The following is a 57,671-nucleotide window of genomic DNA, read 5'->3' as shown; positions in this document are numbered from 1 at the left end:
CTGCCGGTGAATCAATCGCGACTAAGTTAACTAATGCTTGGCGAACGGCTTCTTCTGCATAGGCTAAATAACGTGGTTTATTATGTTCTAACTCAAAGAAATAACTATAATCTGTCCGCGCACCACCACCGGAACTAGCGCGCTCTCGCTTACCGTTTTCTTCAACTAACACCGAACAATTAAGCCGTACTAATGGTCGTATATCGGTAGCATAAGTGCCATCACTAGCTGCCACCAATATTTTTTCATAAATACCTGACAAGTTAACAATCACTTGTTTAACCCGTTTATCAACACTGCGTGCATGAGCCTCTACTTCGTGCAATAAGGTTATTTTTTGCTCTTGAGGCAAACTAGCCAGTGGATCTATCGCCTGATATTGAGCGGGGTTTTGCTGCATTTTTTTGCCATCAAAAACTTGCACTCGCGCAGACTTTTCAGCATTAGCGATGCCTTTCGCCGCATCAGCTGCTTTTTTTAATGCGCTGGGCGAAATATCATCCGAGTAGGCAAAGCCAGTTTTTTCGCCTGATATAGCACGTACACCGACACCGCGTTCGATGTTATAAGAGCCTTCTTTGACTATACCGTCTTCCAACATCCATGATTCATGGCTACTGGATTGAAAATATAAATCCGCTAAATCGACTTTACGTTGGAAAATGTTATCCAAGGTATCCATCAGCATACTTTGATCAATTTCACTATTGGCTAAAAGCTCTATCTCAACATTATTCATACGACATCAACTTATTTTTAAAACGATTATGAGTGGCAACAGGCATAGCTTTACGCACCTTGTCTAATTCTTGTTCTTGGTAATCAGCACAAATAATACCTTTTGAGGTATCAAGCTGAGCCAATATTTCGCCCCATGGACTAATGATCATACTGTGGCCCCAAGTTTCCCGGCCATTTAAATGCACACCTTCTTGCCCTGCAGCAACAATATAAACTTGATTTTCAATCGCACGCGCCTGCAGTAATGTTTGCCAGTGTGCAGCACCCGTTACCCGTGTAAAAGCACTGGGTACGGTAATAATTTTTGCCCCTTGCTGGCATAACTGGCGAAATAGTGCCGGAAAGCGCAGATCATAACAAATTGACAAACCAACATTAACGCCAGCAATATTCACTACGCTAACATGATCACCAGCTTTGACATAACGAGACTCACAGTAATTTTTTTCGTTGTCTTGCACCGCAACATCAAACAAGTGAATTTTATCATACCCCCCAAGTTCTTGGCCTTCAGGGGAGAAAACAAAACAACTGTTAGTAAATTTTTCTGGCTGGTTTGATAGTACCGGAATACTGCCCGCCACAAGAAAAACATTATATTTTATTGCCAGTTTTCCAAGCCGAGCTTTTAGGCCATTGCTTTGCTGGTTTTCTTTTGCCAACGCCAGTTGCGCTTTATCTTTACCACCGAAAAATAAACAGCATTCAGGCAACAAAACCAGTTGTTGTTGCGCTGGTTCTAAGGTAGCTAATTGCTGTTCAATATCAGTAATATTGTCTTCAACACAGGTATTAGAAGACATTTGTATCGCACAAATTTGCATTATTTTATTGCCCATCATTATTAATCAATGTTCTCCATCTATATCATCCATCCAAATCCCACTAAAAAGGTTGTTTTTTAGGCGGCTCTGAAGCCTTGATTTTAGCAGCATCTTCTGAAATATTTTCAATTATTTTAGGCGGTGAAGAGCGGCCAACGCTGATATTTTGATTTTTACGACTGACTTGTTTAAATTGTGGGTCGTCTAAGTTTCCTGTTACTTCAAAATTAATTTCAGCAATTACCGTAGAGGTGATCACTTCATCCAGTGCCATGCCCGCTAAAAAGGTTACGGGATTTAGTGTCGCAATCCAAGCTAATACCGGCAAACTAGAGGTTAAATTTGGTTTATATGACATCCGATAGTCAAGGTTACCATTATTTAAATTGGTATTACCCACTATGGTTAAATCACCGGCAGTGCCATTCATCTCGACATTATCAGTATATGCCACGCCATTTTTTACCATAAAGCTACCTTTTAGCTCACTATAAAACATACCATCACTAAAAATATCTCTAAAATCAAAACTAAGTTTACGCACCAGTGACTGCAAACTTAACAAGGATAAAATACGCACACCTTTATCATCAACATCAGCCAAATAACCATCATCAAAGGTTGTTGATAGCTCGCCATTAAGCGTCGCCGTTAAAAAGTCATGTGGGCCACCCTGCCAATCAAGCTCGTATTTCATCTCGACACCACTATCTTTTATAATCGAAACGTACCCTAACTGCGCTATTTCGCCCGCCACATTATCAGTCGCTAATGTGCCAGTAACACGAGTATTTGACCCCACATTGTCTTGTTGCCACTGAGCGTTAAATGCCAACGCATTATTACCGCGTTTAGCGGTGAAGTTTTTTAATAATAGCGTATTTTCTTCTGCTCGCTCTACCGTAAAACTTACCTTACCAAAATCATAATTATCATACTGGCAACTTGCACAGGTCACCTTGAGTGGTGGCACATTAGCAAAAATTTCTGTATTTTTCACAGTGTCAATTGGTGGCGATACTGGTTGTTCAATTGAGTTTATGGGCTCAGATTCAGTCGCCTTGTTACTTTGTTGAGTTTGCTTTACTTCACCAACCCCTGACTCAACTTCTTGAATTGGCGTTAGTTTTACTGATGCTGTGTTACCCGGTTTTATATCCTCAGTAACCTGTGCTTTATCGATTAGATTTTCATCAGTGACAGTTTTATCAACCGAAGTGCTATCAACCAAAGCGTCAATACTCTCTGCTGGCACTAACTCATTTTTAGCACGGGTTAAATGAACAAAATCTGCATTAATGTCTATACCTTGCTGATGCCAGTCTGGATAAAACTTAGCTGAGCCTTTTAGTTCTTTAGCATTAATATTGAGCAGCCATCCATCCAACTCAGGTATAAAGTCAAAATTGACTTGCTGAAAATTTTTATCATAAACCATTAAATTGCCAACCTGACCCTGTATTTTATCAGGAGCTGATAATAAGCTCTGCTCATAGGTCTTTTTATCTGATGGCACTGCTGATGGATTTAACTTGTCTGGTGTGGGCTCAACCGCCGCCAAAATATCTAACACTAAAGGCTGCCATTGCTGATAATTTGCTTGGTCTACATCAGCGCTAATATGAAAGCCTGAAATTGGTGGCCCTAAGGTCTGCTTGCCTAGCACTAAATGCGCGGATGAAAAGCGCGTTTTTTGATGTTCCAGTAAAGCGTAAAAACCTAGTTCATCGCCAATATCAGCGTCTATGGTGCTATTAAACCTATTGCCAAAGGCGTGAACTTTCACCACAACTTGTTCGCCTATGCTCTTACTAAAGGGTGCGGGTAAGGCTAAATTCACCTCATCTAAGGTCGAGTGTATTTGGTAATCATAGTTAAATTTATCATCACTAATATTCAGTGCTAGCAGACCTTGCCAATCTATTTTACCGTCAGCATATTTCACTAATTCATCAGGCAATTGTCTTTGCCATTGGCTAGTTTGCCACTGACCTAGTGTTTCAATACTAACGTTATAGTGCTCAGGCTTTTGTTCAGCGGTAACATTAATAGTTAACGGCATACCGCGCCAATCAAGCTCAATACCCGAAACAGTGATGAAATCATTATGATAGTCTAAACGGCCATTAACTTGGCTAAAATCCATTCGCGGTACTTGTAACGCGAGATGATTATTTTTAAACTCAACATGACCTTTAGCGATAACAGCTGCAGGATTATTTAACGGTAATGTTAAAGAGAAATCACCATTAATCGGTGCTGAAACCACCACCTGCTCTAATGTTACACCAATCGTTTTTTGCATTGGACTCGCCGCCATAAGTTGCTGCACTAATTGTGGCTTGGTTTGAGTAAAGTCGGCGTCAACCGTTAATACTTGACTACCTGCTAACTCAGCAATAGCGGCTTGAACACCGGTAACATCGATACCCGACAAGGTACCTTCTCTACCGGTAATAAGCATACTATTATTGGTGAAGTTTAAGTTCGCGGCGAAGTTTTCAATCGCCGGCCACTGTGGGTCAAATTTAAATGTACTTTGAGACAACTCAGCGTCAACAACAAAAACACCTTCACGGTGGTTAAATGGAAAGTTATTTAATGGCCCATTAAATAACACTAAAGCCTGCTTAATCTCACCATCAACGATCGCGCCATTTAAGTAGTTCACCAAAGCCTCACCCATTAATAAATGGGGATAAAAATATTCAGCAAACGCTGTATTACCTTGACTCGCACTCGCCAAGAGTGACATTGTTGTCGCTTGGTCTTTAACACTATTTATTTTTACGTCTGCTCTTAAACTCAGCTGTGGCGAGTTAAATTCTATATTTTCAACCGAAAATTGCCAGTCATCCGCTGAAAATTTTGCATTGATCACACTCGTTAAGCGAGTGTAAGGAATAGGGTATTTAAAATGTTTATCGAAATCGAGTGCGCCATCAACAGCACTTAATGATATTTGCAGCTGATTATTAGCATAGACTAATTCACCACTGACATTGTCAATGCCAGGAATACCTTGACTAAAATGGCTGTCAACATCGCTAAATTCTGCTGTTATAGCGAAATTATCCGCAGTACTGCGAAAATGAATCTCTTCAACTCGGCCAACCGGGTCAAGGTCTAGTAATAGTTTTTCAAGCCTAACGTCGTCAACTAATAGCGGTGATACGCCGGCAAAACTGGCCAGCTCGATAGCATTAATATAACCATTGATATGGGTACCATTAGCCTTGACCATCAAGGATATTTTATTAGTTTCCCTACCATTACGTTTAACAGTTAATGGTGAGCTTGCTAGATTAAACACTAATTCGTCTAAGATTTTTATTTGAAAATCACCACCTATAATCTCAAATTTTTGCGCTTTACCCTGATGTTGCCAAGTGATTTCATTATCACCAAGAGCGACCTGGATAAACTCGGGCTTACCCGTATTAAGCTTTAACCAAGCACTAAAATTAATCGCTGAGTGAGTGTTGGCATCCTTAATCGCTAGAACTTTCCCTAACCAAGGGGTAATATCAATGTCATTGGCTTCTAAATAGGCTTGACCACTGAGTTGATCAAACCTTGGCCCTTGAAAATCTAACAACACTTTTAAATTATTAGAGCTTAAACCGTCCACGATAATAGTACCGTTAGCTCTATGCTGATTGTTTTCGTTTGTCCAAAACATTTCATTAATGGTGAAGGCTCGCACTCCAGCAAGGGTATGATAAAGCACATGGCTGTCACGAATCGAAAAAAGAGAAATTTGTTCAAGTAATATTGAGGAAAGTGACGTTATTAAGTCTTTATTATCCGCTTCATTGCTAGAGATTTCTTCGGCGGAGTTAGCCAGTGCCGCTTGTTCAAATATTAATTCTGCGCCCGAGATAACAAAGTCTTGCGTAACCAGTTTCCCTGAGCGCATACTGCGCCAAAAGTCTAATTCAACCGCTAAGCTATCAAGGTATATTTTACTGTTGTCATTAGACAAAAGCTCAACTTGTTGGGTGATCAATGTTGGGCCTAACTGCCCCCAGCCCATGCTTAACGAGCCAATAGAGATGTTACTGTTATAGCTGTTGTTGAGGTAATCTTCGACCGTTTGGCGATAATTATGTGCATAGGGTAAAAATAAGCGCAATAGACTAATCGACACAGCAAAAGCTACTAACAAAATTGCTAATAGTTTATACAGACGTTTGAGCCATCTATTTAAGAACGTGGAAACACTCATTAATATTTTACCAATACACTTTATTCACTGATAGGAAGGAAGCAAACAATACCTATGCTGCTTGCACAGGTCACGTCGAGTTTTTCTCCATCAAATTGACCGCTTAAATGCGACCTACATACTCACTGTGCTTTAAACTTGATCTGCTGATTCAAAGCATAAACACAAAACAGGCTCACATCATAACCACATCAAATTGCTCTTGACTATACAGGGTTTCAGTCTGTACTTTAATCTGCTTGCCGATGAAGACTTCAAGCTCGGCCAAATTATGATACTCGTCATTTTCTAATGATTCACTCACCGATGATGAGGTGTAAACAATAAACTTATCCGCGTCATAAGCGCGATTGACCCGGACAATTTCTCGTAGAATTTCAAAACACACAGTTTCAACTGTCTTCACATAACCACGACCATGACATACTTCACACTCACCACATAAAATATGCTCTAGGCTTTCACGCGTTCGTTTTCGGGTCATTTCCACCAGGCCTAATGCAGAGAAATCTGACAAACTGTATTTAACATTATCTTTCGCCATCGCCATATCTAAACTATGTAAAACACGGCGCTGATGGTCTTTTATATTCATATCAATAAAATCAACGATGATAATACCACCGAGGTTTCTTAATCTAAGCTGTCGAGCAATCGCTTGTGTTGCCTCAATGTTAGTATTAAAAATCGTTTCTTCTAAATTACGATGTCCAACAAAAGCACCGGTATTAATATCAATAGTGGTCATGGCTTCAGTTTGATCTATGATCAAAGATCCCCCTGATTTCAATTCAATTTTTCGATGTAATGAGCGCTGTATTTCGTTTTCAACGTTAAACAAATCAAAAATAGGTCGTTCGCCCGGGTAACATTCCAACACGGGGGCTAACTTGGGGACAAATTCAGTGGTAAATTCAAGTAATTGTTCATAAGTAAGTTTTGAATCAATACGAATACGCTCAAGTGAGGCACCAACAAAATCGCGCAGCACACGAAATGCTAGCGATAGATCTTGATAGATAGGATCTTTGGTTTGTTTACGCTCTTTTCGCTCAACAACTTTTGCCCAAACGCGACGCAAAAACTCAGCATCGTGTTGTAGTTCTTCAATATTGGCACCTTCAGCTGCGGTGCGAACAATAAAGCCATGCTCTTTTGAACAATAGGGCGTAACGATCGATTTCAGACGGTTTCGCTCTGCGGGGTCATCAATACGCTGTGATATTCCCGCGTGGCTAGCGTTAGGCATTAACACTAAATAACGTGCCGCGATGGTAATATCTGTGGTGAGTCGTGCACCTTTGGTGCCCATAGGATCTTTAACAACTTGCACCACAATATGCTGACCCTCGTGCACCAAATTTCTAATATCAGGTACTTGTTCACTATTGCTATCTTCATTTAAAATGAGTTTCGAATTGATATCTGAGGCATGTAAAAAAGCCGCTTTGCCAAGATTAATATCAACAAAGGCCGCTTGCATACCGGGTAAAACACGAATAATTTTACCCAGATAAATATTGCCGACTAAGCCACGCCGAGTTTCACGTTCAACATGGACTTCTTGTAGTGAACCATTTTCGATTAACGCTACTCGCGTTTCACTTGGCGTAACATTGATAAGTAATTCACCGCTCATATCGATTCCTATTTATGCTTGTGTCATTGACGATGCTACGCCAAATGCTGATAACAGCTGTGCTGTTTCATATAAAGGTAAGCCAACAACCGCAGAATAACTACCACGAATTTGTTTGACAAATTGTCCTGCAATGCCTTGAATACCATAGGCACCGGCTTTATCTTGTGGTTCGCCTGTTTGCCAATAGCGCTTTATTTCTTGTTCGGTGAGGTTTTTAAAGTCCACTTCAGTACTGACCACAACCACCTCAAGACGTTCACCTTTTACTGCAGCAATCGCCGTAACTACCTGATGAGTATGTCCAGACAGCATCTTAAGTATAGTGAGACAATCGGCAAGAGATTCAGGTTTACCTAATATATGCTGACCAAAGACCACACTAGTATCAGAGCCAAGTACCACGACATCATCAGCATATTGCTTGGCAATGACACCGGCTTTTGCTAATGCCAAACGTGCGACATACTGCTCAGGTTTTTCTGCTGCAAGTACAGTTTCATCAAGATCTGCAGGTACACAGACAAAGTCGTAGCCCAGTTGTTGAAGTAGTTCTTTTCGGCGCGGTGATTGTGACGCCAAAATCAAAGTAGTAGACATATTATGTTATTCTAAAGTTTCGTCTTATTTTACGTAAGAGTAAAAAAGCCCAGGGCCAGAGGATAATGGTGGTAAACACCGGATATAAATAACTGGGTAAAAACACAGCGTCAGTTAAAAATCGTTGTAACCAAAAAACAATTAAGTGATATAACGCTGATAACACACCAATAATCAATGCTTGCTGCCAAACAGAAAAATTACGTATTTTCTGAAAATTGCCAGCAACAATATAAACACTAATCGCCATAGCGCCGGCATGTACACCTAAAGTAGAGCCCAGTAAAACATCAAGAATAAAGCCCATAACCCAAGCTGAAATAACATTAACGCGCGAGGGCAATGCCAAACACCAGTAAAGTAAAACAACCAATACCCAATCAGGACGAAAAGCATCAACGCTCAGTGGTAACGGCATAATACTGGCGAGCAGTGAAACTAATAGCGTTAAAAACATAATTAAACGACTAACAATACTCATTTAATCTTGGCCTTTTCTGCGGGCAATGTTTTACTTTCATTAGACTCTTGAAGATTATTCTGCTCTGGCCACAATAATAAAACATAACGTAAACGATCTATTTTGGCTACTGGCTGGCTTTGAATTTGAGAAAAAGCGCGTGATTCATCTTGAATAACGCCAGTAACTTTTGCTACCGGATATCCTTCAGGGAATTTACTGCCTAAGCCTGAAGTCACTAATAAATCACCCGTACGAATATCACTACTGTGAGGGACATAATTATGGGTTAAGCGATCAATAACACCGCCGCCAGTGGCAATAAGTCTAAGTCCATTACGGCTTATTCTTACTGGCACACCGTGGGTAATATCAGTGATCAATAACACACGGCTACTTGTGGTACCCACATGCAATATTTGGCCAACAATCCCTTCATCATCAATGACCACCTGTCCTTCATAAACGCCGTCGTTAGCACCACGGTTTATCACCACTTGATGAGTATAAGGGTCGCTGTCGACGCTAAGAATTTCTGCCACCATTTTTTTAGCATCACCACGCAAGGGGGAAGCGAGCAAGGCTCTAAGTCGATTATTTTCACGCTGAACAATATCTAATTGTAAAGCTTGCTCATGAAAGACTAACTCGTTGATTTTGTATTGTTGATTATCGGCGAGGAGTTGACGACGAGTGGTCATATTATCTGCCGCCCAGTTCATCATTTGTTTTGGCGCGGTAGCCAAATACTGTAATGGGCTGACCAGTGATTGCAAAAAGCCTCGAGCAGGCTCAAAACTATTCATTTTATGATCAAAAAATATTAATGCTGCAGAACAAAGCAGCACCAAAACAAGTCGGTGCACAGGAGATGGTCCATGCTTAAATATAGGGTTCATAAATTAAACTTGTATAAATGCTATTTTATTTATCGCCATTGGCTTTAACTATCCAGAAAATGCACGAAGTTGACGCTAATCAATGAGTACATTCGATAAGGTAATTAGGCAAAATGGCGATAAATAATTAGTATGCTACTCGTAGGAAAATAAATCGCCACCGTGCATATCTATCATTTCAATGGCCTTACCACCACCACGAGCTACACAAGTCAGTGGGTCATCAGCAACCACAACCGGAATACCGGTTTCTTCCATCAGTAAGCGATCGATACCTCTTAACAGGGCGCCGCCACCGGTTAAAATCATACCACGCTCTGAAATATCAGAGGCTAGTTCAGGTGGCGATTGCTCTAATGCCACCATAATCGCACTGACAATACCGGTTAAGGGTTCTTGTAGCGCTTCTAAAATTTCATTGCTGTTTAAAGTGAAACTACGTGGCACACCTTCTGCTAAATTGCGCCCACGCACTTCAATTTCAAGTACCTCGTCGCCAGGGTAGGCAGAGCCAATTTCATGCTTAATGCGCTCAGCAGTTGCTTCACCAATTAAACTACCGAAGTTACGACGTACATAGTTAATAATAGCATCGTCAAATTTATCACCGCCGATGCGCGCAGAAGAAGAATAAACCACACCGTTTAGAGAAATAATGCCAACTTCAGTGGTACCACCACCAATATCAACCACCATGGAACCCGTTGCTTCTGACACTGGCATACCTGCGCCAATTGCTGCCGCCATAGGCTCATCAATCAAATACACTTCACGCGCACCAGCACCTATGGCTGATTCACGAATAGCACGTCGTTCAACTTGCGTTGAGCCGCAAGGCACACAAACTAAAACACGTGGGCTGGGTCGTAAAAAATTATTGCTGTGTACTTGTTTAATGAAGTACTGCAACATTTTTTCAGTCACAAAAAAGTTAGCAATAACGCCATCTTTCATCGGACGAATGGCTTCAATATTTCCAGGGGTGCGACCTAACATTTGTTTGGCTGCCGTACCGACTGCAGCAACACTTTTAGAGCCACCAGAGCGGTCTTGTCGAATGGCCACAACTGAGGGCTCATTCAAAACAATACCTTGGTCTTTTACATAAATAAGGGTATTTGCGGTTCCTAAGTCAATTGATAAATCGTTAGAAAACATGCCGCGTAATTTCTTAAACATATTGTCGAAATGTCCTTTAAACATAACCTAGGCAACAAATTGCCAGAATATTATTGTGCTTAATTTGCCCGCTACAGATTAGCTGACAAATGATATTTTTTACTGTTAACACGCTATCATAGCGCAGACTATCGCGCTTGTGTTATTTCAATGACAAAATATGATGAAATATTGAGATTATTTAACTAAAAAAGATAATTTAATCAACATTATCTCCGTTGAATTAAATAAATCTCTGATGTTAGCCAACAGTGATATTAATTGCTGACTGCGTGCTATGAGATAATTCGGTCATTAGCGTGATAAATCCCAAAATTTAATCTGGCACTTAGGTAGTCATCGTAAAAATTTACGCTAACACAGCATAGGTAGGTGGTGTAAAATATTAGTAGGATGTTTAAGCCCGACTTGATCCTCTTAGATGTAAATGGCGTTAGCTAAATTGGTATTGTGACTATTATTAAAACTAAAATACTGAACAGTTTTTAACCAACTCAAGCTTATATTTAGCCTTTAAAATGGCGGAAAGTGTTATCTTAGTAAGTAGGGTGAAATGCGAGTTAAGTTTCAATTTTACGGATCGCTTTTAACTCATGCTCTCATGCTTGCTCTTGATAGTCTGCTTTCCTTCAATCCTATCTCTAGCTATTAAATAGCCCGCTACCAAGCATTTGATATAAAATCAAAGCGAGCTAAGGCTACGGGCTTCGACCGCTATTTTTCTTGAGGTGGATTCGCTGCCAATAGCACAGGTGCCCTCGGCAGTGATTGAGTAATAACAAATATCAGCGTGTTTAAAGCTAGTGTAGCTAACGCTAACTTCACACTGCGCTAAGCCCAGCGTATGATTAAAACTAGGGGGGGTGGGATTGTCGGGGGGTGGATTATCAATATCAGCACAAGCGATAGCCGGGCTGTTTAACGGAAATACTTTAGCCAACTGCCACTGTAAGCCACTCTGTGCTGCCGTATAAGCCCGTGTTCCTAATACTTCATAGGCAACACTTTCTTGGCTCGAGTCTAACATTTTCACTAAAGCGGCACCGAGTGCTGACAAAGCAATAACCACAAAAATAGCGATAACTAAGGCGCTACCCGCTTGTTGCTTTGAGTATCGAGGCTTCCCTGATTGGCTAAGCAATTTGCGAGGCAATTTTGTGAGTCTAAACGATTGTTTATGGAACATTAGGCACCTGTATCTCATTATTAAAGACAATTTCTTCTAGGTTACGAGCAAACTTCAACCTGATAAGTGCTAAGCCATTTCGTTGTAACGTCGCTGGGCTGGTTTGAAAGGGAAACTCGGTGTCTATACCAGGCAATGAATAATTATCAACATATTCTGCCATCAAGACTTTCTCAGTAGTATCGGTGATAAGTGGCTTACCATCGCTATCGTAACTGCCAAAACCATAAGTTTGGTAACGATAAATAGCTTGATCTTCAACACAATAACTTACTGGTGAGCCAATAAAATACAAACGTTCGGTTGGCGATTCTTCTTTAAATATAACACTGTTAGCAAAGCTAATTGTTGATGGAACGTCCCTAAAGCCCGAATTAGCTACTGTTGAAAATTCTTCAATAACCCCGGCTTTTTTATCATATATATCGTCGCTATTTAACGCATAAACAGACACATATTGTGTGGTAGATGATAAATCGCCTTGCAACATAAGTACATCAACACTATTACTTGGGGCTTCTGGTGCCACAGGAATATCAAGATAATTAACGCTTTTATTGATGGGCACAAACTCTAAGCATGGATTATTATCGCCACCGATAGTACGAATGCTATTAGGTAATGCGTTTCTGACTTCACGATTAAGCCGCTCCACCACGAATCTTGCGCTAGAGATTAAGGCATCTCTGTCAGCAGCATGGGTATAACTTTGCACGCCAAAGCGAAGAAACGAGCTAATACCGGTCGCCAACACACCCAATATCACAATCACGGTGACTAGCTCAATTAAAGTAAAACCCTGCTGGTTTTTAGCTTGATGCTTAGGTTGATGTTTAAGTTTAAGATTATTTTTAGAGCCCGACATTAAAAATTCGCCCGATAGACAGCAAAAACAAAATCGAAATCTTGTGGCGTGGTGATGGTTACCCTAATAAGCTTAGCGGTATATTCGTTATCATCCTCGTCATGGTCGCCATCGTAATCACTATCGTTGATCACCTGAACGATAATTTGATAACCAACATAGATATCATTTAGAGGGTCACCCAACGAATTTTCCCTTATTGATAAGTCATTATAGTCATCAACATCGTCAAAATTTTTTCTTGTTTCTGTATTATCAGGGCCTAAATTTACAGACTCGGTACAGGTTTCATCGTCAGCGAGTTTAATTTCGCCATCATTATTACTATCTTCACCACAGCGATAGATACCACCCGCCATATCAGAGTTTTCATCAAAGGCTTTAGCAATAATTTCATTGATCATCGACTGGCCAAGTTCTGCGGCTTTAATTTGATGCACTTGCTTAGCACTTTGATTAGCTAACGGGTAAATTAAGCTGGTAAATATTGAAAAGGCAATTGATAACACCACAATACCGACAATGATTTCAATGAGGGTGAAACCTTGCTGTGATACTTTACTGGGCAGCATTACTGTTGGGGATAACTTTTGCTTAAAGCGCATGAATATAACCTTCTGACTCTATTTGCACACTGATAGCCTGCTCACCGGTAATGGTGATGGTAATTTGACAAGGAGCAGCAGCACAGGACGGCCGGCCCATACTGTCGAATGAAAAGCTATCGTTAGTTATATTATTTTCATCCCAGGAAGAAAAGGTGACATTGTCTTGGTCAGCTATCTTCACTTTTGTGGCGCTATCTTGCCATGTACTGTCAAAACTTGGTGTGTCATCACAGTCATCAGGCGTGCCTAACTTTGTATCAGTTATCAATACACGGTGGCAATAACTGTTATCGGCTTGAGATATGGCTTGAGTTTGTTGCATGGCCTTGAGTTGAATTAAGCGTAATTTCGCTATCACATCGGTACGATAGCCGTATTCAGAAAAGCCCTTAGCGGTAAAAAATTTAGGGGCTACTGTCAGGGAGAGGATGCCCAAAATAATGATCACGATAATCAGTTCAATCAAAGTGAAGCCTTGATTTAAGCGTGTATTTTTCAGATTATTAACATTATTCACATTTATCCCACTACCAATGACTATAGCCAACCCACTAAATACAGGCGTTTACTATAAAAGACGGTACACTGCCTGCACTAACAGGCTCAACATAATAAACTATACAAGGGTCGTTTGAGCTCGTTGGCGGCAAAACATCACTACTATAGATAGCGATAACATCTCCCAATTCATCATAGTTAAAATCGGCGCCATCAAGACTAAGCAATTGTTGCCAATCGCCAGTATTGGCTCGCGGATAACCAAAAGTAATAGCTAGCTCACCACCCTCTTCGATATTAACGTGACTATTCAACTCCTTTTGATTGCCTTTAACTAACGACTTACTATGGACCTTAGCCGAAGCAGCTTGCATTGTCGCCTTAACACCTTGTAATGTCGCCGTTTGTGCATCCGCGTTTAAATTAATAAATTTAGGCGCGGCGATGGCGGCCAAAATGCCGAGAATTATAATAACGACAATCAGCTCGATTAAGGTGAATCCTTTGGAATTCATATTAATTACCTTTACTGATTTTATTAAATAACTCAAGCTATTAATAACTGAAAGTACTAACACAGTTAAAGCTTTAGCATTAAATACATGGCTAGTATTTAGCTTAATCTACTTGGTCTTAAAAATACATCAGCATTTTCATTTCACACCACGTTCAAAATTAACATTAACTAGTGTATTTAGTTTTAATACTTTAGGCCTTGTCATTAAATTCAGGTAAAAAAAAAGAGAGCTTAGCTCTCCTTTAAATAAATCTATCAGTTTAACAGTCATCAAAATTGGACGTTATTACTGGTGGCGTTTCTGAATCTCCCGCATTTGCATAGGCTAAAGAGCACTTTGTTTCGTCTGTTGCGCCAGTATGAACAAAGCCCTTAGCTGTTTCTTCAGCAGAACCAGTATCACCTGGAACACTTGCATTAGCATCTACAGCAGCCTTGGTAACATATTCTTTAAACACAATTTGTGATCCACTATCTAATTCAATAAGACCTTGTATACCTAAAGCATTTTCTGCGTTTGAGCCGTCGCCTAAAGTACCTAAACTCTCAACGGCAGGAAAACCATGAACTAATGCGTAATGTTTACTACCAATTATAATCGTGCCCGCTTCACCCGTTTGAGCCCCAACCAAAGCTTTAGCGTGTGCTAAATTTATCGCACTGTTGACACTGCCTTGTACACCTTTCATGACAGAGCTTCGTGCATCAGTTGTTAAATCAATAAACTTAGGCGCCGCGGTTGCCGCTAGAATACCTAAAATAACAATAACGACCACTAATTCAATTAGGGTAAAACCTTTTTGCTTGCTAAAACTATTATTTGTTAACTGCTTCATAACATAAACCTTTATTGTTGATAATTAATTGTTATTAATTATTTATTGTGAATTGTTGATTGTTATTAATTATTTATTGTTATTGTTGATATAAACAACCACTGAGCTATCAGCGGGTTGGTAAGTAAAACTGTTGCCCGTACTGGTTAAAGCACTGGCTATTGGTTCAGCAAAGTCATTGTTGACATCTTTACTTAAGGTTTCTTTCAAATAAAAATGGCATAAGGTTGTTGCTGCCGACCCCGACTTAACCGCTAGATAATTTAAGCTACTGTCAGTGTTTAATATGCTAATGCTGTCAGTTAAGCGCGGTGGTTGTTGAAAAATACTTTGCCATATATCCACGCAGTTAGTCGCGGTAAAGTCACTGCCTAATGTGGCGCCATTATTTTGACTCACCGTATTTGAAGACACCACATAACCGGGACGAATATCGGTCGCTTGTATCGTCAAAATTAAATCTGTGCCATCATAATCTACTATATTTTGGCCAGTGGTGTTTTGTGGACGACCTTCAGCCTCCCATTGAGCACGCACCAATGAAACGGCTGTAGCGAAACCGCCAGCCATGCCTTCAATATTGGCTTGTTTAGCTTGATCCGTTAAGTCGAGGAACTTAGGAATTGCGGTAACCGCCAAAAAGCCTAAGATCACCACCACAATCACTAATTCTATAAGGGTAAAGCCTGACTGCTTATTCATAACCACCTCTTGAAGTTTTCCTGAAGTTTTCTTGATGTTTTCTTGATGTTTTTTAATGCTTTATTAAGGTTTTGGCAATCATAATATCAACTTGATTATCTTAACGATATTGATGTCATTTTAACAACTAAATGTCAACAATGTAACTAAATAATTCGTATTATGCGCTAAATACTTATTAAGGGCTACAAACCTTGCTGTTCAATAGCTATTCATAAGCATTTAATATGCCAACTTAATGTGTCAATTTAATTTTACTGACTTTGCCGTTATGGCGCTGATAAGTGAAATACTTACCACTGGGTAAACTATATTGGCAATATGGCAGCAATTGCTTTTGCTGCTCAACCAAAACAGCACTGATAGGATCCTTCATATACAACAAAGGGGCTTCCATCACATAGTGCCAAATAATTTGACACGGCAAATTTGCCTCATGGCTATCAACCCAACCCCATTTATTCACTGGCACTTGTATTATAAGACCGCCATCCGGTTGAATTTGGTGACTGGTAAGGCCAACAAAACGCGGTTTTAAATCCATAAACCATTGACCACGAATACCATTGACTCGCGCGGAAAAAACTTGCGCTATTGATGAAAATCCGGCCTGGCTTATTTGTTCTTGCTGTTTAAAAAAGTAAAAAATAAAACTCGCCATCAATGACCCGACAAACACCACCACCACTAAAATTTCGGTTAATGATTTTTCATTTTTCTCAGCCACTTGTAATGATGTCATGATCTTTGCCTCCTAATAACAAATAAACTTACTTGCCTTGAAAGGCTGACATCATATTCCACATTGGGCTAAATATACCTAAGGCTAGTACTAACACCATGGCGGCAACTATGGCGATTAGAATAGGTTCAATACGTGCGGTTAAGGTACTTAGCTCGTAATCTACCTCACGCTCGTAGTAGTCACCCACTTCAGCTAATAACTCATCAACTCGGCCTGTTTCTTCACCAACAGCGATCATTTGCAGTACCAACGGGGTAAATAAGTCACTGGTCGCCGATGAACGTAACAAACTTTCGCCGCTTTCAATGCTGCTGCGCATCGCCAAAATCTTATCGCGCATGTAAGTATTGTCAACCGCGTCAGCCACTAGGGTTAAGCCAGTGGTCATGGGTACACCCGCACGCAATATAATAGAAAAACTGTGGGCAAAGCGTGACAAAATTGAGCGTTCAATAACGCTGCCAACAATCGGCAATGTTAATTTGCGTTTATCCCAGACATACATGCCATCCGGTGTGGCTAAATAACGTTTCAGTGAAAAAAAACCTGCAATACTGGCTATTAGCATATGTGGCCAATAATTGAGAAAAAAGTTTGAGCTACCAATGAGCATTTTTGTTGCCCAAGGCAAATCTGCGCCTAGTTTGGCGAACAGATTGGCAAACGTGGGGATAACAAAAATATTTAAAATAACTAACGCAGCCACTAAGGCAATTAACACAAAGCTGGGATAGCGTAAGGCGGTTTTAATACGTTTTCGGGTTTCTTGCTCGCGCTCAAAATAGCCAGCAAGCTTTAAAAAGGCTTCGTCGAGATTACCGGTATTTTCGCCCACATGGATTAATGAGACAAATAAAGGATTAAATATTTTGGGGTGTTTGTGCAAGCTTGTCGACAGGGGAAAGCCGCCTTCTAATTGTGCTGAAATATCAATTAACGCTGACTTTAATTTTACTGAGCTACTCGTTTCAGCCATGCCTTTAATGGCTCTTAAAATAGGCACACCTGATCTGACCAAGGCATACATTTGTCGACAAAAAACAATCACGTCATCAAGGGTAACTTGATTAAGCCCTAATAAATCCTCGATATCAATATCTTTATTGGCAACCGCTGCATTAGCCTGTTTTGCTGTTTCTATTGATAGGGGAATAATAGCTTTGCGAGACAATTGCTCTGCCGCTAGAGCAGAGTTTGTCGCTTCAATAACACCTTTGACTTGGCTACCGTTAGCATCTCGGCCAATATAATTAAATGCGGGCATAATATTATGACTTATCCTGTGACATCAAAGGTTTCTACTAAACGCAGTACTTCTTCAACACTGGTGACACCGAGTTTAGCGTAGTCGAATGCGGCTAAGGCTAAAGGCCTAAACCCTGGATGTTGTTTAGCGGCTTGGGTGAAAGCTTCGGTGTCATCACGCTTTAAAGCCGCCATCATGGGCTCATTCATTTCTAATAGCTCAAAAACACCAATACGGCCTTTATATCCGGTGTATTGGCAAGTTTGACAACCTCGACCATGGCTAAACTTAAGGGCATTAATATCCTCGTCAACCAGATGAGACAGCCACATAATTTCTTGTTGCTCGGGTTGATAAGCTTGACGGCAACTTTCACACACTTTACGGACTAAGCGCTGAGCGATAATAGCGCGCAGCGAACTGCCGACTAAAAATCCTGCCGCGCCCATATCTAAAAGACGTAAAGCACTGGTAATGGCATCATTGGTATGTAGTGTTGATAACACTAAGTGACCGGTTAATGCGCCTCGTAATCCAATTTCTACGGTTTCTTGATCGCGCATCTCACCCACCATAAGAATATCAGGATCTTGTCGTAAGGCGGTACGTAATACACTGGAAAAGGTCAGATTAATTTTACTATTGATTTGTACCTGATTAACCCGCGGTAAGCGATATTCTACCGGGTCTTCTGCTGTGATAATTTTTTTACTGGCTTTATTAAGTTCACTTAATGCTGCATACAAGGTGGTCGTTTTACCACTACCGGTTGGGCCAGTTACCAGCACCATGCCGTGTGGCCGTGAAATTTGATGACGAATGCGTTTAACAAAGTCTTCTGGCATACCAGTCTCATTGAGCGACAGTAAACCTGCTGACTGATCCAGTAAACGCATAACTACAGACTCACCATATTGCACTGGCATGGTTGACATACGCACGTCGATATTATGGCCCTTAATTTTTAAATTAAAACGACCATCTTGTGGTAAACGCTTTTCTGAGATGTCTAAGCCGGCCATGAGTTTTAAGCGTAAGACCATGGCAGAGGCAATTTTATTTTCTTTTAAGATACTTTCTTGCAGCACGCCATCAATACGCTGGCGAATGCGCAGAGCGTTTTCATCTGGTTCAATATGAATATCAGAGGCACGCATTTGCACTGCATCTTCAAACACTGACTGTAATAACTTGCCAACCGTTGCATCACCGCCTTCTTCAAGAAAATTGTTTGATAGATCAAAGTTATTACTTTGATCATATTCTTCCTCTAATTGACTCGCAAACGACTCTATGTCTGCGGTGCGTCGATACAGACCGTCAAAGGCATTGAAGAGTTGCGACTCCATCACCACAGCCAGTTTTAATCGTTTTGGGGCTAACATTTGCTCTAGTTGGTCAAGGGCACTTAAATCAGCAGGATCGCTCATACCGATTAGCACAGCGTCATCCTGATCTTCAATAACAATAGCGCGTAGACGCCGTGCGTGCACCTCAGGTAACAATATCGCCACTTCAGCTGGAATTCTACGTTGGCTTATATCTAAAAAAGGTACATCGAGTTGTTGGGCAAAAAACGCTAGTAGTTGTTGTTCGTTAATATGGCCTAGCTCAATTAAAGCACCACCCAATTTTCGGCCACTGATTTTTTGGCTGCTTAACGCCTCCAACAGTTGCTCATTACTGATGATTTTTTCGTCAACCAGTAAGTCGCCCAAACGCATTTTTAATTTAGGTGCTGCCATATTATTCTCCTAGCTCTATCAGGCGTTCTCGAGCAAATTGCATCGCACTGCTAGATAAATTATTGCGAGCTATTGCTTGTTTATAAGCGTCTCTTGCGGGCACAAAATTGCCCAGACTGTCCAATGAAACCGCAACGCCTAACCACCATCGACCTACATCAGGCGCTAATGTTATTAATTTTCGATAAGCGCTAACGGCACTGGTATGCTCATTTAGCTCTGCCGAGGTGTTAGCTAATAGTGTTTGTATTTCGGCACTATCACTGGTTTTTATTGGCCGTAGTATATTGTATGCTTGCCTTGCCTGACCTTGTTGGTAGTAAATTCGAGCACTCATTAAGCGCATTTCTGGGGCTGGTGGTGCTAGTGCAATACCTTGCGACAACAGGTTGATCGCATCTCGATAAGACTTTTTACCGTACCATAAGGCCGCTAACTGTTTACGTGCGGTTTCATGCTCGGGCATAACGAGCAGCACTTCTTCAAATAACGCTTCAGCTTTAGCCAGATTATTGCGTTCCATAGCTTGCTCAGCTTCAGAAATTTTATTGGCTGCCAAGGCTTGTGGTGATAATTGTCTGCGGGAAATAGTTAAACTTGGCTTAGCTTGCAGTGTTGTATTAACCGGCTCAGGTTCAATGCTATTATCGGTGGCTTGAAGGGGTGAGGGTTTTATAGATACGGCATTTTTTTCTGTCATTTTTGCGGCTATATTATTGCTTTTACTTTTATTTTCATTTTTTTGCTGGAGATCACTCTCTAAAGTGCTGTCATCTTTAGGGCTTGAGTTTGAACTTGGCAAGCTTGATGTAACCATAGCCATTGGCACTTTAGCTTCTAATCGCTTTGTAGCAGATATTTTATTTTTCTCGGCTGCCGCTAAACTTTGTTCTCTGGCCAACCTCATAGTTTCTTGCTGGACTTGCATTCTTAATTGCTGGTTTTCACTGTAAAGTTGCCAGCTAAATATGCCCGCTACATTCAACATAATGATCGCAGTAACTATAACTAGAATCAGCTTACTATTTGAGTTTTTTGTTGGCCCAGAAACCGCTAAATTAGCCGCACTTTGCTGCTCACTTTGACGCTTATCTAAATCTTTTAACATTTGGTTAATGACACTCATAACAAGGTCCCCAAAATATCCCACGAAAAGTATAAGCCAGCTAAAACGGTCACAATTACTAAGCTAATGAGATAAAATTTCCCCGGTGTGTTGTCTTGCATACCTTCAGTATCTTCTATGGCTCGGCTTAAATGTTTATTGCTAAGTTGATAACCACCTTCGCCATAAGCAAGCATCAGCATTTTATGGCAAATAATATTGACCAGCCTTGGAATACCCCCACTGACCTTAGCCACTTTTTTTGCCAAAGCCCGACTAAATAAAGGAGCACCGTTATGGCCCGCCACTTGTAATCGATGTTGAATATAATGTTCAACCTCAAACGCATTCAGCGGACGCAATTGATAAGAAAATGTAATACGTTGTTTTAATTGCCGAAAGGCCTTTTCAGCCAACCTTTCATCTAATTCTGGCTGAGCAAATAAAACCACTTGTAATAATTTGCGGGTTTCGGTTTCAATATTGGTAAATAAGCGCAATGCCTCAAGACTCTCACCTGGTAGCGCTTGCGCTTCATCAAGAATCAGTACCACTGAATTACCTTGACTGTTTAGCTCTAATAGTCGTTGCTGAATACGTTGAGTTAACAGCTGCACCGACATACTTTGTGCTTGTTGAACACCTAACTCAACCGCTACCGCACGGCGTAACTCATCAGGCTCTAAATAGGGATTGGGAATATAAGCAGTAACAAAATTATCTGGTATTTCATTTAACAATTTGCGGCATATTAAGGTTTTACCTGTACCCACTTCACCCACCACTTTAATAAAACCTTCACCGGTTTTTAGCGCGGTAAACAGCACAGCTAGTGCCTCGTTGTGAGATTCTAAGCCTAAATAAAAATTGGTGTTTGGGGTCAGGGTAAAGGGTAATTCCCTTAAGCCAAAATGATTAAAATACATAGGGTTATAACTTAATTGCTAGCTGCGTCTGCATCTTCAGGGAACCACTGTTTTAATAAAGCCCGTGCGTCTTGTAATTGATTTTTCCAAGTGTCTTGGCCAATAACAATCGGTTTAAGTAAAATAACTAATTCTTTCTTTTGCACCGATTCACTTTTGCTCTTAAATAATTCGCCAAGAATTGGAATATCACCAAAGAAAGGTGTTTTAGACTCTAAGTCAACTTTACGGGTTTCAATCAGACCACCAATGACCACAATTTCACCTGATTTAGCGCGAATAATGGTATCAGATTCACGCACACTGCTTTGTGCCAGTGGCAAGATAATATCTTGATCACTTAAACGGATCGTTTTTGTTTGCTCATCCGTGATGGTGACCGATGGATGAACATGAAGAATAACTTCACCATCCGCATCAATTTGCGGTGTTACATCAAGAGCAATACCTGAAAAGAAAGGCGTTAAATCAATTTCAGGTGTCGTTGTGGTTGAAGTCCCTGTGGTGGTTGTGCTGGAAACATCAGTAACAAAATACTCGTCTTCACCGACTTTGATGATGGCTTTTTGATTATTAGTGGCGGTTATTCTTGGGCTAGAAAGTACTTGCACATTACCTTGTGTTGATAATAATTCAATCACGCCACTAAAGTCTTTATTGAGGAAGCTTAAGTTTGTTACGCCACCAATGGTCGAGGCAATAGCATTACCTGCAATATTGCCCGTTGTTGAAAAATCAAGGTTAGTGCTTTCGATGTTCCCTAGCACTTGATCCCACTTTACGCCTTGTTGATAATCGTCATTTAAGGTGACTTCCATTATTTTCGCTTCAATAATTACCTGACGGCGTAAATGCTCTTCAGTACTTTCAATAAAGCGTTTAACAGCGGTTATTTCAGCAGGCATGGCTTTAATGGTGACCAGGCCGGCTTGGGGAGATACAATCACAGAGCGACCATTTTCACTGCCCACCAACGCGGTTAGTGTTTTGTTTAATTCAGACCAAAAATCAGATTCATTTTCAGTCTGAATATTGACACCACTACTCGTACTACTGCTTTGATTACCGCTTTGATTACCGCTATTGCCACCGCTGTTGCCACTATTACTACTGCCACCACTTGAATTACCCCCACTGGAACCATTGCCAGAAACACCACCAGAGTTGACGCTTGTACTAGAGATACCGCTGCGTTTAACATACAAGTAGTCTAATGGAATAGTTTCCGTGCGAATACCCGCCGGATACACTTGAATAACGCGGCCTTCACGGCGAATATCATAACCATAAAGTGACTCAATCACGTCAAGAGTTTCATCTAAGGTCACATTTTTTAAATTCAGGGTGATGGTACCACTAACGTCAGGATGAACCGCAATACTGTAAGGTGAATCATCAACAATAGCGGCTAAAAATTGCTCAGCGGCAACGCCACTAGCGGCAATTTCTAGCCGTTTTTCTGCTAATAAGCCATGACGGGCTTGTTGAATTTCTTTTTGCATAAGCTCTTGACGAACAGAGTTGGGTAAAGCTTGCAGGGGTTTAGGCGCTGCCGGCTGATTGGCTTGAGCAATCGCTTTGTCTAATGCTTGTGTTACATCAGTTGGCGGTTTGGGCGCTGACTGACAACCCACCAATACCAGTATTGCTGAACAAGATAACAATTTCATTTGCTGCTTTTTATTTTTATATGCTTTTTTCATTGTGAGTTCGCTATAACACTGGAAAATAATGATAATTCCATTCTACCTTGTGGCGAATCTAATACCACCCCATTGGCATTGATTGCGATCAATGCAAAGCCTTTATATTTATCACCGACATTCAGTACTTGACCGTTAATAATCGCTTTTTTGTTGTTATTACTTTTAATAACTGATTGTAAAACTAACCTTGTGCTCTTTTTGCTAATATTAGTTGATACTGAAGCTACTGCACCAAAAGGCTTAGTGGGATCAACCTGTTGGCTATTGGCGTATTGAGGCAAAAATAGCAGTAATGCAACGAGTATAATTTTATACACCAATAAACTCCTGTGCTGTACTTAAGCTATAAATTTCAATTTCTAGCTCACTGATTGGATACTCTTTTAGTTGATAGTCAAATTCTTGCCAAAAAAATGTCCAAGACAAACTCTCTAATTGGGTTAAATAGTCTTTTAACTGAAAATATTGTCCTTGCAGCTTAATCTTAATGCCATGACGATATAACTGTAATTGCTGGGTCTGCGCCTTAATGTCACCGACGGTCGCAGTTGCTATTTTATCAGTTGAAGAGTCAGTTTTGCTTTGTGTTATCGCACGGGCAGGAAGTACTTTAAATGAAAGTAATTTCACACCTTTTTGTAACTTTAATAGTTTGATCAAGGCATAACGCATTTGAATAGGGCCAATTAAATCCGAGGTTAACGTGAGCAACCTCTCGTCAATACCACCCAGTTTAGCTTGATATTGTACTAACTGTTTTCGCAAAGCAACATCAGGGTCTGCACTTAATGCTTGCTCTAATGCTTGGATCGAATCCTGATTGTTTTTATTGCTTTGCTCAGTTTGTACTACTTGTTTGTTAAGCTGTTCAACACGCTGAATGGCTGCCTCCAAAAACAAACTATACAAAATGAAAATTATTGCCACTAAACCGCTAGCAATAATTAAATATTGCTCACGTGGTGTGGTATTGCTGAATTTCTCACTGTAAGCCAACCACTGTGCCATTGTGCTACTCTCCTTTACTTTGTGCAGAGCTAACCACAAACTCAGTTAATTTTTGTTCATTCTCAGATAAAGAAAAATTAATAAATCGCTGACCTGAAAGAAATGTAGATGATTCAAAGCCAGACAGCCAATTGGGTACGGCATCAGGGGTACGTGCAAGGCCTGAAAACGTCATATTACCATCACCAATATTAACTTTTTGTAAGCTAATATTATTATCATGCAACACTGCCAATTCTTCCATCGCATTAGAGAAACCGGCACTATAAGTTTTTGTTGGGTCAGTTAATTGTTGGTGTAAATACTGTTTACTTGCAATGACTAGCTTAATGGTATTGAGTTGCGCAAGTAACTCAGTGTCTTGGCGATTATTACTAACAGCCAATTCTAAATTTTTTAACTGTAATTTTTGCTGACTATTGAAAGATTTTACTGTTGCAAATTCTGTAGTTAAGTGACTGACTTGCCGTTGTACAATAAAAATCAACCCGAGCATAACCACAAGAGTCGTTCCCCATAGCGCCACAACACGCTTGAGTGTCCATAACGCTTTCGCTGTTTGCAGGTCAGCCTGCAATAAGTTTATTGAATGTTTAGCCACCTTAATTTGGCTCCATAAAATTTAACTGTGTTGCGCCAATAGCGACAGCGCTACCTCGAAGACTCTCTAATGTCTCTGGCATAGCAAACAATTTAACCTCTACATTGGTGTTTTCTGCCAACTTACGGGCTAAAAATGCTTCTTGTGCCACGGGTAGCAAAATTTCAATCGTTTTGATTGGCGCTTGTTTTAATTGGCGCTCAAAATAATCGGTAGAACGCTGAATCTCTAAACTCAGAGAGTCGATAATACCCATAGTTAATTCATCTTCACTTTTATTGGCCATTTGTGCAAAACCACGCAAGCGTCGACTGAAAAATAGTTGGCCGTTCTTAACAATTAAAAGATTTATTTCTTCACTAGGCTGCTGGCAAACAAACAATACCGCGTCTGGTTGCAATGGCAGTAAGCTTGCAAAGGCAAACTCTTCAGTGGTTATGCTATTTATGTTGAGTTGTGTATCGTTGAATATGGAGACCAGCGCCATCAAATCATTTTTAGCTGTGCAAACCACATTAATTTTTTCATGCCCCCCGGCTAATGTTGGACCATCGAAGTAATCCAACATCATATTTTCAGGTGCTATACTGACCAAGTCTTTTATTTGCCATTTTAAAGCAGCGTTTATTTCGGCCGCTGGTACATTAGGCTTATCTACTTGTACAATTTGCGAATGAGCGTGTGCCAACACTAAATGATATTGTCCTGGTAAGGGTTTAACACTTACCAAAGCCTTTAGTGCTTTTACAATTGAGTTGCCTTTATTTTCAAAAGTTTCACCTTTACTTTCATTAGCCTTTCTAACGAAATAACTAATCGATTGCTGTCGTAAAGCTATACCAATCAAGTCAGTAGACTTTGCTTTTGAGAAAACATTTCTTATACGTGTAATAATTGACATTAAGCGATATTATTATTTTGTTTAGCTTTAATCATAAAAACTATTATCGCTAATTTTATACTCGGTGCAAGTGTTTTCATTACTTCATGCCTTAAAATGCAATATAAGATAAAAAATAAGATGCAAAATATATGCCTATTTTATCAGCTTTAAAACCTATTACTCATCCTATTTTTACTCAGCATAAAATAACCGTGCAGGTTAAGCGTGATGATCAAATTCATCACATTATCTCCGGTAATAAATGGCGCAAACTTAAACATAACTTACGCTACGCAAAATCTATTGGTGCTGACGGTGTTATAACTTTTGGCGGTTGTTTTTCAAATCATATTCATGCTTGTGCGTTCGCTTGCCAACAGCAGCAATTGCCTGTCATTGGCATTATTCGTGGCGAGGAACACAATCAAGACAATTATACGCTAGCCTGGGCTAAGCATTGGGGTATGCAGTTGTCTTTTGTTGATCGAAAAACCTATCGCCTGCGCTCTGAAGACAGTTACTTACAACAGTTGCAGCAGCAATACCCTAACCACTTGATTATCCCTGAAGGTGGCAGTAATGCGCTGGCATTAACCGGTGTTGCTGAAGTGATGAATGAGCTAAAACTACAAAGTGAATTTGATACGATGATAACTCCGGTCGGCAGTGGTGGTACGCTAGCAGGGCTTATTGTTGGCGACCAATCACAACATAATCTATTAGGTATCGCGGTACTAAAACAACAAGGTTATCTTGAAGATGAAATAAAGGCGCTATTACCGCCCAGCGATAACAATCAGCAAAACTGGCGAATAGCACATCAATTTCATCGGGGGGGGTACGCTAAGTTTAGTGCGCAAGATGCAGAAGAAATACGCCATTTTAGTGACATAGTCGGAATTGATTTTGAGCCGGTTTATTCAGGAAAAATGATTTTAGCACTACTCGAGCTTATCAAATCAGGTTATTTCCCCGCGTATCATCGTATTGTGCTGCTACATACAGGTGGCTTGCAAGGTCTCGCTGGTATGTTTGAACGAGGTTTACTTAATCCCGCGCAATGGCCTGTGCTACCTGTGCCACCGGTTCAGTAAAAAAGTGACCTTGACCACCTTTTACACCCAGTTGCAGTAAAGCACGCCATTCGGCTTGTTTTTCAACTCCTAAAGCGTAAACCGGAATGTTTTTGGCTGCGGCTAGGGTTCTCAAACTTTGGATAAATACTTGGTTTTCTATTTTTTTATCTATGTCGATGACAATGCTACGATGTAATTTCATCGCATAGATAGGATAGATATTAATATAGTGAGCACTGACAACATATTGACCAACTTTGTCAGCGATTATTTTCACCCCTGCAGTGCTTAAAGCGGCTAACGTGGCTTGTAATTTTGACAAGTGATTAACTAACTGATATTCGCTAATTTCAATCATTAGCTGGCCTTTGACTTCAGGGAAGCTGGACAATATTGAGAGAAACCTCTCCGCAAATCCAGCTGATAATAGTGAGTCTATTGAAACATTAATACTACACTTATTTTGTTGTGCTTTTTTGGCCCTTAACATACGACAAACTTGTATAAGGATGAGTAAATCTATTTGTAGCATGAGTCCACATTTTTGTGCCATGGGAAAGAAAACACGGGCGCTGATCAAAGCGCCATTTTTATCTTTAACTTTTGATAGCACCTCATGATGCAAAACTGTAGCACTGTCACTCGCAATAACAGGCTGAAAAAAGAGAGCAAAACCATTGCTGTTGATCGCCGCGTTGAGCAAGGTTCGCCATTTTAAGGACCCTTTCGCTTTGACTAAAGCTAATTCACCCACTTCAAACATAAACCATTGAGAAGGCCCTTGTAACTGCGCCGCACGTAACGCCATATCAGCTTCTGACATTATTTGATAGGGTACTTGCTCAGCACCAAAATAACTGGCGCCGATGTGAACAGACTCTTCTTGATTGATCCCGACTGGCATCACTACCGCTGCTAATTTTTTCAATAATAGATCCGCTAATTTCTCAACATCCTTAATGACAACATTGGGTAACAACACCGATAACTCATTATCGCTGTGGCGCGCAAGAAAATAGCCAGGTTGGTCTTGTAATCTTTGCTTAGTGACTTGAATCAGTGTTAATAAAAGCGACATGGCTTGCTGATAGCCATATAAGTTTTGTACCAAGTCTATTTCTTTAAATTGGATCAAAAGTACCGCCCCCTGGGCATCCTCCTCTTTAAGCAAGGCTTGTAATCTATTATTGAAAAATGCTCGGTTACCAATACGGGTTTCTTGATCCAGTAAAGCGCTAGCGCGAATACTTTTATCCCAAGCAATATCATTAGCAGTATTGTCATTTATTTTTTGCTGTAATTGACGAATGGCCAAGGTAATGGTTTCTATCTCTTGCGATGAATTATCAATAGCAAGTACATTAGTGGAGCCTTGCATTAGTGTGAGACTTGCCCAATGCTCCAATTGCTGTAAAGATTTAAGCTTAATGACTAACTCTCGCTGTAATTTTTTTTGCAGTAGCCAACCTATGACAAATAATACTAGGGTGAAAAAAAGGTATAATGGCGAGGTAAACACTAGATAAATGGGCTGTTGAAAACTTAGATACCAGTGACTGTTAGTAATAGCCAACTGACGCGAACTGCTTTCTTTGTTCAGTGTTAATCGAGCGAAATTTCTGTGCAATAAAGCGGTTTTACTGACAAGATCTTCTAATTGCTGGTTATTGAGCGCTAATGCTTCTAGGCTATGGTGTTGGCTATTCTGCGCTTGGTAAACCGCTAGCACCGAAAAAAAACAAACCAATAGATAAAATACTGCCATTATCATAAAAAGAGGTTTTATCTGCAGTTGTTCTATTAGTTTAGCCTTTGCTAACATGAGCACTCCATTGCTAAATAAATCTTTTTTAAGAGCCACTTAATATCAATTTGATTAACTAAGTGATCTACTTTTCTATGTAAAAGTGTGTAAATACTTAGCATAAAATTTAATGAGTAGTTTTACTACTTATCAATCTTATAACGCTGTACCTATTAATCAACTTGGTTTAACAACGTCCTTTTAATACCTTGTATTATATATAGCTAATTAAATTAATTGTAGACGATATAAAAATCAATATTTTTTTAATTTTTTGTTGATCATTTTTCTTTAAATACTTTATTTTAATGGCAATAAAACTGCTTGCTAGCATTTTATTGACAACCTATTGCGATAACTGATTGATCAATCGCCTATATTTTACACATAAAAAAACCCTGAATTCATAACAAATTCAGGGTTTTCAATAGATGATTACTTAAGGCAATTAAGCTTGAGCAATAACAACAACTTTAATTGTTGCATCTACATCGTTGTGCACGTGAATTACGATATCGAATTCACCTGTTTCACGGATGCTACCTAATGGTAAACGTACTTCAGCTTTAACAACTTTAACACCAGCTTCAGTGATTGCATCAGCAATATCACGTGTACCAATTGAACCAAATAATTTACCTTCGTCACCGGCTTTAGAAGCGATAGTGATTTCAGCTAATTCAGTTAATTTAGTTGCACGTGCTTGTGCAGCAGTTAGTTGCTCAGCTAGTTTAGTCTCTAAGTCAGCGCGACGAGCTTCAAAGTGCTCAACGTTTGCTTTAGAGGCAAAAACAGCTTTACCTTTAGGTAATAAAAAGTTACGAGCGTAACCAGATTTAACTGTTACCTTGTCACCAAGACCGCCTAATTTGGCGATTTTATCAAGAAGTATTACTTCCATTTTCAAAACCCCTTATTAGGTTACTTATGTAAATCAGTATATGGTAATAACGCTAAGTAACGAGCACGCTTGATCGCACGACCAAGTTGACGTTGATATTTAGCACTTGTACCAGTAATACGGCTAGGAACAATTTTACCACTTTCAGTGATATAGTTTTTTAGTACAGCTGTATCTTTATAATCGATTGCAGCAGCACCTTCCGCTGAAAAGCGGCAGAACTTGCGACGTCTAAAAAAACGAGACATGGATTTCTCCTAATATGGCTTAAGTTATTAAGGTGAAAACACCGTTAAATAAAAATAGCCTAAATTAAATCATTTCAATTTGTTGGGCATGTAATACTAAAAGCGGATTTCCGTTTCTAGATTCATGACGGTTTATAAAACCAGTCACTCTAACATTACAGCCTTCAATTAAATCACGAGTTAAGTGTTGTGACACTTTACCTGTTGCAACAACTTGTATTCGAACAAACGCTTGTCTGTTCATGCCCGCCTCATTTTGCATGGACTTGTGGTCCATTGAAAACTGACAATGTTGAATACCCGCTGGGCTGGTTGACGTTTTAGGTACTTTTAGCACCTGTCCAGTCAACACCAAGCAATTCTCTTGGCTATTATTCATAGGAAGAGATGGTCACAGGTTACTTATTCTTCGCTCGCAGCTTCTTCTGCTGGTGCTTCAGCAACTGGTGCTTCAACATCTGATGCTTCAGTAGCTGATGCTTCAGTAGCTGGTGCTTCAGTAACCTCTTTCTTCACTTCGCGACGCTCATCACGACGGTCTTCTTTAGCAACAGCCATAGCTGAAGCTTCAGTAACCGCGTCTTTAGTGCGCATAATCATGTTACGAATAACTACATCGTTGTAACGGAAAGAAGTTTCTAGTTCATCAATAGCTGCTTGAGGCGCTTCAATGTTAATTAAAACATAGTGTGCTTTGTGCAATTTATTGATTGGGTAAGCTAATTGGCGACGGCCCCAGTCTTCAAGACGGTGGATTTTGCCTTCAGCATTAGTGACGATGTCACTGTAACGCTGAATCATAGCTGGTACTTGTTCACTCTGATCAGGGTGAACCATAAATACGATTTCGTAATGACGCATTACGAGCTCCTTACGGTTGTAGCCTCATTGTCTGGCTCAGCCAACACCAGTTGAGGCAAGGAACAAAAGTTCAGGCTGAATTAAGGAGGCGTATTGTAGGGAAAATGAGCAAAAAAGGCAAGGAGATGCTGTATATAGTTTTTTTATTTAATTTTAAACTTAAAATTCATAAACTTGAATGGTTTTAGGTCCACAAGAAACTAGCCTAATAGAGCTGAAATTGGCCGCTTCAAAGGCTATTTTTACTTATGTTGAGCCAATATTTGAAACGTGTTCATACTTAACGAGACAAGCAGTAATTGCGAGACAAAGACTAGCAAGCATGAACTAACCCGCATAAAAAAGTATTTATGCGGGTTAGTTCATGCTCAAACAAAGGTACTTCAAGCTAAATTCATTGAGACGAAAAAATTCAACTAGAGGTTAATACTCAAGGCGCTAAACTGTTAAACGTTGTCTTACAATTTCAAATAAACAAATACCGGTTGCTACTGAGACGTTTAAGCTAGAGACGCTACCCGCCATAGGTAACTTAACCAATTGATCGCAATTCTCCCGAGTTAAACGGCGCATGCCTTTACCTTCTGCTCCCATCACTAAGGCCATGGGCCCAGCCAGTTTGACATCATAAAGACAAGTCTCGGTCTCACCCGCGGTACCAATAATCCATACACCCGCTTGTTGTAACGCTTTCATGGTTCTTGATAAATTAGTCACTTGTACTAAAGGCACAGCTTCTGCTGCACCAACGGCGACTTTGCGTACGATTGCACTCAAGCGAGCGGCATTGTCTTTGGGCACAATAATCGCTTGCACACCTGCCGCATCAGCATTTCGTAAACACGCGCCTAAGTTATGCGGATCAGTCACGCCATCTAAAATCAATAAAAATGGTGCTTGTTCTTTACCTGCTGCCTCAGCAAGAATGTCATCTAAATCAGCCTCAGTGAAGACTTTTCCTGGTTTAACACGTGCTACAACACCTTGGTGCTGATCACCTTCACTTTTATCATCCAGTACTTTACGGCTCGCCATTTGTGCAGGGATACCATATTGTTGCGCTAAATTAATAATTGGCATTAACCGGTCGTCTTCACGACCTTTAAGTAGCCATAACTCAATAAATCTTTCAGGTGCATTTTCAATCAAGGCTTTGACAGCATGAATGCCAAATACTAATTCTTCTTGCTTTGCCATAAACTTATTTCTTTCTCTATTAATTACTTTAAAAGCTTGTCTGCATTGCGTTTGCTAACACAGCCCAGCGTTGCTGTACTTGATAAGGGATAACCACTATCTTCATACTGCGCCTTGAGCTGACTTCCTAGCTTAACTCTGAAACGGCATCTTTAAGTGGTTTGGGTATATATGACTAATCGGTTGTTTTACGAGCATTTTTACCCGGACGTTTTTTTCTTGCCTTGCGCTTTTTAGCTTTAGTCGTGGTTTTGTCACTCGCTTTATCATCAGGTTTAGCTGACTTTTTATTTGGCTTAGCTTGTTCATCTTCTGCCTTGGGCTTGCCAGCAGTACCTTTGCCACGTTTATGCTTATCGCTGCTTTTACCTTTTGATGCCGGTTTAGCACGTTTAGTGACGGCATTTTCACCCGCTAAGGCTAAATCGATTTTTTTCTCATCAAGATTAACCGCGGCAACTTGTACTTCGACCGTATCGCCGATGTGATATTTAGCGCCGGTATTTTCACCGGTTAAGCACATACGTACATCATCAAAGTGATAATAGTCATGACCTAGCGAGGTAATATGTACTAAGCCTTCGATATGTAGGTCGGCTAAACGCACAAATAAACCAAAGTTAGTTACCGTTGAGATCACACCAGTAAAAGTATCACCGACATGATCTTGCATATATTCACATTTTAGCCAATCAGAAACATCACGCGTGGCGTCATCAGCACGGCGTTCAGTCATCGAGCAATGTTCACCGAGTTCGATGACGGCTTCGGGAGTATAACGATGCGCGCCAACATTGGCTTCATGTTGTGCTTGCTCATCTAAAATGGCTTTAATTACACGATGCACAACTAAATCTGGGTAACGACGTATCGGCGAAGTAAAATGGCTATATGAAGGTAATGCTAAGCCGAAGTGACCTATATTTTCACTTTGATAAACGGCTTGGCGCATTGAACGCAAGAGCATGGTTTGAATAAGCTCTTGATCAGGTCGATTAGCTATTTTCTCTAAAATATGGCAATAATCCATAGGCTCAGGTTGTGCTTTGGTCTCTCCCATCGAAGATAAATCAAGCCCTAGTTCGTTTACGTAACTGATAAAGTTATTATATTTATCTTCACTAGGCTTATCATGAACACGGAATAAACCAGGTTTTTTATGTTTTTCAATAAACTCTGCGGTCGCAACATTGGCTAAAATCATGCACTCTTCAATGATTTTATGTGCGTCATTACGCACCATAGCCACAATAGACTCTATTTTTCTCTCGCTGTTAAAGAGAAACTGTGATTCTGTGGTTTCAAAGGCAATAGCGCCGCGTTTAGTACGAGCGGCCGCTAACACATGATACATGGTATTGAGGTTTTCTAAATCAGGGATCAAGGCGTGGTATTGTGTGCGTAATTCCGCGCGATAGTCATCATCCTTTTGTTCTGGATTCACTCCTAGAATGGTCGCCACTTTGCTATAAGTGAAACGCGCTTTAGAGCGCATCACGGCAGGATAAAACTTAGATCCCGATAGGTCTCCTGTTGCGCTAATGGTCATTTCACAAACCATACAAAGGCGATCAACATCCGGGTTTAGCGAACACAGTCCATTAGAGAGTTTTTCCGGCAACATAGGAATAACTTGGCTAGGGAAATACACCGAATTACCGCGAGCAATGGCTTCTTCATCTAATGCGGTTTTATTACGCACGTAATAGCTAACATCAGCTATAGCCACCCATAAGGTCCAGCCGCCATCAGCATTAGGTTGGCAATAAACCGCGTCGTCAAAATCTCGGGCGTCTTCGCCATCGATGGTCACTAGGGGTAAATCACGGAGGTCAACTCTTGGCGCTTTTGCTGATGCTTCCACTTCATCGGCGATACCGCTAACTTCGGCAATCACTTCGGCAGAAAACTGGTTGGGCAAGTCGTGTGCACGCAAGGCAATTTCAATTTCCATGCCTGGTGCCATATGTTCACCGAGCACTTCAATCACTTCACCAACGGCGTTCGAGCGCTTGGTAGGTCTTTGAATAATGTTAACCACCACGACTTCGCCATGACGAGCGCCTAACTTTTTATCGGGTTGGATCAGAATTTCTTGTGGAATACGCGCATCATCTGGAATCACGCAGGCGATATGATGATCAATAAAGAATCGACCAACAACACCGGCAGTGCGAGGTTTAATAACATCGAGTATTTTGACTTCTTTACGACCTTTACGATCGCTGCGATCAAGTAATATCGCTTCAGCAATATCACCATGGATAACCCGTTTCATTTCATAAGAAGAAATATAAAAATCTTTGTCACCATTATCGGGAGAGAAAAAGCCAAAACCGTCACGATGACCAATAACTTTGCCGGTCAACACATCACTACGCTTTGCTATGGCATATTGCTTAAATTTATTAAACACAATTTGACCACTGTTTTCCATGGCACGTAATCGATGTTTCACGCCCACTAACATGTCGTCATCAGTATATTGCAATTGACTTACAAGGGCTTTAAACGTCGGTGGGATGTTTGATTTTTCGATCAGAGACAATAGCAGCTCACGGCTCGCTACTGGCTTGTCATATTTGTCAGCTTCTCGCTGTTGGTGCGGGTCGTTTTTGGTCACATTTATTCAATAATGGTTTTTTGTTTAGTATATCGTAGATTAACTCTATACCCAAGCCACTTCAATATGCCGGCTTGTGCTGTGTATTGAGGTGTTTAGAACCTAGCGAGATAAAAGTTGCAACATGCAAAAAGGTACACTTTATCGACTTGAGCTTTTAATATTGGCCATTTTTGGCGGCATTGACTACACGTTCAGGCATTTTTTCTGTTAGCCTTGCTAAATGCTGAGCGATAACTTTATGCGTTTTTTTGTTCCCAGTCACTGATTGGTGTAATTGCGTGTATAACTGAGGGAAATCCAACGGGCTGCCATGACCAGCTAAATAAATATTGGCTAATCTAAGCTGTGCTTTTATGTTATTCAATGCTGATGATTCTTTAAGAAAAGTAATAGCTTGATTAATATCTATTTGTACAAATTTACCCACATGATAATACCGACCCATTTGCTCTAACGCTTCAGGTAAGCCCTGATCGGCTGCCGCTTGCATATAATGTAAGCCCAAAGGCACATCTTTTTTTATGCAAACACCGTAGGCAAGCATATCACCCCAAAGGAACTGATAGCCTGGCATTTTCGCCTTTACCGCTCGCGCTTCAATATCTTGCACCAATTGACAATCATCTATAACTACTTGGCTTAAATGCTTGTTTTCTTTTATTAAATCAAGCAAGACGTTATCACTATAAATTTGCACAGCCCTCAATTCAGCAGCAGAGGCGCTAATAACATGAGTTATTGTCAATAAGATCGCGATAAGTAGTTTTTGCATAATGCCTCTTTGCACAATTTGTAATCCAAGGTCTAATTCAGGGTGTGATTCAGGGTGTAACTCAACTTAGGTCATACTTTATATCGGCCGTTGGCATAAATAACTTAGTAAACAGCTCATAGTATTTTTTGACGCTGAGGTAAGTTACTTTTAAGCAGGTCTAACAGCTTTAACTTCAAGTAAATAACATATCAATGAATATGAACATAAATAAATATCTTTTACCTGCTAATGGCTGAAGCGATTAGCAGACAAAAGCTTTGCTCTACATCGCAATCAAATAAGCGAATTTTATCACTGGAAGACTGATAAAGTTTAACAAAAAGCAAACCGCAGGTATGTTCAATTGAAGCTCGCATTCAATTGAACATACCAAAGTGTAATTTACCTGTGTTATCACCAAAGCTGCATTCATTTACCCAAGGGCTAACTTATCCCAATGAAAATGCTTTACTTTCTAAAGTCCACCATAGCTTGTGCGGCAAAGTAGGCATACATAGTATAAATAGCGGTATTGACCTTGAGTGCTTCAGGTTCAACTTTGTCTAAAGTATCATTTTCAGTATGGTGATAATCAAAGTAATTTGAGCCGTCTGGTGCAAAGTCTATGCTTGGCATACCTTCGTCACTTAACGCGCTCATATCAGACTGACCTTGCGCGTTATTCTCTGGTGCAAGCGCTACGCCCATGGGAGCCAAATATTGCGCTAATTCACGTATTGCATTGAGCGATTGTGCGCCAACACCTGGGGTCATTTTATATATACGCCCTATACCAAAATCCCACTCAGCACCAATAACATGCGCCGCCATATCATCTTTATGATCTTTGACATATTGCTTCGCGCCTAATAAGCCCACTTCTTCAGCAGCGAATAAAATAACCCGAATGCTGCGTTTTGGACGTTCAGGCAATTGCCCAATGTGATGCGCTGCCGCCATTACCATACCGATACCTAAACCATCGTCTAATGCGCCGGTTCCTACATCCCAACTGTCTAGATGAGCACCTAAGGCGACAATTTCTTCTGGAAACTCACTACCGGTAAACTCGCCAATAACATTGGCTGACGTTGCAACAACTTCAGCTTTAGTTCTAGCCGTCATGTTCAAATACAGACTAACGGCTTCGCCACGCTTAAGTTGATTAACCAATAAATCAGCATCAGGGTTTGATAAGGCGGCCGCAGGAATTTGTTTAACTTTATCTTTATAACGCATTACCCCAGTATGAGCGGTACGGTTATTATCTGTTCCTACTGAACGCATTACCAGAGCAGAAGCGCCTTTTTGTGCAGCGACAACAGCGCCACTAACGCGCGTAGCTACAGCAGGGCCATAGCCGTTACCGTCGATATGACGCTCCATTTGATAGGAAACAAAGGCTATTTTGCCATTTAGGCTATTGTCTGGTGCCGCTTTTAAATCAGCGAAAGTTTCAAAGTGAGCTATCTCAGCTGTCAAACCTGCTTTAGCTGTACCTATGCTACCACCAAGCGCTAAAACGACTACATCATGGGGATACGGTGCAACAATGCGTGCTTTTGCCTCACCACGTAACCAGTAGCTGCCGGTGACTTCTTCGGTCCATACCTTATCAAAGCCTAAGGCTTTCATTTTATTAACCGCCCATATTATCGATTTTTTATCCCCTGTTGAGCCCATCATGCGATGACCTACTTCGGTAGTTAATGACTCGATTAATTGGTAGGATAAATCTGATTGCAATGCCGTTGTTTTTAAGTGCTTTAGTTGCGCTTGCTGCTCAGTATTTAGTTGTTGTGCACTAGTAGCAAAACTACCCACACTCATTACAACGGCGAGACAAGTGCCGGCAATCAATTTTATTTTTGGGATCATATGTTTCCTTAACTGAATTATTTTTTATTGATGATATCGTTAAACAACCTAGTATAAGTATCTATAAAAGGTAATTAACTTGCAATCACTTAGCCTGATTTTGGTCATATCACCAATAACAGCCCCTAGGTCACTGTAAAGATAAACTGCCCTTTAAATCGCAAAACAAAGAGCCAGTTGTTTTATAACGACCAGTTAACGAGGCTGCCTTAGGTTTTTAATCCTCGCCAAGCCAAGATCAAAAAAGCCGACAGTCGTCGGCTTTTATTTACAATCGATGGTGATTAAATCGAGAAAGAAGAACCACAACCACAAGTTGTACTCGCATTTGGGTTGCTTACCAAGAAACGACTGCCTTCCAAGCCTTCAGTATAATCAACTTCGCCGTCAACTAAATACTGTAAACTCATGGGGTCAATCACCATGGTAACGCCTTTTTTTACTATGGTCATATCGCCGTCATTGACTTTTTCGTCAAAGGTAAAACCATACTGAAATCCTGAGCAGCCGCCGCCTGTAACGTAGACACGCAATTTCAAGTCTGGGTTTTCTTCTTCCGTGATCAACGATAATACTTTGGTCGCTGCAGCATCGGAAAATTTAATAGGTAATTCAGTATTTGACATATAACTCAACTTAAAACGGATGAACTAGAGTAATTATCTTAAACTTGACTGTTTTAGTCAAGTATTATGGTGAACTCTGCGTAATATTATCAATACTTTTCAGCCATGGATAACTATGATCGATACGATTATATTTTTGCCATCTGCTTTTTGGCAATATTGCTGCCACATTGATGGTTTCAGGGACAAAGTTTTCCGGTAAAGTTAACTCGCCACTTATAATTTGAAAGTATTGAAAACTAAAGGCTAGGTCTTCCTCATTTAGTGTCGTCAACTCAGACAAGGCAATGCTAGTCGGCTTATTATTTAAACTCCCTGTAATAGTTAACTCAATAAAACCTTTCGCATAACGCTTACGTAATACTTGTTGTACTAACACCACTTGAAAATGGTAATGAGCAGGACTTTGGCTTTTTGTTAAGGTCACGTCGTCAATGATTAAGCCATTTGCTTGTTTCTCAGGTGCCATGACTTTTTCATAAAAAGCGAGTTCTTTTTTAACTTGAAAGTGCGCTTGTTCAATCCGTTTTAAGGTTTGTTGGCTGCGTGCGTTAGCCATACGTTCAACTTCAAGTTCCACTTCTAACGTGTTGATGTGTTGAGTTTTCTCAGCTAATTGTTGATAGATAAAATCTAAGCGAGCTTTCTGCTGTGCTAAGGTCTGAGTCTGATAGCCATGATAAAAATTACCTAGCCGATAGCCGCAGAAGAATACAATGGCCACTATGACCAGCAGTAAAATTGCTGAACTAAAGCTTCCTAGGCGCATCACCACAGTGCGGAAATTTATTTTTGCTAACCAATTCATTTGAAAAGTATTATGATATCCAGAGTGTCTGTAAATATGCCCAATAAAAATAACTCAATATGAAGACAATAACTCAACTAAAAAAACGTCTCGCCGTGCCACAAACATCATGGCAACTCTGTTTATTAGCCGCTATAGGGGGCTTTGCATCAGCGTTAATAGTTGTGCTATTTATTTTTACCATTGAAGGCATTCAGTTATTTTTTCTGCCCGAAAAAGACGACTATAGCAGCATAAGCGCTTTAAGTCGTTTTCAATTACCTCTTATTGGTGCCGTCGTTATTCTCTTATTTGCCTGGCTAACCGGTTACAAGTATATCCGCAGTGGCATTCCCTTTGTCTTACATCGCTTAAAGGTTGCCAATGGTGTCATGCCTTTTCGTAACACGGTTAATCAATTTTTCGGTAGTGCCGCGGCACTTGCTGCTGGTTTTTCAGTGGGCAGAGAAGGTCCGGCTGTACATTTAGGCGCCGCCTGTAGCAGCTATATTGCCAACAAATTAAATTTACCTTATAACGCCATTCGCAGCTTGAGTGCTTGCGGCATTGCTGCTGGTATTGCCGCTTGTTTTAATACCCCAATAGCCGCGGTTTTATTCGTTATGGAAGTTATCTTACGAGAGTATAAAGTTCATATTTTTATACCGGTAATGATTGCGGCTCTGGTTGGGTCGATGACCACCAGTAGTATTTTTGGTCTCAGTCACGAATTTGGCCATTTTACCGCCATTACTTTAAACATCGACCATTATATTGTTTTGGCTATACTCGGCATGGTGCTAGGTGTTTTCGCCTTTATTTTTAATCGCAACCTGATATTAGTCATCAAACACAGTGCTCGTTTTCATCTTGTACCAAGAATACTGACTGCGGCATTAATCACTGGCAGCTTAGGTTATGCAATGCCTTATGCGATGGGAACCGATTTAAGTGCGATTAATTTTTCTTTGCAAAATAGTCTTGAATTGCAACTATTACTGGGTTTATTAGTCGCAAAAGTACTGATGACAATTTTTGCGCTTGGCTTGGGCATACCTGGCGGTATTATTGGCCCTATTCTTGGTATCGGCGCTATCGCAGGTACCTGTGGCTCTGTGGTTGCAAGCTACTTTATCGACGGTAACATTTCTGCCAGTGACTTTGCGTTAATGGGCATGGCCGGTTTTATGGCTGCCACACTTAATGCCCCGTTAGCTGCATTGCTCTGTGTGGTGGAGATGTCTAATCAAATAGAGATTATTGTACCCGCCATGATTGTTATCACTAGTGCTTGTGTTTTTTCTGGACAATTTTTTGGTAATCGTTCAATTTTCATTCTCCAGTTGGAAGTTCAGGGCTTACCCTACCGCCAACCCCCTATTGAGAAGTTCTTACAGCGCATTGGGGTCATTGGGGTGATGGATGAGCACATCACGCTGTTGCGACAAGTCGATGATAAGACTATTGCCACTGCATTATTAAAGCAAAAACCACAGGATAATGTTATCCACCAGATAAAACGGCCTGATGAAAAAACACAATTTATTTTTTATCAGCAAAGTATGACGGACATAGACGCTAAGCCAACGCTAAATAAACACATGCTGATCCCGCTTTGTAGCCAATCGACTCTGACTGAAGCCTATTTACTGCTCATGAAAGAAAGGACGGGTGGTGTTTATATATATCAAGATAATCCAGATGAAATTATGGGTATAATAACCTTTGATTATATTAGCGCTTATTTATTAAAAGGAAAAACCGACTGATGGTTACTATTCTCTGGCTTAAAGCATTCCATGTTTTTTTTATGGTCGCGTGGTTTGCCGGTATCTTTTATTTACCGCGCATTTTTGTTAATCATGCCGAATCAGCTGAACCTCTTGTACATCAGCACCTCAAAGGCATGGAGCGACGATTACTTTATTTTGTTACCCCCTTTGCCCTATTGACGGTTTTATTAGGTATTGCCATTATCTATCAATATGGTTATCCCTGGTTTATTGCGGCAAAATGGTTACATGTAAAAATATCCTTGGTGCTGCTATTACTCATTTATCATGGTTACTGCTTTAAATTAGTCAAAATATTTGCCGCTGATAAAAATACTCGTTCTGGTAAGTTTTATCGTTTTTTCAACGAAGTGCCTGTAATTATCTTACTGATTGTCATACTGCTAGTTTACATAAAACCTTTTTAAGCTTGGCCTATTAAGCTGTTGATTATAAACTGGTATATGCAACACTAATTAAAGCTCAAAGGCTATAATTATCAGTGCTGACAGCTTTAATTATACTGACCTGCACAACGCGCATAGGGTGTTAAGTCAGTCTTACTTTAGCCTATAAATTGATGGTGAAAGTAAAACTGACCCGCTATAACAAGTTGTAATATCAAGCCGTAAAACTTAAATACTGAACAAACACACAGACATTTTATTCTGTCTATTAATAGCGCTTAGTCACCTTACTACAGCCCTTCAATTGCCAAGGCTGTAATCTTTTTTAACCCTCTCAACCTTTTAGTCAAACTCCAGACATTTTCTTAATTCAAATCTTGATAATACATTCTCAGCATTCAACTTTTATGCTATATTTCGCAACAATTTTTCGTTGTTGGCTCAACAGCAACGGTCCACTATATAATGAGATTATCAAATCCGCTGGCACAGTGCCTTGCTAACGACTTCGATAATGTAGGTATTATCTATGATGAAATTTGAAGGAAACCATATCCTCTCTGTATCGCAGTTCGATAGAGAGAGTATTTCCCGTATTTTAGAGATTTCAACCTTAATGGCGCCCTACGCTATGCGAAAAAAGCGCTGCCATGTACTGGAAGGGGCAATATTAAGTAATTTATTTTTTGAACCCAGTACTCGCACTCGTGTTAGCTTTGGTACCGCCTTTAATTTACTGGGTGGTTTTGTCAGAGAAACGGTTGGACAAGAGAACTCTTCGCTTTCAAAAGGCGAGTCATTATTTGACACTGCACGTGTTATTAGTGGTTATTCAGACGTGATTGCCATGCGTCACCCCACCATGCACTCGGTTGCTGACTTTGCAAAAGGCAGCAGTGTGCCGGTGATTAATGGTGGCGATGGCGCTAACGAACACCCGACACAGGCACTACTAGATTTATTTACTATACAGTCAGAAATGGCGCGTTACGACATGGGTTTAGATGGCTTAAATATTGTCTTAATGGGCGACCTTAAACATGGTAGAACCGTGCATTCTCTGTCTAAATTAATTAGCTTATATAACAATATCAAAATCACTATGATTGCCCCTAAAGCCCTGCAAATGCCAGATAGCATAGTGGCTACCTTAACTGACGCCGGACACCAAGTGGTTATTACTGACAAAATTGAAGGCAACTTGGCCTGCGATGTTATTTACCAGACCCGTATTCAACAAGAGCGTTTTGCCAGTAAAGATGAAGCTGACTTATACCGTGGCCACTTTAGTTTGAATCGAAAGATTTATCAGCAATATTGCCACGAACATACGGTAATCATGCACCCCTTACCGCGCGATTCTCGCGCTGAAGCGAATGAACTCGATATCGATTTAAATGACCTCGATAATTTAGCCATATTTCGCCAAGCGCAAAACGGTGTACTGGTACGTATGGCATTATTTGCCTTAAGTTTAGGGGTTGAAAACCAATTAAGCCATTATGAGAAGCCGGTAATTTGGCACACCAATAAATACTAATTTTAACCTCAATAGTTAGGTTACCTTAACAGCGAGTAGCATATTATGACAAAAAATTCTCAGCAATTATTTAATGCCGCCCAAGAAATTATTCCTGGTGGCGTAAATTCACCGGTTCGTGCTTTTAACGGCGTAGGTGGCACACCACTGTTTATCAAGAAAGCTCAAGGGGCTTATATTTTTGACGTTGATGGTAAGCAGTATGTCGATTACGTTGGTTCATGGGGACCTATGATCTTAGGACACAATCACCCAGCAATTCTGGCCGCCGTGATTGAAACTGCCCAGAATGGACTTAGCTTTGGCGCTCCAACAGAACTTGAAATAACCATGGCTGAAAAAGTGCGTGAACTTGTGCCTTCAATGGAGAAATTACGTATGACCAGTTCAGGCACTGAAGCAACCATGAGTTCTATACGATTGGCCCGTGGCTTTACTGGTCGTAACAAGATATTAAAATTTGAAGGTTGTTATCACGGCCATGCCGACTCTTTATTAGTCAAGGCTGGCTCAGGCATGTTAACAATGGGCGTGCCAAGTTCTCCCGGCATTCCTGAAGATGTTGCTAAACACACGTTAACCGTTAGCTTTAATAACCTTGATCAAGTAAAAGAAATTTTCGCGGAAATTGGTGATGAAATCGCTTGTATCATTGTTGAACCTGTTGCTGGCAATATGAACTGTGTTCCACCGGTCGAAGGTTTCTTGGAAGGATTACGCGACATTTGTGATCAATATAAAAGCCTCTTAATTTTTGATGAAGTCATGACAGGTTTTCGCATTGCTTTAGGTGGAGCACAAGCTCACTACAACATAGTGCCTGATTTAACTACCTTAGGTAAAGTTATTGGTGGTGGTATGCCGGTAGGCGCTTTTGGTGGTAAAAAAGAAATCATGGATTACATTGCCCCTATTGGTCCTGTTTATCAAGCGGGCACATTATCAGGCAACCCTATTGCGATGGCAGCCGGTTTGGCCTCGTTAAACGAGCTTTGTAAAGGTAATAAGCACGAACAACTGAGTGCTACGACAGAAAAGCTAGCAATGGGCTTAAAAGCCGCTGCAGAGCGCAATGGTATATCATTAGCCGTTAATTATGTTGGTGGTATGTTTGGTTTCTTTTTTACTGAGGAAGAAAACGTGACTTGCTTTGCTCAGGCAACTGCATGTGATGGTGAAAAGTTTAAACGCTTCTTTCATTTAATGTTAGATGAAGGCGTCTATCTTGCCCCTTCTTTATTTGAAGCTGGCTTTGTATCAACGGCACACGGTGAAGCAGAAGTTGAATTTACCTTAGCCGCGGCTGATCGTTGTTTCGCTCAGCTGTAGACTTTAAATTATCAAGCAGAAAATAAAAAAGGTAAGCATAGCGCTTACCTTTTTTAATGGTTAACAAAATTCTAATATACTTAATTTTGCTTACTTTTTTACTACCGACAGGCTGGGCTTTTTCACTTTTGATGCTTGAGTGCTTTGCTGCTTAGCTGACGCTTTGGGCATTATCTTGTTATCTACTGCTTTGACTGAAGACATTTTCACTGGTGCGGGTAAAGGTTCCTCAGTAATAGTGCCTGGCTCAGGGTGCTCAATCGCTAACGATGTGCCAGCACCATTTTCTTTGGCATAAATAGCCACAACGGCACCATAAGGTATGCTCATGTTTTCAAGCTTGCCGCCAAAACGTGCGCTAAGCTCAATAGTTTCTTCACCCATAGCAATACTACCCACAGCTGATGGCGAAACATTTAACACGATTTGACCGTCATTAACATAAGACATAGGCACCATAACACCATAAACATTGACATCAACAACAATGTAAGGTGTTAGGCCGTTATCAAAAATCCAGTCATAAAAAGCCTTAACAACATAAGGCTTATTTGAGCTCATTTCACTTGTCATAGCTTACGACTTTATACTGGAGCGCCAAAGCGTAATTCACGCTCAGACTCAGTTAATGACGCTTGAAATGATTCACGTTCAAATACTCTTAACATGTAAGTTTTTAATTCTTTTGAACCTGGACCGTCAAGCTCAATACCCATAACAGGTAAACGCCACAATAGCGGAGCCAAGTAACAATCAACCAAACTGAATTCTTCACTCATAAAATAAGGCGCTTCATTCAAAATAGGCGCAACACTTAATAAGCTTTCTTTCAATTCTTGACGTGCTTTTGCAGCTGCATCGGCTGGTCCACTGTAGATAACTTTAGCAAGACTGTACCAGTCTTGTTCGATACGATGCATCATTAAACGGCTACGACCACGAGATACCGGGTAAACTGGCATAAGTGGTGGATGCGGAAAACGTTCATCCAAATATTCAATAATAATTGACGCTTCATAAAGCGCTAATTCGCGATCAATTAACGTAGGCACTGTTCCATAAGGATTTAAATCCAATAAATCCTCAGGTAAATCGGCTAAGTCAACCAAGTTAATGTCAACTCCGACACCTTTCTCTGCCAGCACGATGCGGGTTTGATGACTATACATATCATCTGCATGCGAATATAAAGTCATAACAGAGCGTTTGTTTGCGGCGATGGCCATAATGCCTCCAAAAAATTCTTATTTAAAAAACTAACAAAGGGGGCCAAAGCCCCCAATAATATCTAAAGTTTACACTGTTTCACAAAAAAATTTGTAATTAGTGTACATCTCTCCAGTATTCTTTCTTCAGTAAATAGGCAAAGAACAACAAGATAAAAAGGAAACCAATAACCCAATAACCTAAGCTTTCACGCTCAAGTTTATTTGGCTCACCGGTGTATTCCAAGAAATTGGTTAAATCACGAACAAAATTATCGTATTCTTCTGTTGTCATTGAACCACCAGTAGCCTCAGAAAGATTACCTTGCTCATCTATTGTTTTAACACCTTGAAGGTTTTGTAATACATGTGGCATACCCACATCTTTAAAAACTTTATTGTTAACACCAAACGGACGATTTTCATCAACATAAAAAGATCGCAAGTAAGTGTAAATCCAATCGGGGCTTCTAAAGCGTGCTTCAAGTGTTAAATCTGGTGGCGCGCCACCAAACCACTTAGCCGCATCTTTAGCTGGCATAGTATTGGTTATATGATCACCCACTTTTTCACCGGTGTACATATAATTTGCTAAACCATCTTCATCAGAAATACCTAGGTCAGCAAAAGTGCGATTATAACGCTGATATTGCAGCTGATGACAAGCTAAACAATTATTAATGAAAGCTTCAAAACCACGTTTTAGCGAGGCTTTATCACGCAAGTCATTATTAGCCGAATCTAATGGTATGCTGGGTCCAGCCGCCAAAGCGAGCATAGGTAGCACAGCTAAAACTGCTATAATAAATTTTTTCATTTTCCTGTCACCCTATCTGGAACTGGCTTCGTTTTTTCGTTTTTACTGTAAATCCAGATAGCCACAAAAAAGCCAAAGTAACCAAAACTCGCCACAACACCAATCATATTATTCAATGGCGATGCAGGTAAAGTACCTAAAACACCTAAAATAATAAAACAAATAGCGAATTGAACAAGGTTTACTGTATGCGCGGTACAACGGTAACGTATTGATTTAACCACACCACGGTCAAACCAAGGCAACATGAACAAGGCGACAATCGCACCAAACATACCCACAGCGCCTAAAAGCTTATCCGGAATAATACGTAAAATGGTGTAGAAAGGACCAAAGTACCATACGGGTGCTATATGCTCTGGCGTTTTCAGGCCATTAGCCGGCTCAAAGTTTGGAGCTTCTATAAAGTAGCCACCACCTTCTGGCGCAAAGAACATAACCCCGCAAAATATAATCAAGAAGATCACAATAGCGACCAAATCTTTTACTGTGTAATAGGGATGAAAAGGTATAGCATCAACAATATCGTACTTCTTAGTGTACTGCTCATGGAAGGCAAATTTACTTAACTCTTCAGGCGCCACACTGCCTTTAGGCTTTTTAATATTAGTGCCATCTGGGTTGTTTGAACCCACTTCATGTAGCGCTAAAATATGTAGGAAAACTAACACTACCAACACTAATGGCAAGGCAATAACATGTAAGGCAAAGAAACGATTTAATGTCGCTCCTGAGATAACATAGTCACCACGTATCCAAAGCGTTAAGTCATCACCAATAATCGGAATAGCACCAAAAATGGAGATAATCACTTGCGCTCCCCAATATGACATATTACCCCAAGGTAGTAAGTAGCCCATGAAGGCTTCAGCCATTAATACCAAGAAAATCAGCATGCCGAACAGCCACAATAACTCACGAGGTTTTTGGTAAGAGCCATACATCATGCCACGAAACATATGCATATAAATGACAACAAAAAATGCTGATGCACCGGTTGAGTGCATATAACGTAATAACCAACCGTAATCGACGTCACGCATTATATACTCTACAGAAGCAAAGGCACCTTCACCTGATGGTTCGTAGTTCATTGTTAACCACACACCTGTTAACAATTGGTTGACTAAAACAACAGCTGCTAAAATACCAAATACATAAAAAAAGTTGAAATTTTTAGGTGCTGGGTATTGTGTAACATGCTTGTTCATTGCGTCCATTAAAGGTAGACGCTGTTCGATCCAATCCATTAGCTTAAAAGACATTATGCTTCTCCTCCAGACACGCCAATTAACAAGGTGTCTTCGGTAGGGAATGAATGTTCTGGCACCATTAAGTTAGTCGGTGCTGGAACATTTTGGAAAACACGACCAGCCATATCAAATTTAGAGCCATGACAAGGACAGTAAAAGCCGTCTTTAACACCAGCAACTTCCTGATCAAAGTCACCTTTGCGGTAAGTTGGTGCACAACCTAAATGCGTACATACACCCAATGCCACCAATAAATCAGGTTTAATCGAGCGAGATGCATTCGTAGCATAGACAGGTTGTTGCGGCACTTCTGATTGTGGATCTTTTAATTGGTCATCATGGGCACTTAAACCAGAAAGAATTTCTTCTGTTCTGCGCACCACGTACACTGGCTTACCGCGCCATTCAGCACGAATTAATTGACCAGGCTCTATTTTACTTACATTGACTTCAACCGGCGCACCTGCGGCTTTCGCACGAGCACTAGGGTTCCAAGAACCAATGAAAGGCACAGCCACACCGACAACACCAATACCACCGACTACCGAAGTAGCTGCAGTCAAAAAGCGTCGACGACCGTTGTTAACAGGCGCATTGCTCATTCAAACTCTCCAATTATTATCTAGCTAATACAACAACACATGACTAAGAGGATTACCTAGTTATTGTGTAGATTGTTGATCTACTAAATCAACGATAAAAAAATTGCTCTGATAATAAAGAAAACCCCCGTTTTTTACAAGCCAATTAACCTTTTCAAGACAGGTTTATGCAAATAAAAGTCAATTATTATAGCCACACACCCAATGAATAAAAACTATTCGTATTTATTGCTTTATTCCCTTGCAAGTTGCCATAAATTACCGGTCAGTTTTGAGTCTTTAACTGTCGATTAAAAAGAAAAAACTCCTCACTGTTGGTTAAAGTTTTACTTGTAAGCTGGGGATTTTCGCCATATTTTTGAGGTGAATACTAAGCTAAAAGTGACCTTATATCTTCAAGCTAATTGGTTGATTAAAATACACAGATACATTATGCCAATTGAGTAAAATTCAATCAGGATATGGCGCTACATAGTCAGATCTTCATGGCCATGGCTCCAGACTACACATAAGTACCTACCTCCCTGCAAGTAATAGGCTTGCTTGGGGCTATATGACGGTAAATCGTTAAAACAGCGCAGGAGCATATTATCTAGCAATCACTTGTATATGTGCTTAATTGAGGCTTACATGGCTGTAAACCGTTAAAACAACACACGAGTATATTGTCGAGTAATCGCTCGTATATATGCTTGCTCACATCGAATTAGCTTATTATGTTACGCATTGGCATAGAGAACAGTTAATTTATCGCTTTGGTACAGAACAAGTAATATATAACACCAAGAAAATTTGCTATCGCAACACTTTCACATCGACGTGCTTGGGTACACGAATACCATGGAGGCATGCTCATACAGGGGGTATAAGTCGTTAGCGTAATGCAGGAGCAATTGCCGAGATGGCTAATAACGACCATATAATCTTGACATAGCTGGTGTTTTTGACATAAAAAAACCGGCAGAAGCCGGTTTTTGAAATGACATAACGTAAATATTAACGTTTTGAAAATTGTGGCTTTTTACGAGCCTTGTGTAGACCAACTTTCTTACGTTCAACTTTACGAGCATCACGAGTAACGAAACCAGCATTACGTAGAGCACCACGTAAAGTTTCATCGAACTCCATTAATGCACGAGTAATACCGTGACGAATTGCACCAGCTTGACCAGAAATACCACCACCTGTAACTGTGATGTTAAAATCAAACTTTTCTAACATTTCAACTAAATCTAATGGTTGACGAACAACCATACGAGCCGTTTCACGGCCAAAGTATACAGAAATGTCACGTTTGTTAATTGTGATTGCACCGTTACCAGCTTTCATGAACACACGAGCAGTTGAGCTCTTGCGACGACCAGTACCGTAATATTGATTATCAGCCATGACTTACAGCTCCAAAAGTTGTGGTTGTTGTGCAGTATGTTTATGTTCAGTACCCGCGTAAACTTTAAGCTTACGGAACATTTCACGACCTAAAGGACCTTTAGGTAACATACCCTTAACTGCGAATTCAATAACGCGCTCTGGAGCTTTTGCGATTAGCTTTTCAAAGCTAATTTGCTTAAGACCACCAACAAATTCTGTATGCGAGTAGTAAATTTTACCCTTCGCTTTATTACCAGTTACTTTTACTTTCTCAGCATTGATAACAACGATGTAATCGCCAGTATCTACATGAGGAGTAAATTCTGCTTTATGCTTACCGCGCAAACGGCTTGCAATTTCAGTAGCGATACGGCCTAAAGTTTTATTTTCGGCGTCCACTAAGAACCATTCGCGTTGTACGCTCTCTGGTTTAGCTACAAAAGTTTTCATTAAAAAACCCAATTATATAAATGTTACTTAAATAATAACCTAAGAAAACCTCAAGTTATCCGTTAAAGACTACGCCATTGCCCCTTCGAGCATCGAGTCCGTTGCCGGTCCTCTGGAAAAAGAACAGGCTTTGTAACGTAGGGAAGCCGGATTATACAGAACAATACGCAAAAGATCACGCCTAATCATTGATCTTTCTTTACAAGCCAAACGAAATTAACAAAAAGTGCTACTCGTGCTGATTAAACGCTTCATTCAACTGTGACTTGCTCTCTTGCAATGTACTTAACTGCAATTTTACATAGCTAATAGCATGAGCTTTAATGCGTTGATATACCTTAGGATAAAGCGCTCTAATTTGCCATAATGCTGATATTGTTGCTAACTTGTAAGCATGAGTTGCCGATAAGTTGGCGGTTTGAGCATAACCTGCTCGCCAAAGCTCACCTGGTAATTTTTTACCTTTTATTTTGCTATACGCCTGAGTTATTTCTTCCATCAGTAAATGGTTATATTGATAGCTGTTACTAAGAGCAGAAAATGCACTGATTGCCTTTTCATCTTGTTGCATCATGGCATAAATTTCTGCATCTATGATGTGAGCAAATGGTTGTTGGCGTTTAATAAAGGCCGCAACAAAATGCTGATTAATCACACGCATTGAAAATAAATCAGCTCGCCATGCTTTAAACTCGTTTTGATCAGTTCGTTGCCAAGGGACTATAGGCAAATCGTCAGACGGATACTCTTGTGCAATTGTCTTAGCATGCACACATAGATCTGCACTAATTTCAGGGTAATATTGCTGAATTATTCGCAGTCGTTCTATATAGGCATAGGCGTATACTCTACTAAAAATTTGGTAATACAACTTATTACTATCTTGCAATATCAGTTTAGCGTTTTCATCAATTAGCTCATGATTTATTATCGCTTGATCAATAATGACTTGATTCACTAAACTAAATCCGGCATTAATCGCGTGATTTACCGCTTGAGTATTTTCCTCACACGCGCGATTAAATAACTGAGCACGCCATATCAAATGCTCACTCTGCCACATAGTCAAAATAGCTTTTGGCAGATATGCTTTTGTTATTTCATGTGATTTCCTATAAGGATTGTCAGTTACTCCAGCAAAGACACTTAACGACACTAGCAACATCAATACGGCGCTAAAGCTAACAACCTTCTTGTTAATCATTTTTTATAAACTCCATTTTAATATAAAAATAACTTATTATGTTTTACTAATAAAAACATTAATTATGGTAAATGCTCACTTGCTAAATAACTGTGTGACTGCATTTCTTGCAGGCGACTTAAACAACGCTTGAATTCAAAACTTAAACGACCGTCAACATATAAACACTCTAAGGCGACTTCTGCCGAGATAATTAATTTAACATTACGCTCGTAAAATTCATCGACTAAGGCAATAAATCGCCGTGTACTGTCATCATTATCGACGCCCATTTGCATTACATTAGCGAGTAATACCGTATGATATAAACGGCTTAGCTCCATATAATCGCTCTGACTACGCGCAGACTCACACAAGGTTGAAAACTCAAAGTGCACCACGCCATCTGATTCCTGAACGGTTGGTAATGGGCGATTATTAATTTTAATAACCTGGTCTTGTTGACCCGCATCAAGTGACAAACTTTGAAAGTAATACCTTAAATTGTCATCGGCTTGTTGATCCAAGGGAAAATGAAATATTTCTGCTTGCTCCAAAGTGCGAAGACGATAATCAACACCGCTATCAACATTGATAATATCGCAACATTGATTAATTAACTTTATTGCCGGCATAAAACGTTCGCGTTGTAAGCCATTGCGATATAGGTCATCTGGAATAATATTTGATGTCGCCACAAGCGTGACATTGTGAGCAAATAATTCTTCAAATAGAGTCCCTAAAATCATAGCATCGGTAATGTCTGAAACAAAAAACTCATCAAAGCAAATAATGCGGGTTTCATCAGCAAAGCGTTTAGCAATAATTTTTAGCGGGTCAGATTGCCCTTGAAGCAATTTTAACTCTTCATGCACACGATGCATAAAGCGGTGAAAATGCACACGCATTTTATTAGTAAAGGGTAAGCCATCATAAAAGGTATCAACCAGATAGGTTTTACCGCGCCCAACCCCTCCCCAAAAATAAATGCCCTTTATCGGCTTAATTTCGGATTTTTTTACCACGCGCTTCCAGCGATTCAGCACCTTTTTAAAGCCGGTTACTGGCAAAGGTTGAGTCATTAAATCGTCGTACAAACGTTGTAAATTTTTAACTGCATTTTCTTGAGCCGCGTCAAAGAGAAAATCATCGCGGGTTAAATCTTGTGTGTACTTTCCAATTGGAGATAATTTAATCATTTAACTGCCATTTAATTAATACTGACTTTATTTTTATAACGTATAAGCAAGCTAGGCTTGAAATATTTTTTTTTACAAACATATTCACTAGGTAAGTAGCGTGAAGCACGTTATATTAAATTTATTGAAGCTTATTTTCTCTAATTTTTTCCATGAATACAATGAAGGTAAAGAAATATGAATGTTGTTTTAGGACTCGGGCTATTTATTGTTGGCGCAATTGTTGGTTTTTTTGCTAACAGAATGCTGTTTTCATCTGCACAAGAAACACAAAAACTGGCGACTAAAGCTAGCCAAAGTGAAGCAGAATTAGCACGATATAAACTTGACGTAACTGAGCATCTTGCAAACTCTGCCAATTTGCTTGAGCAAATGAACAGTACCTGCCAAGTTGCTATGGCTCAAATGGCGCAAAGCACCCAACTGTTGCAACAAGTAACTCCTGATAATATCGAAAATATGCCCTTTTTCTCTAAAGAAACCCAAGAGCAATTAGCGCAAACCGTAAATCTACGACATGACAAAAAACCTCGTAAACATGACGAAACGACATCAGAGCCTCCGTTAGATTATTCCGGCGCACCTAGTGGCTTGTTTAATGATAAAAAATACAGTGTGACAGATGCTGAAACAAATAATTAGGAACTAATCTTTTTATTGCAGGTCTTTAATTGAGTGACCCCAACAGGTTTGTTTAACTGATTTATTTTACTAAATAATCCTGTTGCTTATTAATACTTTAATTAGGAGTTTTCTGTTACATGAAGAATTTATCAGTTTTAGTAAATATTGTCTTACTTTCCTCAACGATTGCCATGGCAAGTTTACCCGCGCAAGCCAAATTACCTCAATCGTTTAATGGGCAAAACATGCCTAGCCTTGCACCTATGTTAGAGCAAGTAACACCGGGAGTTGTGCTCATTTCAGTTCGTGGCACCCATGAAGTTGAGCAGCGTGTGCCAGAAGCTTTCAAATTTTTCTTTGGTAACCCCCGCCAAGGTCAAGGACAAAACCAACAAACAGAACGACAATTTCGGGGTTTGGGCTCAGGTGTTATTCTGGACGCTGACAAAGGTTACATTGTAACTAATAGCCATGTCATTAACGATGCTGATGAAATTCAAATTACGCTAAAAGATGGTCGTCAACTTGACGCTAAAAAAATTGGTGGTGATGAAGCCAGCGATATCGCTTTATTACAGATAGTAGCGGATGACCTTGTGGCAGTAAAAATTGCAGACTCTGACGACATACGTGTAGGTGATTTTGCGGTTGCCATAGGTAGTCCATTTGGCTTGGGACAGACGGTGACCTCTGGTATCGTCAGCGCCTTAGGTCGCAGTGGCCTAAACGTTGAAAACTACGAAGACTTCATTCAAACCGATGCTGCGATTAATAGTGGTAATTCAGGCGGTGCTTTGATCAACTTACGTGGTGAGCTTATTGGTATCAACACCGCCATCTTAGGTCCTAACGGTGGCAATGTCGGTATTGGTTTTGCCATTCCAAGTAACATGGTACAAAACTTGGTTAATCAAATTATTGAGTTTGGCGAAGTACGACGCGGCGTTTTAGGTGTTGCCGGTCGCAGTGTTACCAGTGAAATTGCTAAAGCAATGGAACTTGAGGTTAATCAAGGCGGTTTTGTCGAACAAGTCATGAAAGATTCAGCCGCTGATGAAGCCGGTATTCGTGCCGGTGATGTCATTATTAAAGTTAACGGTAAAATAATTAAAACCTTTAACGCACTCAGAGGTAAAATTGGTTCAATTGGCGCTGGGCAAACGGTAAAAATTACCGTGATCAGAAAAGACGGTAAAGAAAAAACATATGACGTTACTTTGAAAAAAGCTGACATGGCTAATATTGCAGCCGCGAGTTTACATCCCATGCTTGATGGCGCTGAGCTAGAAAACAATAGTAAAGGTAATGGTATCAGTGTTGCTGAAGTTGCTGAAAACAGTCCTGCTGCAGCAGTGGGTTTACGCAAAGGTGATGTTATTAATGGCATTAATCGCCAACGCATTAATAACATTGGTGAGCTACGTAGTTACTTAAGCGATCATAAAGGCGTTTTTGCACTGAATGTTCAGCGTAACAGCACCTCATTGTTCTTAATGATCCGCTAATACTTTCACCTTAAGAACTATAATTATTTGCTAATGGCACGGCATTAAAGCCTAACAGCTAACCTAAGCACTAGACCAAGCCTGTCACACGACAGGCTTTTTTTATGGTAGTTCTTCTCCCACTATCATAGATTAAAGGTTTAACTTAGGTATGATTAAGACTTATTTTACCAACTACATATCACGTTAAAGACTCACTTTTACTTTGACTGTGTAAACAAGATTACCAGCAATATACCTAGAACTTATTCTAAACAGCTTAACTTATAAAGAGATAAGTGCGCTGTGTATTGAAACTGAAAATATAATAAAACTTGCTTCTATACCTATATGGGTAAACAAACAAATTTTATTGTCAAACAAGGTAAACGCTCAGCTAAGTGAGCTACTTTTCAGAAGATATAAATTATATGCTATTATAGTTGAAGATTTTTTTACCCTTCAAGTAAGGCTTTATATGAAATTAACTTCTTTGCAATCAAAAGTATTTGCTGCACTTATTGCCATACTCTTATTCTCTGCCGTTATTTATTTTTATTCATCAAAAGATACAGCGCTGCCTAAAATGACAGTGCAAGAAAAAAAAGCCAGATTTAAAAACCTCATTATTCCGGCAGTAAACGATGTCTATGCTGAACTTATGGTCCGATATAATAAGGTTTCAGCGTCACTAGAATCAGGTAGTGATACCGATAAAATAGCCAAGCTGAAAGTGGAATATAAAGCAAAAACTGATGCAGAGCTTTTAATGGCACTGAAACCGCACCCTAAAAGTATTGCGATTGCACAAGCGGCAATGGAAAGTTCTTGGGCAACATCTCGTTTTTTTAGAGAAGCTTATAATATATTCGGTGTTTGGTCGTTTGATAAAGATGAACCTAGAATTGCTGCCCTGAAAAAACGTGGTGATAAAACTATTTGGGTCAAAGAATATCCCTCGATAAAAGCCTCTGTTAGCGACTATTATCGAACCATTGCCCGTGGTGGTGCATTTAAAGAGTTTAGAAAATTAAAAATGAAAACTGATGACCCGTTTGCTTTAGTTAAAAAATTAGACCGTTATTCTGAAAAAGGTGCAGAATATGGTCATGAATTAACCTCAATCATTAAGTTTAATAAATTTCATCAACTTGATGCGAATAACTAAAACACCCATAAATTCAACCAATATCCGTTAAAAATAGCGATGGAATTTAACCTTAGCTTAGATTTATAGCATTGAAAATTCCAAATAGGCGAGAAAGATTTCAAGCGATAACAAGCCTATTGATGACAGCCGGCAATAAATTTTATTGCCGGCTTATCCACGATGACGTTATGTCTCAGATCCAAATATCTTTAACTATTTAGCCAACAAAGTCAGTATTTCAGCTATTTAAACCAGGTTAATCTCTGGCCCATACTCAAAGCCAGCTCAGCGATTATCTACGACAAAAACTTTATAACAGCGAAGGCTTTATGTTAATCTATAAAAAATCAGACTAATAAAAATAATCCTGTTGAAAATTATCACTGCCCTAAAGTTTTTCATTCGTTCAGCTAGCTACGGCGTCATGTTTGCCTTGGTTTTGTTGATACTAGTACCTGAGCTGCGTGAAAAAAATATACTTCCTTGGCAATTATTGTCCAGCGCCGAGAAAATACAAGCACCTTTGTCTTATGCAAAAGCGGTGCGTTTAGCTGGCCCTGCTGTAGTGAATATTTACTCTGAAGAAATTCAAGTAAACCCAACTTATGGCCGCCAGCCGCGAAAAGTAACCCGCTTAGGTAGTGGCGTTATCATGCACAGCCAAGGTTACATTTTAACTAACTACCATGTGGTACAAAGTGCTGATTTAACTGTAGTAGTTTTACAACGAGGCCAAGAGCTTCATGCTGAACTCATTGGTTATGATGTCTTGACCGATCTTGCTGTATTAAAAGTACAAGCGAACAATTTGCCGGTTATTCCTCAAATGAGCACATTAACACCGCAAGTCGGTGACGTAGTATTAGCCATAGGTAATCCACTAAATTTAGGACAGACTGTCACGCAAGGCATTGTCAGCGCAACCGGACAAAGTGGTCTAAGTACCAGCTATTTACAGTTTTTACAAATGGATGCCGCTATTAACGAGGGCAATTCTGGTGGTGCTCTGATAAATTCTAATGGTGAGTTAGTCGGTATTAATTCAAGAAAATTTACCCAAGCGAATCCTAATCTCAATATTCAGGGCATATTTTTTGCTGTACCTTATCAATTAGCACGTACCATTATGTTAAAAATTATTGAACATGGTCGCGTGGTACGTGGCTGGCTTGGTGTTGAGGCAAACGATTCTGTGACTAATCTTAAGGGCTTTATTATTGGTGCAGTAACGCCAGAAAGTCCGGCTATGATAGCTGGATTACAATCAGGTGATGTGGTTTATCAAATAGATGATATTAGATTACAAAATGCAAAACAAGGCTTAGACGTTGTTGCTGAGGCTCCGCCTGGTACTGTGTTGAGCTTTATGATCTCTCGCGATAATCAACAATTAATATTACCGGTGACTATTGTTGAAGTACCAAAGTAAATACTGCCAGCAATGCACCAAGCAAATAAAAATCCCAGCAAAGTAGCTGGGATTTTTATCACGCGCTAACGCTTAATTAACCTTATTTAACCGTAATACGGGTGATATTTGCGCCTAACGCTTGCAGCTTATCTTCAATTTTTTGATAGCCACGATCAATATGGTAAATACGATCTACTTGTGTTTCAGTGCCTGCAACGAGTCCCGCAATAACTAAGCTCGCAGAGGCACGTAAATCAGTCGCCATCACTTGCGCACCATTTAACTGCTCCACACCGGTACTTATGGCTATATTGCCTTCAAGACTTATATTTGCCCCCATACGCTGTAGTTCAGGCACATGCATGAAGCGATTTTCAAAAATCGTTTCAGTTGTTGTTGCTGTGCCATCGGCTATAGCATTAAGTGCAACAAATTGTGCTTGCATATCGGTTGGAAATTCCGGATGAGGTGCGGTGCGTATATTGACCGCTTTTGGCCTTGAGGTCATTTCCAGCTCTATCCAGTCATCACCTGTGGTGATAGCTGCACCAGCTTCTCTTAACTTAGCCAGTACCGCATCTAAAGCTTTAGGATCAGTGTTTACACACTTTACTTTACCTTGAGTGACTGCTGCTGCAACTAAAAATGTCCCGGTTTCTATTCGATCTGGCATAACTGAATAACCTGCACCATGAAGCTTTGCAACACCGGTAATCCTTAAGGTGTCAGTGCCTGCGCCTGAAACTTTAGCACCCATGCCATTTAAACAATGCGCTAGATCAACAATTTCAGGCTCACGCGCTGCATTCTCGATAATAGTGATGCCATCAGCCAAAGCTGCAGCCATCATTAAATTTTCAGTACCGGTAACACTGACGGTGTCCATAAAGATAGTAGCACCTTTAAGTCGACCACTATTGCGCGCAATGATATAACCATTTTCAACGGCTATATCTGCACCCATTAACTTTAAACCATGAATATGCAAGTTAACAGGTCGTGCGCCAATGGCACAACCGCCAGGTAAAGACACTTCAGCATGGCCAAAACGGGCAAGTAAAGGCCCTAAAACCAAGATAGAAGCGCGCATGGTCTTCACTAAGTCATATGACGCGCGACAATGCTCGATACTACTAGTATCAATCATCAAACTACTCTCACTAAGCCACTGACATTTAGCGCCTAATTGTGACAATAGTTTAATCGTCGTTTCTATATCATTAAGTTTAGGAACATTGGAAAAAGTAATCGGAGTTTCTGAGAGCAATGCCGACATTAGAATAGGTAATGCCGCATTTTTTGCGCCTGAAATAGTTACTTCGCCATGTAGTGGTTGCCCACCAATAATTTTAAATGCGTCCAAGAGTAT

At 40.2% G+C, this 57,671-nt stretch carries 55 protein-coding genes (1 of these 55 only partly in view); 9 read left to right on the top strand and 46 right to left on the bottom strand.

Going from position 1 to position 57,671, the window contains the following annotated elements; all coding sequences use genetic code 11:
- The 25 genes from tldD to H4J46_RS14325 form a co-directional block, all read right to left on the bottom strand.
- Positions 1-739, bottom strand: the 5' portion of a protein-coding gene (gene tldD / locus H4J46_RS14445) for a metalloprotease TldD (RefSeq protein ID WP_182234152.1). It extends 710 nt beyond the left edge of the window; the window shows 739 of its 1,449 coding nt (coding positions 1-739); its start codon is at positions 737-739; its stop codon lies off the left edge, out of view.
- Complete coding sequence (locus H4J46_RS14440) at positions 732-1,583, bottom strand: carbon-nitrogen hydrolase family protein (protein ID WP_259365886.1); 852 nt, start codon at positions 1,581-1,583, stop codon at positions 732-734. The genes tldD and H4J46_RS14440 overlap by 8 nt, the downstream gene beginning before the upstream one ends.
- A 43-nt stretch (positions 1,584-1,626) precedes the next feature.
- Entirely contained in the window at positions 1,627-5,793 is a 4,167-nt protein-coding gene (locus H4J46_RS14435) for a YhdP family protein (RefSeq protein WP_182234151.1), read from the bottom strand.
- A gap of 175 nt (positions 5,794-5,968) precedes the next feature.
- Positions 5,969-7,432 carry a ribonuclease G gene (gene rng / locus H4J46_RS14430; protein ID WP_182234150.1) on the bottom strand — a complete coding sequence of 488 codons (1,464 nt, stop codon included), beginning with the start codon at positions 7,430-7,432 and terminating at the stop codon, positions 5,969-5,971.
- A 12-nt stretch (positions 7,433-7,444) separates the two neighbouring features.
- Positions 7,445-8,032, bottom strand: a complete 588-nt coding sequence (locus tag H4J46_RS14425; protein WP_182234149.1) for a nucleoside triphosphate pyrophosphatase — start codon at positions 8,030-8,032, stop codon at positions 7,445-7,447.
- Between the two features lies 1 nt (position 8,033).
- Positions 8,034-8,513 (bottom strand): rod shape-determining protein MreD, encoded by a 480-nt coding sequence (gene mreD / locus H4J46_RS14420; protein ID WP_182234148.1) that lies wholly within the window; start codon positions 8,511-8,513, stop codon positions 8,034-8,036.
- The gene (gene mreC / locus H4J46_RS14415; protein WP_182234147.1) at positions 8,510-9,391 is read right to left on the bottom strand and encodes a rod shape-determining protein MreC; all 882 of its coding nucleotides are present in this window, start codon (positions 9,389-9,391) and stop codon (positions 8,510-8,512) included. Before mreC ends, mreD begins: the two co-directional genes overlap by 4 nt.
- A 135-nt stretch (positions 9,392-9,526) precedes the next feature.
- The gene (locus tag H4J46_RS14410) at positions 9,527-10,570 is read right to left on the bottom strand and encodes a rod shape-determining protein (RefSeq protein ID WP_182234146.1); all 1,044 of its coding nucleotides are present in this window, start codon (positions 10,568-10,570) and stop codon (positions 9,527-9,529) included.
- Positions 10,571-11,252: 682 nt separating this feature from the next.
- On the bottom strand, positions 11,253-11,756 hold the full coding sequence (locus H4J46_RS14405) for a pilus assembly PilX N-terminal domain-containing protein (protein WP_182234145.1): 504 nt from the start codon (positions 11,754-11,756) through the stop codon (positions 11,253-11,255).
- The gene (locus H4J46_RS14400; RefSeq protein WP_182234144.1) at positions 11,746-12,621 is read right to left on the bottom strand and encodes a PilW family protein; all 876 of its coding nucleotides are present in this window, start codon (positions 12,619-12,621) and stop codon (positions 11,746-11,748) included. The genes H4J46_RS14405 and H4J46_RS14400 overlap by 11 nt, the downstream gene beginning before the upstream one ends.
- A complete protein-coding gene (locus tag H4J46_RS14395; RefSeq protein WP_259365885.1) occupies positions 12,621-13,226 on the bottom strand; it encodes a prepilin-type N-terminal cleavage/methylation domain-containing protein in 606 nt (201 codons plus the stop codon). The genes H4J46_RS14400 and H4J46_RS14395 overlap by 1 nt, the downstream gene beginning before the upstream one ends.
- Entirely contained in the window at positions 13,216-13,746 is a 531-nt protein-coding gene (locus H4J46_RS17565) for a prepilin-type N-terminal cleavage/methylation domain-containing protein (RefSeq protein ID WP_310650247.1), read from the bottom strand. Before H4J46_RS17565 ends, H4J46_RS14395 begins: the two co-directional genes overlap by 11 nt.
- 34 nt (positions 13,747-13,780) lie before the next feature.
- The gene (locus H4J46_RS17560) at positions 13,781-14,242 is read right to left on the bottom strand and encodes a prepilin-type N-terminal cleavage/methylation domain-containing protein (RefSeq protein ID WP_182234143.1); all 462 of its coding nucleotides are present in this window, start codon (positions 14,240-14,242) and stop codon (positions 13,781-13,783) included.
- A 262-nt stretch (positions 14,243-14,504) separates the two neighbouring features.
- Entirely contained in the window at positions 14,505-15,080 is a 576-nt protein-coding gene (locus tag H4J46_RS17555; protein WP_182234142.1) for a Tfp pilus assembly protein FimT/FimU, read from the bottom strand.
- A 69-nt stretch (positions 15,081-15,149) separates the two neighbouring features.
- Positions 15,150-15,782, bottom strand: a complete 633-nt coding sequence (locus H4J46_RS17550; RefSeq protein WP_182234141.1) for a prepilin-type N-terminal cleavage/methylation domain-containing protein — start codon at positions 15,780-15,782, stop codon at positions 15,150-15,152.
- A gap of 235 nt (positions 15,783-16,017) precedes the next feature.
- Positions 16,018-16,524: a hypothetical protein gene (locus tag H4J46_RS14370; RefSeq protein WP_182234140.1), complete on the bottom strand. Its 507-nt coding sequence runs from the start codon at positions 16,522-16,524 to the stop codon at positions 16,018-16,020.
- Between the two features lie 28 nt (positions 16,525-16,552).
- The gene (locus tag H4J46_RS14365) at positions 16,553-17,791 is read right to left on the bottom strand and encodes a type II secretion system F family protein (RefSeq protein ID WP_182234139.1); all 1,239 of its coding nucleotides are present in this window, start codon (positions 17,789-17,791) and stop codon (positions 16,553-16,555) included.
- A gap of 11 nt (positions 17,792-17,802) precedes the next feature.
- Positions 17,803-19,518, bottom strand: a complete 1,716-nt coding sequence (locus tag H4J46_RS14360; protein WP_182234138.1) for a GspE/PulE family protein — start codon at positions 19,516-19,518, stop codon at positions 17,803-17,805.
- 1 nt (position 19,519) lies between these two features.
- Positions 19,520-20,644 carry a lipopolysaccharide assembly protein LapB gene (locus H4J46_RS14355; protein ID WP_182234137.1) on the bottom strand — a complete coding sequence of 375 codons (1,125 nt, stop codon included), beginning with the start codon at positions 20,642-20,644 and terminating at the stop codon, positions 19,520-19,522.
- Complete coding sequence (locus H4J46_RS14350; RefSeq protein WP_182234136.1) at positions 20,641-21,549, bottom strand: ExeA family protein; 909 nt, start codon at positions 21,547-21,549, stop codon at positions 20,641-20,643. The genes H4J46_RS14355 and H4J46_RS14350 overlap by 4 nt, the downstream gene beginning before the upstream one ends.
- A gap of 11 nt (positions 21,550-21,560) precedes the next feature.
- On the bottom strand, positions 21,561-23,252 hold the full coding sequence (gene mshL, locus H4J46_RS14345; RefSeq protein ID WP_259365884.1) for a pilus (MSHA type) biogenesis protein MshL: 1,692 nt from the start codon (positions 23,250-23,252) through the stop codon (positions 21,561-21,563).
- Positions 23,249-23,572, bottom strand: a complete 324-nt coding sequence (locus H4J46_RS14340) for a hypothetical protein (RefSeq protein ID WP_182234135.1) — start codon at positions 23,570-23,572, stop codon at positions 23,249-23,251. The genes mshL and H4J46_RS14340 overlap by 4 nt, the downstream gene beginning before the upstream one ends.
- Positions 23,565-24,263 (bottom strand): type II secretion system protein GspM, encoded by a 699-nt coding sequence (gspM, locus tag H4J46_RS14335; protein WP_182234134.1) that lies wholly within the window; start codon positions 24,261-24,263, stop codon positions 23,565-23,567. The genes H4J46_RS14340 and gspM overlap by 8 nt, the downstream gene beginning before the upstream one ends.
- Before the next feature lie 4 nt (positions 24,264-24,267).
- Positions 24,268-24,864, bottom strand: a complete 597-nt coding sequence (locus H4J46_RS14330; protein ID WP_182234133.1) for a PilN domain-containing protein — start codon at positions 24,862-24,864, stop codon at positions 24,268-24,270.
- Between the two features lies 1 nt (position 24,865).
- Positions 24,866-25,765 (bottom strand): MSHA biogenesis protein MshI, encoded by a 900-nt coding sequence (locus H4J46_RS14325; protein WP_182234132.1) that lies wholly within the window; start codon positions 25,763-25,765, stop codon positions 24,866-24,868.
- Positions 25,766-25,896: 131 nt separating this feature from the next.
- On the opposite strand from H4J46_RS14325, the gene H4J46_RS14320 reads away from it, so the two are divergent.
- Positions 25,897-26,841 carry a 1-aminocyclopropane-1-carboxylate deaminase/D-cysteine desulfhydrase gene (locus tag H4J46_RS14320; RefSeq protein WP_182234131.1) on the top strand — a complete coding sequence of 315 codons (945 nt, stop codon included), beginning with the start codon at positions 25,897-25,899 and terminating at the stop codon, positions 26,839-26,841.
- On the opposite strand, the gene H4J46_RS14315 is transcribed toward H4J46_RS14320, so the two are convergent.
- The 11 genes from H4J46_RS14315 to H4J46_RS14265 form a co-directional block, all read right to left on the bottom strand.
- Complete coding sequence (locus tag H4J46_RS14315) at positions 26,795-28,645, bottom strand: EAL domain-containing protein (RefSeq protein WP_182234130.1); 1,851 nt, start codon at positions 28,643-28,645, stop codon at positions 26,795-26,797. The two genes, H4J46_RS14320 and H4J46_RS14315, sit on opposite strands and share 47 nt — an antisense overlap.
- A gap of 430 nt (positions 28,646-29,075) precedes the next feature.
- Entirely contained in the window at positions 29,076-29,528 is a 453-nt protein-coding gene (gene rplI / locus H4J46_RS14310) for a 50S ribosomal protein L9 (RefSeq protein ID WP_146879299.1), read from the bottom strand.
- Positions 29,529-29,548: 20 nt separating this feature from the next.
- On the bottom strand, positions 29,549-29,776 hold the full coding sequence (gene rpsR / locus H4J46_RS14305) for a 30S ribosomal protein S18 (protein ID WP_077283912.1): 228 nt from the start codon (positions 29,774-29,776) through the stop codon (positions 29,549-29,551).
- Positions 29,777-29,840: 64 nt separating this feature from the next.
- On the bottom strand, positions 29,841-30,155 hold the full coding sequence (priB, locus tag H4J46_RS14300; RefSeq protein WP_182234129.1) for a primosomal replication protein N: 315 nt from the start codon (positions 30,153-30,155) through the stop codon (positions 29,841-29,843).
- Between the two features lie 23 nt (positions 30,156-30,178).
- Positions 30,179-30,637: a 30S ribosomal protein S6 gene (gene rpsF, locus H4J46_RS14295; protein ID WP_182234128.1), complete on the bottom strand. Its 459-nt coding sequence runs from the start codon at positions 30,635-30,637 to the stop codon at positions 30,179-30,181.
- A 438-nt stretch (positions 30,638-31,075) separates the two neighbouring features.
- The gene (gene rlmB, locus H4J46_RS14290) at positions 31,076-31,834 is read right to left on the bottom strand and encodes a 23S rRNA (guanosine(2251)-2'-O)-methyltransferase RlmB (protein ID WP_182234127.1); all 759 of its coding nucleotides are present in this window, start codon (positions 31,832-31,834) and stop codon (positions 31,076-31,078) included.
- A 175-nt stretch (positions 31,835-32,009) separates the two neighbouring features.
- Positions 32,010-34,457: a ribonuclease R gene (rnr, locus tag H4J46_RS14285; RefSeq protein ID WP_182234126.1), complete on the bottom strand. Its 2,448-nt coding sequence runs from the start codon at positions 34,455-34,457 to the stop codon at positions 32,010-32,012.
- Positions 34,458-34,614: 157 nt separating this feature from the next.
- Positions 34,615-35,232 (bottom strand): tetratricopeptide repeat protein, encoded by a 618-nt coding sequence (locus H4J46_RS14280; RefSeq protein WP_182234125.1) that lies wholly within the window; start codon positions 35,230-35,232, stop codon positions 34,615-34,617.
- Between the two features lie 450 nt (positions 35,233-35,682).
- Positions 35,683-37,092: a M20/M25/M40 family metallo-hydrolase gene (locus H4J46_RS14275; RefSeq protein WP_259365883.1), complete on the bottom strand. Its 1,410-nt coding sequence runs from the start codon at positions 37,090-37,092 to the stop codon at positions 35,683-35,685.
- A gap of 284 nt (positions 37,093-37,376) precedes the next feature.
- Positions 37,377-37,718 (bottom strand): iron-sulfur cluster insertion protein ErpA, encoded by a 342-nt coding sequence (gene erpA / locus H4J46_RS14270; protein WP_182191558.1) that lies wholly within the window; start codon positions 37,716-37,718, stop codon positions 37,377-37,379.
- Between the two features lie 64 nt (positions 37,719-37,782).
- Complete coding sequence (locus H4J46_RS14265) at positions 37,783-38,526, bottom strand: DUF6776 family protein (RefSeq protein ID WP_182234124.1); 744 nt, start codon at positions 38,524-38,526, stop codon at positions 37,783-37,785.
- A 59-nt stretch (positions 38,527-38,585) separates the two neighbouring features.
- On the opposite strand from H4J46_RS14265, the gene H4J46_RS14260 reads away from it, so the two are divergent.
- From H4J46_RS14260 to hemL, 4 genes are all read left to right on the top strand, one after another.
- Entirely contained in the window at positions 38,586-40,274 is a 1,689-nt protein-coding gene (locus H4J46_RS14260) for a chloride channel protein (protein WP_182234123.1), read from the top strand.
- Complete coding sequence (locus H4J46_RS14255; protein ID WP_182234122.1) at positions 40,274-40,705, top strand: CopD family protein; 432 nt, start codon at positions 40,274-40,276, stop codon at positions 40,703-40,705. Before H4J46_RS14260 ends, H4J46_RS14255 begins: the two co-directional genes overlap by 1 nt.
- Before the next feature lie 508 nt (positions 40,706-41,213).
- The gene (locus H4J46_RS14250; protein ID WP_220463039.1) at positions 41,214-42,224 is read left to right on the top strand and encodes an aspartate carbamoyltransferase; all 1,011 of its coding nucleotides are present in this window, start codon (positions 41,214-41,216) and stop codon (positions 42,222-42,224) included.
- A gap of 45 nt (positions 42,225-42,269) precedes the next feature.
- Positions 42,270-43,553, top strand: a complete 1,284-nt coding sequence (hemL, locus tag H4J46_RS14245) for a glutamate-1-semialdehyde 2,1-aminomutase (RefSeq protein WP_182234121.1) — start codon at positions 42,270-42,272, stop codon at positions 43,551-43,553.
- A gap of 90 nt (positions 43,554-43,643) precedes the next feature.
- Here the strand turns inward: hemL and H4J46_RS14240 are convergent, their stop codons facing one another.
- The 9 genes from H4J46_RS14240 to zapE form a co-directional block, all read right to left on the bottom strand.
- The gene (locus tag H4J46_RS14240) at positions 43,644-44,126 is read right to left on the bottom strand and encodes a ClpXP protease specificity-enhancing factor (RefSeq protein ID WP_259365882.1); all 483 of its coding nucleotides are present in this window, start codon (positions 44,124-44,126) and stop codon (positions 43,644-43,646) included.
- An 11-nt stretch (positions 44,127-44,137) separates the two neighbouring features.
- Entirely contained in the window at positions 44,138-44,779 is a 642-nt protein-coding gene (gene sspA, locus H4J46_RS14235) for a stringent starvation protein SspA (RefSeq protein WP_182234120.1), read from the bottom strand.
- 97 nt (positions 44,780-44,876) lie between these two features.
- Positions 44,877-45,575: a cytochrome c1 gene (locus H4J46_RS14230; RefSeq protein WP_182234119.1), complete on the bottom strand. Its 699-nt coding sequence runs from the start codon at positions 45,573-45,575 to the stop codon at positions 44,877-44,879.
- On the bottom strand, positions 45,572-46,825 hold the full coding sequence (locus H4J46_RS14225; RefSeq protein ID WP_404851802.1) for a cytochrome bc complex cytochrome b subunit: 1,254 nt from the start codon (positions 46,823-46,825) through the stop codon (positions 45,572-45,574). Before H4J46_RS14225 ends, H4J46_RS14230 begins: the two co-directional genes overlap by 4 nt.
- Positions 46,826-46,839: 14 nt before the next feature.
- Positions 46,840-47,430 carry a ubiquinol-cytochrome c reductase iron-sulfur subunit gene (gene petA, locus H4J46_RS14220; protein ID WP_182234117.1) on the bottom strand — a complete coding sequence of 197 codons (591 nt, stop codon included), beginning with the start codon at positions 47,428-47,430 and terminating at the stop codon, positions 46,840-46,842.
- A 996-nt stretch (positions 47,431-48,426) separates the two neighbouring features.
- Positions 48,427-48,819, bottom strand: a complete 393-nt coding sequence (gene rpsI, locus H4J46_RS14215) for a 30S ribosomal protein S9 (RefSeq protein WP_182136670.1) — start codon at positions 48,817-48,819, stop codon at positions 48,427-48,429.
- Between the two features lie 3 nt (positions 48,820-48,822).
- The gene (gene rplM / locus H4J46_RS14210; RefSeq protein ID WP_182136671.1) at positions 48,823-49,251 is read right to left on the bottom strand and encodes a 50S ribosomal protein L13; all 429 of its coding nucleotides are present in this window, start codon (positions 49,249-49,251) and stop codon (positions 48,823-48,825) included.
- A gap of 229 nt (positions 49,252-49,480) precedes the next feature.
- On the bottom strand, positions 49,481-50,455 hold the full coding sequence (locus H4J46_RS14205) for a hypothetical protein (protein WP_182234116.1): 975 nt from the start codon (positions 50,453-50,455) through the stop codon (positions 49,481-49,483).
- Positions 50,456-50,517: 62 nt separating this feature from the next.
- Complete coding sequence (zapE, locus tag H4J46_RS14200) at positions 50,518-51,633, bottom strand: cell division protein ZapE (protein ID WP_182234115.1); 1,116 nt, start codon at positions 51,631-51,633, stop codon at positions 50,518-50,520.
- A gap of 177 nt (positions 51,634-51,810) precedes the next feature.
- On the opposite strand from zapE, the gene H4J46_RS14195 reads away from it, so the two are divergent.
- The 4 genes from H4J46_RS14195 (at position 51,811) to H4J46_RS14180 (ending at position 56,320) form a co-directional block, all read left to right on the top strand.
- The gene (locus tag H4J46_RS14195) at positions 51,811-52,275 is read left to right on the top strand and encodes a YhcB family protein (RefSeq protein ID WP_182234114.1); all 465 of its coding nucleotides are present in this window, start codon (positions 51,811-51,813) and stop codon (positions 52,273-52,275) included.
- 119 nt (positions 52,276-52,394) lie between these two features.
- Positions 52,395-53,762: a Do family serine endopeptidase gene (locus H4J46_RS14190; protein WP_182234113.1), complete on the top strand. Its 1,368-nt coding sequence runs from the start codon at positions 52,395-52,397 to the stop codon at positions 53,760-53,762.
- A gap of 457 nt (positions 53,763-54,219) precedes the next feature.
- Positions 54,220-54,909, top strand: coding sequence for a glucosaminidase domain-containing protein (locus H4J46_RS14185; protein WP_182234112.1), 690 nt, complete (start codon positions 54,220-54,222; stop codon positions 54,907-54,909).
- A 352-nt stretch (positions 54,910-55,261) separates the two neighbouring features.
- A complete protein-coding gene (locus H4J46_RS14180; protein WP_259365881.1) occupies positions 55,262-56,320 on the top strand; it encodes a trypsin-like peptidase domain-containing protein in 1,059 nt (352 codons plus the stop codon).
- 82 nt (positions 56,321-56,402) lie between these two features.
- Here H4J46_RS14180 and murA read toward each other — a convergent pair whose 3' ends face one another.
- Complete coding sequence (murA, locus tag H4J46_RS14175; RefSeq protein ID WP_182234111.1) at positions 56,403-57,665, bottom strand: UDP-N-acetylglucosamine 1-carboxyvinyltransferase; 1,263 nt, start codon at positions 57,663-57,665, stop codon at positions 56,403-56,405.
- Between the last annotated feature and the right edge of the window lie 6 nt (positions 57,666-57,671).

It is taken from the genome of Colwellia sp. MB02u-6 (assembly GCF_014077095.1).
Classification (GTDB): domain Bacteria; phylum Pseudomonadota; class Gammaproteobacteria; order Enterobacterales; family Alteromonadaceae; genus Cognaticolwellia.
Note: the sequence above shows the minus strand (reverse complement) of the source record. Positions and strands in the feature narration are given on the sequence as shown.

Coding starts and splice junctions, on each gene's coding strand:
- H4J46_RS14315 (WP_182234130.1), bottom strand. CDS start 28,645: ATGTTAGCAAAGGCTAAACTAATAGAACAACTGCAGATAAAACCTCTT.
- H4J46_RS14440 (WP_259365886.1), bottom strand. CDS start 1,583: ATGATGGGCAATAAAATAATGCAAATTTGTGCGATACAAATGTCTTCT.
- H4J46_RS14400 (WP_182234144.1), bottom strand. CDS start 12,621: ATGTCGGGCTCTAAAAATAATCTTAAACTTAAACATCAACCTAAGCAT.
- mreC (WP_182234147.1), bottom strand. CDS start 9,391: ATGAACCCTATATTTAAGCATGGACCATCTCCTGTGCACCGACTTGTT.
- priB (WP_182234129.1), bottom strand. CDS start 30,155: ATGAATAATAGCCAAGAGAATTGCTTGGTGTTGACTGGACAGGTGCTA.
- H4J46_RS14190 (WP_182234113.1), top strand. CDS start 52,395: ATGAAGAATTTATCAGTTTTAGTAAATATTGTCTTACTTTCCTCAACG.
- H4J46_RS14355 (WP_182234137.1), bottom strand. CDS start 20,644: ATGAGTGTCATTAACCAAATGTTAAAAGATTTAGATAAGCGTCAAAGT.
- rplI (WP_146879299.1), bottom strand. CDS start 29,528: ATGGAAGTAATACTTCTTGATAAAATCGCCAAATTAGGCGGTCTTGGT.
- erpA (WP_182191558.1), bottom strand. CDS start 37,718: ATGTCAAATACTGAATTACCTATTAAATTTTCCGATGCTGCAGCGACC.
- H4J46_RS14425 (WP_182234149.1), bottom strand. CDS start 8,032: ATGTCTACTACTTTGATTTTGGCGTCACAATCACCGCGCCGAAAAGAA.
- H4J46_RS14325 (WP_182234132.1), bottom strand. CDS start 25,765: ATGTCAATTATTACACGTATAAGAAATGTTTTCTCAAAAGCAAAGTCT.
- H4J46_RS14255 (WP_182234122.1), top strand. CDS start 40,274: ATGGTTACTATTCTCTGGCTTAAAGCATTCCATGTTTTTTTTATGGTC.
- H4J46_RS14435 (WP_182234151.1), bottom strand. CDS start 5,793: ATGAGTGTTTCCACGTTCTTAAATAGATGGCTCAAACGTCTGTATAAA.
- rpsF (WP_182234128.1), bottom strand. CDS start 30,637: ATGCGTCATTACGAAATCGTATTTATGGTTCACCCTGATCAGAGTGAA.
- H4J46_RS14320 (WP_182234131.1), top strand. CDS start 25,897: ATGCCTATTTTATCAGCTTTAAAACCTATTACTCATCCTATTTTTACT.
- petA (WP_182234117.1), bottom strand. CDS start 47,430: ATGAGCAATGCGCCTGTTAACAACGGTCGTCGACGCTTTTTGACTGCA.
- hemL (WP_182234121.1), top strand. CDS start 42,270: ATGACAAAAAATTCTCAGCAATTATTTAATGCCGCCCAAGAAATTATT.
- H4J46_RS14195 (WP_182234114.1), top strand. CDS start 51,811: ATGAATGTTGTTTTAGGACTCGGGCTATTTATTGTTGGCGCAATTGTT.
- mshL (WP_259365884.1), bottom strand. CDS start 23,252: ATGAAAAAAGCATATAAAAATAAAAAGCAGCAAATGAAATTGTTATCT.
- H4J46_RS14185 (WP_182234112.1), top strand. CDS start 54,220: ATGAAATTAACTTCTTTGCAATCAAAAGTATTTGCTGCACTTATTGCC.
- rpsR (WP_077283912.1), bottom strand. CDS start 29,776: ATGTCTCGTTTTTTTAGACGTCGCAAGTTCTGCCGCTTTTCAGCGGAA.
- rlmB (WP_182234127.1), bottom strand. CDS start 31,834: ATGGCAAAGCAAGAAGAATTAGTATTTGGCATTCATGCTGTCAAAGCC.
- H4J46_RS14265 (WP_182234124.1), bottom strand. CDS start 38,526: ATGAATTGGTTAGCAAAAATAAATTTCCGCACTGTGGTGATGCGCCTA.
- rplM (WP_182136671.1), bottom strand. CDS start 49,251: ATGAAAACTTTTGTAGCTAAACCAGAGAGCGTACAACGCGAATGGTTC.
- H4J46_RS14280 (WP_182234125.1), bottom strand. CDS start 35,232: ATGCAAAAACTACTTATCGCGATCTTATTGACAATAACTCATGTTATT.
- H4J46_RS14405 (WP_182234145.1), bottom strand. CDS start 11,756: ATGTTCCATAAACAATCGTTTAGACTCACAAAATTGCCTCGCAAATTG.
- H4J46_RS14225 (WP_404851802.1), bottom strand. CDS start 46,825: ATGGATTGGATCGAACAGCGTCTACCTTTAATGGACGCAATGAACAAG.
- H4J46_RS14350 (WP_182234136.1), bottom strand. CDS start 21,549: ATGTATTTTAATCATTTTGGCTTAAGGGAATTACCCTTTACCCTGACC.
- H4J46_RS14205 (WP_182234116.1), bottom strand. CDS start 50,455: ATGATTAACAAGAAGGTTGTTAGCTTTAGCGCCGTATTGATGTTGCTA.
- sspA (WP_182234120.1), bottom strand. CDS start 44,779: ATGGCCATCGCCGCAAACAAACGCTCTGTTATGACTTTATATTCGCAT.
- mreD (WP_182234148.1), bottom strand. CDS start 8,513: ATGAGTATTGTTAGTCGTTTAATTATGTTTTTAACGCTATTAGTTTCA.
- H4J46_RS14250 (WP_220463039.1), top strand. CDS start 41,214: ATGATGAAATTTGAAGGAAACCATATCCTCTCTGTATCGCAGTTCGAT.
- H4J46_RS17555 (WP_182234142.1), bottom strand. CDS start 15,080: ATGAAGCAGTTAACAAATAATAGTTTTAGCAAGCAAAAAGGTTTTACC.
- H4J46_RS17550 (WP_182234141.1), bottom strand. CDS start 15,782: ATGAATAAGCAGTCAGGCTTTACCCTTATAGAATTAGTGATTGTGGTG.
- H4J46_RS14365 (WP_182234139.1), bottom strand. CDS start 17,791: ATGCCCGCATTTAATTATATTGGCCGAGATGCTAACGGTAGCCAAGTC.
- gspM (WP_182234134.1), bottom strand. CDS start 24,263: ATGGCACAGTGGTTGGCTTACAGTGAGAAATTCAGCAATACCACACCA.
- H4J46_RS14275 (WP_259365883.1), bottom strand. CDS start 37,092: ATGATCCCAAAAATAAAATTGATTGCCGGCACTTGTCTCGCCGTTGTA.
- zapE (WP_182234115.1), bottom strand. CDS start 51,633: ATGATTAAATTATCTCCAATTGGAAAGTACACACAAGATTTAACCCGC.
- rpsI (WP_182136670.1), bottom strand. CDS start 48,819: ATGGCTGATAATCAATATTACGGTACTGGTCGTCGCAAGAGCTCAACT.
- H4J46_RS14395 (WP_259365885.1), bottom strand. CDS start 13,226: ATGCGCTTTAAGCAAAAGTTATCCCCAACAGTAATGCTGCCCAGTAAA.
- H4J46_RS14410 (WP_182234146.1), bottom strand. CDS start 10,570: ATGTTTAAGAAATTACGCGGCATGTTTTCTAACGATTTATCAATTGAC.
- rng (WP_182234150.1), bottom strand. CDS start 7,432: ATGAGCGGTGAATTACTTATCAATGTTACGCCAAGTGAAACGCGAGTA.
- H4J46_RS17560 (WP_182234143.1), bottom strand. CDS start 14,242: ATGAATTCCAAAGGATTCACCTTAATCGAGCTGATTGTCGTTATTATA.
- H4J46_RS14260 (WP_182234123.1), top strand. CDS start 38,586: ATGAAGACAATAACTCAACTAAAAAAACGTCTCGCCGTGCCACAAACA.
- H4J46_RS14370 (WP_182234140.1), bottom strand. CDS start 16,524: ATGACATCATTACAAGTGGCTGAGAAAAATGAAAAATCATTAACCGAA.
- H4J46_RS14360 (WP_182234138.1), bottom strand. CDS start 19,518: ATGGCAGCACCTAAATTAAAAATGCGTTTGGGCGACTTACTGGTTGAC.
- H4J46_RS14240 (WP_259365882.1), bottom strand. CDS start 44,126: ATGACAAGTGAAATGAGCTCAAATAAGCCTTATGTTGTTAAGGCTTTT.
- H4J46_RS14230 (WP_182234119.1), bottom strand. CDS start 45,575: ATGAAAAAATTTATTATAGCAGTTTTAGCTGTGCTACCTATGCTCGCT.